The sequence below is a fragment of the Candidatus Thiothrix sulfatifontis genome, assembly GCA_022828425.1.
Lineage (GTDB): Bacteria > Pseudomonadota > Gammaproteobacteria > Thiotrichales > Thiotrichaceae > Thiothrix > Thiothrix sulfatifontis.
Genome location: CP094685.1, coordinates 3160020 through 3217690, shown reverse-complemented (window position 1 = coordinate 3217690; position 57671 = coordinate 3160020). Strand labels below are relative to the sequence as shown.

59 protein-coding genes, 2 tRNA genes and 1 CRISPR repeat array (2 of these 62 cut by a window edge) are annotated in these 57671 nt (G+C 51.5%); of the genes, 48 read left to right on the top strand and 13 right to left on the bottom strand.

What is annotated here, in order from left to right:
• From cas3 to L3K52_16015, 12 genes are all read left to right on the top strand, one after another.
• Positions 1-234: the 3' end of a CRISPR-associated helicase Cas3' gene (gene cas3, locus L3K52_16070; GenBank protein ID UOG91690.1), read on the top strand. The gene continues 2040 nt to the left of window position 1, outside the view; the window shows 234 of its 2274 coding nt (coding positions 2041-2274); its start codon lies beyond the left edge, outside the window; the stop codon is at positions 232-234.
• 12 nt (positions 235-246) lie between these two features.
• Positions 247-909 (top strand): type I-C CRISPR-associated protein Cas5c, encoded by a 663-nt coding sequence (gene cas5c, locus L3K52_16065; protein UOG91689.1) that lies wholly within the window; start codon positions 247-249, stop codon positions 907-909.
• Positions 906-2618 carry a type I-C CRISPR-associated protein Cas8c/Csd1 gene (gene cas8c / locus L3K52_16060; GenBank protein UOG91688.1) on the top strand — a complete coding sequence of 571 codons (1713 nt, stop codon included), beginning with the start codon at positions 906-908 and terminating at the stop codon, positions 2616-2618. The genes cas5c and cas8c overlap by 4 nt, the downstream gene beginning before the upstream one ends.
• 85 nt (positions 2619-2703) lie before the next feature.
• Positions 2704-3591 carry a type I-C CRISPR-associated protein Cas7/Csd2 gene (gene cas7c / locus L3K52_16055; GenBank protein ID UOG91687.1) on the top strand — a complete coding sequence of 296 codons (888 nt, stop codon included), beginning with the start codon at positions 2704-2706 and terminating at the stop codon, positions 3589-3591.
• Between the two features lie 6 nt (positions 3592-3597).
• Entirely contained in the window at positions 3598-4236 is a 639-nt protein-coding gene (gene cas4, locus L3K52_16050; protein UOG91686.1) for a CRISPR-associated protein Cas4, read from the top strand.
• Positions 4233-4847, top strand: coding sequence for a CRISPR-associated endonuclease Cas1 (gene cas1, locus L3K52_16045; GenBank protein ID UOG91685.1), 615 nt, complete (start codon positions 4233-4235; stop codon positions 4845-4847). The genes cas4 and cas1 (L3K52_16045) overlap by 4 nt, the downstream gene beginning before the upstream one ends.
• Positions 4848-4921: 74 nt before the next feature.
• Positions 4922-5185, top strand: a complete 264-nt coding sequence (locus tag L3K52_16040) for a hypothetical protein (protein UOG91684.1) — start codon at positions 4922-4924, stop codon at positions 5183-5185.
• A 35-nt stretch (positions 5186-5220) separates the two neighbouring features.
• Positions 5221-6228, top strand: a complete 1008-nt coding sequence (locus L3K52_16035; GenBank protein ID UOG91683.1) for a transposase — start codon at positions 5221-5223, stop codon at positions 6226-6228.
• A gap of 30 nt (positions 6229-6258) precedes the next feature.
• On the top strand, positions 6259-6717 hold the full coding sequence (cas1, locus tag L3K52_16030) for a CRISPR-associated endonuclease Cas1 (protein UOG94025.1): 459 nt from the start codon (positions 6259-6261) through the stop codon (positions 6715-6717).
• 71 nt (positions 6718-6788) lie between these two features.
• Positions 6789-7079 (top strand): CRISPR-associated endonuclease Cas2, encoded by a 291-nt coding sequence (cas2, locus tag L3K52_16025; protein UOG91682.1) that lies wholly within the window; start codon positions 6789-6791, stop codon positions 7077-7079.
• A 261-nt stretch (positions 7080-7340) separates the two neighbouring features.
• Positions 7341-12560: direct repeats of the CRISPR family, unit length 23 nt; unit sequence CTCCCGGCTTTATTGGTCGGGAG.
• A 111-nt stretch (positions 12561-12671) separates the two neighbouring features.
• Positions 12672-12905 carry a hypothetical protein gene (locus L3K52_16020; protein UOG91681.1) on the top strand — a complete coding sequence of 78 codons (234 nt, stop codon included), beginning with the start codon at positions 12672-12674 and terminating at the stop codon, positions 12903-12905.
• Positions 12890-13171, top strand: a complete 282-nt coding sequence (locus L3K52_16015; protein UOG91680.1) for a hypothetical protein — start codon at positions 12890-12892, stop codon at positions 13169-13171. The genes L3K52_16020 and L3K52_16015 overlap by 16 nt, the downstream gene beginning before the upstream one ends.
• 20 nt (positions 13172-13191) lie before the next feature.
• Here the strand turns inward: L3K52_16015 and nadB are convergent, their stop codons facing one another.
• Positions 13192-14790 (bottom strand): L-aspartate oxidase, encoded by a 1599-nt coding sequence (nadB, locus tag L3K52_16010; GenBank protein UOG91679.1) that lies wholly within the window; start codon positions 14788-14790, stop codon positions 13192-13194.
• Positions 14791-14902: 112 nt separating this feature from the next.
• Between nadB and rpoE the strand changes: the two genes are divergently transcribed.
• The 19 genes from rpoE (at position 14903) to L3K52_15915 (ending at position 30295) form a co-directional block, all read left to right on the top strand.
• Positions 14903-15478, top strand: a complete 576-nt coding sequence (gene rpoE / locus L3K52_16005; protein ID UOG91678.1) for an RNA polymerase sigma factor RpoE — start codon at positions 14903-14905, stop codon at positions 15476-15478.
• Between the two features lie 37 nt (positions 15479-15515).
• Positions 15516-16130: a sigma-E factor negative regulatory protein gene (locus L3K52_16000; GenBank protein UOG91677.1), complete on the top strand. Its 615-nt coding sequence runs from the start codon at positions 15516-15518 to the stop codon at positions 16128-16130.
• Positions 16117-17004: a MucB/RseB C-terminal domain-containing protein gene (locus L3K52_15995; protein ID UOG91676.1), complete on the top strand. Its 888-nt coding sequence runs from the start codon at positions 16117-16119 to the stop codon at positions 17002-17004. Before L3K52_16000 ends, L3K52_15995 begins: the two co-directional genes overlap by 14 nt.
• A gap of 82 nt (positions 17005-17086) precedes the next feature.
• A complete protein-coding gene (locus L3K52_15990; protein UOG91675.1) occupies positions 17087-17569 on the top strand; it encodes a SoxR reducing system RseC family protein in 483 nt (160 codons plus the stop codon).
• 188 nt (positions 17570-17757) lie between these two features.
• A complete protein-coding gene (locus L3K52_15985) occupies positions 17758-18222 on the top strand; it encodes a S1C family serine protease (GenBank protein ID UOG91674.1) in 465 nt (154 codons plus the stop codon).
• Positions 18191-18514 carry a hypothetical protein gene (locus tag L3K52_15980; GenBank protein ID UOG91673.1) on the top strand — a complete coding sequence of 108 codons (324 nt, stop codon included), beginning with the start codon at positions 18191-18193 and terminating at the stop codon, positions 18512-18514. Before L3K52_15985 ends, L3K52_15980 begins: the two co-directional genes overlap by 32 nt.
• Complete coding sequence (locus tag L3K52_15975; GenBank protein ID UOG91672.1) at positions 18508-18729, top strand: S1C family serine protease; 222 nt, start codon at positions 18508-18510, stop codon at positions 18727-18729. Before L3K52_15980 ends, L3K52_15975 begins: the two co-directional genes overlap by 7 nt.
• Entirely contained in the window at positions 18726-19010 is a 285-nt protein-coding gene (locus L3K52_15970) for a PDZ domain-containing protein (protein ID UOG91671.1), read from the top strand. Before L3K52_15975 ends, L3K52_15970 begins: the two co-directional genes overlap by 4 nt.
• A 189-nt stretch (positions 19011-19199) precedes the next feature.
• Positions 19200-21005: a translation elongation factor 4 gene (gene lepA, locus L3K52_15965; GenBank protein UOG91670.1), complete on the top strand. Its 1806-nt coding sequence runs from the start codon at positions 19200-19202 to the stop codon at positions 21003-21005.
• A gap of 19 nt (positions 21006-21024) precedes the next feature.
• Positions 21025-21783, top strand: a complete 759-nt coding sequence (gene lepB / locus L3K52_15960) for a signal peptidase I (protein UOG91669.1) — start codon at positions 21025-21027, stop codon at positions 21781-21783.
• A gap of 86 nt (positions 21784-21869) precedes the next feature.
• Positions 21870-22250: a DUF4845 domain-containing protein gene (locus tag L3K52_15955; protein ID UOG91668.1), complete on the top strand. Its 381-nt coding sequence runs from the start codon at positions 21870-21872 to the stop codon at positions 22248-22250.
• The gene (rnc, locus tag L3K52_15950) at positions 22247-22912 is read left to right on the top strand and encodes a ribonuclease III (protein UOG91667.1); all 666 of its coding nucleotides are present in this window, start codon (positions 22247-22249) and stop codon (positions 22910-22912) included. Before L3K52_15955 ends, rnc begins: the two co-directional genes overlap by 4 nt.
• Complete coding sequence (era, locus tag L3K52_15945) at positions 22909-23814, top strand: GTPase Era (protein ID UOG91666.1); 906 nt, start codon at positions 22909-22911, stop codon at positions 23812-23814. The genes rnc and era overlap by 4 nt, the downstream gene beginning before the upstream one ends.
• Positions 23815-23824: 10 nt before the next feature.
• Positions 23825-25171, top strand: a complete 1347-nt coding sequence (locus L3K52_15940; GenBank protein UOG91665.1) for a hypothetical protein — start codon at positions 23825-23827, stop codon at positions 25169-25171.
• Positions 25149-27779 carry a tetratricopeptide repeat protein gene (locus L3K52_15935; protein ID UOG91664.1) on the top strand — a complete coding sequence of 877 codons (2631 nt, stop codon included), beginning with the start codon at positions 25149-25151 and terminating at the stop codon, positions 27777-27779. The genes L3K52_15940 and L3K52_15935 overlap by 23 nt, the downstream gene beginning before the upstream one ends.
• Positions 27776-28462 carry a DNA repair protein RecO gene (gene recO / locus L3K52_15930; protein UOG91663.1) on the top strand — a complete coding sequence of 229 codons (687 nt, stop codon included), beginning with the start codon at positions 27776-27778 and terminating at the stop codon, positions 28460-28462. Before L3K52_15935 ends, recO begins: the two co-directional genes overlap by 4 nt.
• Complete coding sequence (pdxJ, locus tag L3K52_15925; protein ID UOG91662.1) at positions 28455-29189, top strand: pyridoxine 5'-phosphate synthase; 735 nt, start codon at positions 28455-28457, stop codon at positions 29187-29189. Before recO ends, pdxJ begins: the two co-directional genes overlap by 8 nt.
• Positions 29186-29566 carry a holo-ACP synthase gene (acpS, locus tag L3K52_15920; GenBank protein ID UOG91661.1) on the top strand — a complete coding sequence of 127 codons (381 nt, stop codon included), beginning with the start codon at positions 29186-29188 and terminating at the stop codon, positions 29564-29566. The genes pdxJ and acpS overlap by 4 nt, the downstream gene beginning before the upstream one ends.
• Before the next feature lie 60 nt (positions 29567-29626).
• Entirely contained in the window at positions 29627-30295 is a 669-nt protein-coding gene (locus tag L3K52_15915; GenBank protein UOG91660.1) for a protein N-lysine methyltransferase family protein, read from the top strand.
• Here L3K52_15915 and L3K52_15910 read toward each other — a convergent pair.
• Positions 30258-32102, bottom strand: a complete 1845-nt coding sequence (locus L3K52_15910) for an ATP-binding protein (GenBank protein UOG91659.1) — start codon at positions 32100-32102, stop codon at positions 30258-30260. The two genes, L3K52_15915 and L3K52_15910, sit on opposite strands and share 38 nt — an antisense overlap.
• Before the next feature lie 144 nt (positions 32103-32246).
• Between L3K52_15910 and cysM the strand changes: the two genes are divergently transcribed.
• From cysM to L3K52_15880, 6 genes are all read left to right on the top strand, one after another.
• The gene (gene cysM / locus L3K52_15905) at positions 32247-33140 is read left to right on the top strand and encodes a cysteine synthase CysM (protein ID UOG91658.1); all 894 of its coding nucleotides are present in this window, start codon (positions 32247-32249) and stop codon (positions 33138-33140) included.
• Between the two features lie 14 nt (positions 33141-33154).
• Complete coding sequence (locus L3K52_15900; GenBank protein UOG91657.1) at positions 33155-33934, top strand: 3'-5' exonuclease; 780 nt, start codon at positions 33155-33157, stop codon at positions 33932-33934.
• Positions 33931-35274, top strand: a complete 1344-nt coding sequence (gene rlmD / locus L3K52_15895) for a 23S rRNA (uracil(1939)-C(5))-methyltransferase RlmD (GenBank protein ID UOG91656.1) — start codon at positions 33931-33933, stop codon at positions 35272-35274. Before L3K52_15900 ends, rlmD begins: the two co-directional genes overlap by 4 nt.
• A gap of 22 nt (positions 35275-35296) precedes the next feature.
• Positions 35297-37306, top strand: a complete 2010-nt coding sequence (ligA, locus tag L3K52_15890; GenBank protein ID UOG91655.1) for an NAD-dependent DNA ligase LigA — start codon at positions 35297-35299, stop codon at positions 37304-37306.
• A gap of 72 nt (positions 37307-37378) precedes the next feature.
• Positions 37379-37453 (top strand) — tRNA-Gly (locus L3K52_15885).
• A gap of 34 nt (positions 37454-37487) precedes the next feature.
• Positions 37488-37561, top strand: a tRNA-Cys gene (locus L3K52_15880).
• A 66-nt stretch (positions 37562-37627) separates the two neighbouring features.
• On the opposite strand, the gene L3K52_15875 is transcribed toward L3K52_15880, so the two are convergent.
• Positions 37628-37819, bottom strand: a complete 192-nt coding sequence (locus L3K52_15875; GenBank protein ID UOG91654.1) for a hypothetical protein — start codon at positions 37817-37819, stop codon at positions 37628-37630.
• Positions 37820-37991: 172 nt separating this feature from the next.
• Between L3K52_15875 and L3K52_15870 the strand changes: the two genes are divergently transcribed.
• Positions 37992-38210 carry a hypothetical protein gene (locus L3K52_15870; GenBank protein UOG91653.1) on the top strand — a complete coding sequence of 73 codons (219 nt, stop codon included), beginning with the start codon at positions 37992-37994 and terminating at the stop codon, positions 38208-38210.
• Here the strand turns inward: L3K52_15870 and L3K52_15865 are convergent.
• Genes L3K52_15865 through L3K52_15855 form a run of 3 tightly spaced genes read right to left on the bottom strand, consistent with a single transcriptional unit; the run spans position 38203 to position 39332 of the window.
• A complete protein-coding gene (locus tag L3K52_15865) occupies positions 38203-38607 on the bottom strand; it encodes a transcriptional regulator (protein ID UOG91652.1) in 405 nt (134 codons plus the stop codon). The genes L3K52_15870 and L3K52_15865 overlap by 8 nt on opposite strands.
• A 42-nt stretch (positions 38608-38649) precedes the next feature.
• Positions 38650-38907 carry a BrnA antitoxin family protein gene (locus tag L3K52_15860; protein UOG91651.1) on the bottom strand — a complete coding sequence of 86 codons (258 nt, stop codon included), beginning with the start codon at positions 38905-38907 and terminating at the stop codon, positions 38650-38652.
• Positions 38904-39332, bottom strand: a complete 429-nt coding sequence (locus tag L3K52_15855; GenBank protein UOG91650.1) for a putative toxin-antitoxin system toxin component, PIN family — start codon at positions 39330-39332, stop codon at positions 38904-38906. The genes L3K52_15860 and L3K52_15855 overlap by 4 nt, the downstream gene beginning before the upstream one ends.
• 232 nt (positions 39333-39564) lie before the next feature.
• Between L3K52_15855 and L3K52_15850 the strand changes: the two genes are divergently transcribed.
• A complete protein-coding gene (locus tag L3K52_15850) occupies positions 39565-40059 on the top strand; it encodes an RICIN domain-containing protein (GenBank protein UOG91649.1) in 495 nt (164 codons plus the stop codon).
• 7 nt (positions 40060-40066) lie between these two features.
• A complete protein-coding gene (locus L3K52_15845) occupies positions 40067-41146 on the top strand; it encodes a PD-(D/E)XK nuclease family protein (GenBank protein ID UOG91648.1) in 1080 nt (359 codons plus the stop codon).
• A 173-nt stretch (positions 41147-41319) separates the two neighbouring features.
• Here the strand turns inward: L3K52_15845 and L3K52_15840 are convergent, their stop codons facing one another.
• The 5 genes from L3K52_15840 to L3K52_15820 all read right to left on the bottom strand — a co-directional run bounded on the left by L3K52_15840 (position 41320) and on the right by L3K52_15820 (position 46727).
• A complete protein-coding gene (locus L3K52_15840) occupies positions 41320-43665 on the bottom strand; it encodes a nitric oxide reductase activation protein NorD (GenBank protein UOG91647.1) in 2346 nt (781 codons plus the stop codon).
• A gap of 18 nt (positions 43666-43683) precedes the next feature.
• Positions 43684-44496 (bottom strand): CbbQ/NirQ/NorQ/GpvN family protein, encoded by an 813-nt coding sequence (locus L3K52_15835; protein UOG91646.1) that lies wholly within the window; start codon positions 44494-44496, stop codon positions 43684-43686.
• Positions 44497-44522: 26 nt separating this feature from the next.
• Positions 44523-44834 (bottom strand): hypothetical protein, encoded by a 312-nt coding sequence (locus L3K52_15830; GenBank protein ID UOG91645.1) that lies wholly within the window; start codon positions 44832-44834, stop codon positions 44523-44525.
• Positions 44835-44917: 83 nt separating this feature from the next.
• Entirely contained in the window at positions 44918-45274 is a 357-nt protein-coding gene (locus L3K52_15825; protein UOG91644.1) for a ribulose bisphosphate carboxylase small subunit, read from the bottom strand.
• 34 nt (positions 45275-45308) lie between these two features.
• Positions 45309-46727 carry a form I ribulose bisphosphate carboxylase large subunit gene (locus tag L3K52_15820; protein ID UOG91643.1) on the bottom strand — a complete coding sequence of 473 codons (1419 nt, stop codon included), beginning with the start codon at positions 46725-46727 and terminating at the stop codon, positions 45309-45311.
• 161 nt (positions 46728-46888) lie between these two features.
• On the opposite strand from L3K52_15820, the gene L3K52_15815 reads away from it, so the two are divergent.
• The 5 genes from L3K52_15815 (at position 46889) to pheA (ending at position 53046) form a co-directional block, all read left to right on the top strand.
• Positions 46889-47815: a LysR family transcriptional regulator gene (locus L3K52_15815; protein ID UOG91642.1), complete on the top strand. Its 927-nt coding sequence runs from the start codon at positions 46889-46891 to the stop codon at positions 47813-47815.
• Entirely contained in the window at positions 47812-48219 is a 408-nt protein-coding gene (locus tag L3K52_15810) for a hypothetical protein (protein ID UOG91641.1), read from the top strand. The genes L3K52_15815 and L3K52_15810 overlap by 4 nt, the downstream gene beginning before the upstream one ends.
• Positions 48220-48299: 80 nt before the next feature.
• Positions 48300-50882, top strand: coding sequence for a DNA gyrase subunit A (gene gyrA, locus L3K52_15805; protein UOG91640.1), 2583 nt, complete (start codon positions 48300-48302; stop codon positions 50880-50882).
• A 3-nt stretch (positions 50883-50885) separates the two neighbouring features.
• Positions 50886-51968 carry a 3-phosphoserine/phosphohydroxythreonine transaminase gene (gene serC, locus L3K52_15800; GenBank protein ID UOG91639.1) on the top strand — a complete coding sequence of 361 codons (1083 nt, stop codon included), beginning with the start codon at positions 50886-50888 and terminating at the stop codon, positions 51966-51968.
• Positions 51961-53046: a prephenate dehydratase gene (gene pheA, locus L3K52_15795; protein UOG91638.1), complete on the top strand. Its 1086-nt coding sequence runs from the start codon at positions 51961-51963 to the stop codon at positions 53044-53046. The genes serC and pheA overlap by 8 nt, the downstream gene beginning before the upstream one ends.
• Positions 53047-53185: 139 nt before the next feature.
• On the opposite strand, the gene L3K52_15790 is transcribed toward pheA, so the two are convergent.
• Entirely contained in the window at positions 53186-54256 is a 1071-nt protein-coding gene (locus L3K52_15790; GenBank protein ID UOG91637.1) for a hypothetical protein, read from the bottom strand.
• Positions 54257-54625: 369 nt separating this feature from the next.
• On the bottom strand, positions 54626-55345 hold the full coding sequence (locus L3K52_15785; GenBank protein UOG91636.1) for a gamma-glutamyl-gamma-aminobutyrate hydrolase family protein: 720 nt from the start codon (positions 55343-55345) through the stop codon (positions 54626-54628).
• Positions 55346-55525: 180 nt separating this feature from the next.
• Between L3K52_15785 and L3K52_15780 the strand changes: the two genes are divergently transcribed.
• The 3 genes in view from L3K52_15780 to cmoB are tightly spaced (at most 5 nt apart) and all read left to right on the top strand, a layout consistent with a single transcriptional unit that may run on beyond the window.
• Positions 55526-56326 carry an SDR family NAD(P)-dependent oxidoreductase gene (locus L3K52_15780; protein ID UOG91635.1) on the top strand — a complete coding sequence of 267 codons (801 nt, stop codon included), beginning with the start codon at positions 55526-55528 and terminating at the stop codon, positions 56324-56326.
• Positions 56326-57054, top strand: a complete 729-nt coding sequence (cmoA, locus tag L3K52_15775) for a carboxy-S-adenosyl-L-methionine synthase CmoA (protein ID UOG91634.1) — start codon at positions 56326-56328, stop codon at positions 57052-57054. Before L3K52_15780 ends, cmoA begins: the two co-directional genes overlap by 1 nt.
• Positions 57055-57059: 5 nt before the next feature.
• Positions 57060-57671 carry the 5' portion of a tRNA 5-methoxyuridine(34)/uridine 5-oxyacetic acid(34) synthase CmoB gene (gene cmoB / locus L3K52_15770; GenBank protein ID UOG91633.1) on the top strand. Its footprint extends 357 nt past the window's final position, so only the first 612 of its 969 coding nucleotides appear in the window; the start codon lies at positions 57060-57062; its stop codon lies beyond the right edge, outside the window.

Below are 57671 nucleotides of genomic sequence, written 5' to 3'. Positions count from 1 at the left end.
CTGATTGAACAACTGAAAATCATCGGGCCGAAACGTAACCTGATGCGGAAGCTACAACGCCACACCGTAACCGTGCGTGAGCAGGTGAAAAAGCGCTTGCTACAGGCGGGTAACATTCGCGAGTTTGCCAATCTTCCCGGTATTTACGAGCAAATTACGCCGGGATTATACGATCAAAAACTTGGTTTATTAGTGGATGGTGTGTCACTATCTGCTGAATCCTTATACATTTGAGGCTTTGCGACTATGCAAACTTTTTGTCTGGAAGTAACAGGTGATTTTGCCTGCTTCACTCGACCGGAAATGAAGGTGGAACGTGTATCTTACGATGTCATCACGCCTTCTGCCGCCCGCGCCGTATTCGAGTCGATTTTGTGGAAGCCTGCGATTCGCTGGCATATCCGCAAAATTGAAGTGTTGAAGCCGATTCGCTGGATCAATTTGCGCCGCAATGAGGTATCAGGGGTTGTACCTGCCGGGGCAGTCAAATCCGCGATGAAGCAGGGCAAAGGCAACCTCGGCATGTATGTAGAGGAAGACCGCCAACAACGAGCAGGTTTGTTCTTGCGGGATGTGCGCTACCGACTTCACGCTGATTTTGAAATGCTGAATAACAACCCCGAAAACAGCACGATCAAGTTTGCCGAAATGTTTAAACGCCGTGCCAGCAAAGGGCAATGTTTCAATCAGCCGTACCTTGGCACACGCGAATTTTCCTGTGACTTCCGTTTGGTTGAAGACGAAACAGTTCTCACACAACCATTGGCAGAAACACGGGAGCTGGGCTGGATGCTGTACGACATGGATTTTGCCGATACAGCCAATCCGATGCCGCGCTTCTTTCAGGCAAAAATGCAGGACGGTGTGATTCACATCCCCGCATGGGACAGCGAGGAGATACGCGGATGATTCTGCAAGCACTCTACGATTACTACCAACGCAAATCAGCCAATGCCGATTCTGCTTTAGCACCAGCCGGATTTGAGTACAAAGAAATCCCCTTCATTCTGGAAATTACTGCCGATGGCAAACTGGCGCAGATTGAAGATACCCGCACGGGTGATGGCAAAAAGAAGCGGGCAAAGTCTGAGCGTGTGCCGCAAGGGGTCAAAAAAACCTCCGGTGTTGCTGCCAATCTGCTATGGGATAACGCCGAATACGTGTTGGGTATTGGTACCAAAGGCAAGCCAGAGCGGGTAAAGGAACAGCAAGCCGCTTTTGCCGAACGTATCCGCCAATTGGATATTGCAGAACAGGATGAGGGCATCGCGGCGGTATTGGCTTTTCTGGAAAATCTGGATACCGAAACCTTGCAGCAACAACCGCAATGGGAAGAAATTGCTGCCACCAATCCTAACCTGACGTTTCGTTTGCAAGGGCAACTGCATTTGGTTTGCCAAAGCCGCAAAGTTCAAGCGGCATTGATGAGTGCAGGCGGTGACGATAACGCTAAAGCTACTTGCCTGTTGACGGGCGAACAAGCCGAGATTGAACGCCTGCACCCCTCCATCAAAGGTGTGTGGGGGGCGCAAAGTTCTGGGGCGAACATCATTTCTTTTAACCTTGATGCGTTTACGTCTTACGGCAAGAGTCAGAGTTTCAATGCGCCTGTCAGTAAAGAAGCGGCGTTTGCCTATACCACGGCGTTGAATCACTTGCTGAGTAAAGATTCTACGCAACGGATGCAGGTGGGCGATGCTTCCACCGTTTTCTGGGCTGAGCAAGAACATTCGCTGGTGGATGATTTCACCGCGCTGTGGGGTGCGGCGGATAACAATAAAGATAATCCAGACCGCAATACCAACGCGGTGAAAGCCTTGTACAAAGCTGTCCAAGAATACGGGCGCAATCCTGCGTTGGGCGAAACAACCCGGTTTTTTATTCTGGGGCTTGCACCCAATGCGGCACGTATCAGCATCCGTTTCTGGCATGTGGGAACAGTACGGGAAGTCAGTCAGCGCATCGTCGATCACTTTGACTATTTGCAGATTGACCGTAGCGAACGCGATGTGGAATTTCTGCCGCTGTGGTTGTTGTTACGCTCAACCGCGTTGCTGGGAAAAACAGAGAATGTTCCCCCCAATCTGGCAGGTGATGTAATCCGCTGCATTTTGGAAGGCTTGCCTTACCCACAAACATTATTGGCTTCGGCTGTGCGGCGTATCCGTGCAGAACAGGAAGTCACTTACCCACGGGCGGCTTTGATCAAAGCCTATTTGAACCGACTTAACCCAACGGAGAATCTTGCCGTGTCACTTGATCTTGAAAATTCAAATACGGGCTACCGTTTAGGTCGTCTGTTTGCGGTGCTGGAAAAAATACAGGAAGAAGCCCAACCCGGTATTAATGCCACCATCCGTGACCGTTATTACGGGGCTGCTTCTGCCACACCTGTCACTGTGTTTTCCACGCTGTTGAAATTGAAAAACCATCATTTGAGCAAGCTGGATAACAAGGGGCGAGTCAGTAACTTTGAAAAGCTGTTGGGCGAAATTATGGGCGGCATTGTCGATTTCCCAGCCCATTTACCCTTAGCTGATCAAGGGCGTTTTGCGATTGGTTACTACCACCAGCGTCAAGATTTTTTCAAGAAACGCGAACATACGCCAGATGCTTGAAATCTGGTGCGGATTGAAACAAGAAGCATACTAAAACTGAAACTGCCCAACCTGAATATGAAACTGGGACACAAGGAGAATTGTTATGAGCTTACAAAACCGTTATGACTTCGTACTGCTGTTTGATGTGAAAGATGGCAACCCTAATGGCGACCCGGATGCAGGCAATTTGCCGCGTGTCGATGCAGAAACCGGGCAAGGCTTGGTGACGGATGTTAGCCTGAAACGCAAAGTCCGCAATTTCATTGGGTTGCTGAAAGAAGAACAGCCGCCTTACGAAATCTACGTCAAGGAAAAAGCCATTCTGAACAAGCAGCACGAACGCGCTTACCAAGCCATTCCCGGTGGGGCGGAAATGTTGGCAGGCGATGATAAGAAACGCAAAGGCGGCGACAAGGTGGAAGAAGCGCGGCAGTGGATGTGCCATAACTTCTTTGACGTGCGGACTTTTGGCGCGGTCATGTCTACGGGCGTGAACTGTGGGCAGGTACGTGGGCCGGTACAAATCACCTTCGCCCGTTCGGTTGATCCGGTTATCGCTAGTGAACATTCGATTACTCGGATGGCAGTAGCGACAGAAAAAGAAGCAGAAAAGCAGGATGGTGACAACCGCACGATGGGGCGCAAGTTCACCGTGCCGTATGGTTTGTATGTTGCGCACGGTTTCGTTTCTGCACATTTAGCCGATCAGACAGGTTTTTCTGATACCGACCTAGAACTGTTGTGGCAAGCACTCGGCAATATGTTTGAGCATGACCGTTCCGCTGCCCGTGGCGAAATGGCGACCCGTGGCTTGTATGTGTTCAAGCATGAAAGCAAATTGGGTAATGCGCAGGCGTTCAGTTTGTTTGAGCGCATTAAGGCTGAATTGAAAGACAAAAACAGTGTGCCGCGTAGCTTCAGTGATTATGCCGTTTCGGTGAATGCGGACAATCTGCCCAATGGTGTGGAACTGCTGACGTTGGTTGGGTAACTGTCTATGACCGAACCACTCACTCCCATCATGCTTTCCGCGCTGCAACACTACAGCTATTGCCCGCGCCAGTGTGCGCTGATCCATCAGGAACAGACGTTTGATGACAATGTGCATACGGTGCGCGGCAATTTGGCGCATGAGCGCGTGGATAGCGGCGAAAGTGGCACGGAATACGGAGTGCAGGTGGAGCGTTCGTTGCCGTTGTACAGCGAACGTTATGGGCTGACGGGTAGGGCGGATGCGGTGGAATTTCTCGACGACGGCACGCCTTACCCCATCGAATACAAGCAGGGTTCGCGCCAGAAAAAGATGCACGATGATGTGCAATTGGTGGGGCAGGCTTTGTGTTTGGAGGAAATGACGGGTAGGGCTGTGCCGGAAGGGGCGGTTTTCCACCATAAAAGCCGTCGTCGCCGCGCTGTGCCGATTACGCCGGAGTTGCGTGAATTCACTATTGGTTTGATTGCGAAGGTGCGGGCGTTGCTGGAGTCGGGGCAGATGCCGCCGCCTGTGGAGGAGCGGGCGTTGTGTAAGGAATGTTCGTTGCAGGAGAGTTGCCAGCCGGATTTGGTGGGGAGTCGCAGCCGTATCCGCCGTTTGCAGCAGTCGCTATTTGATGTCGAAGATGAGGGGGATGTGTGAAGTCATTGCTCAATACCTTGTATGTGTCGACTGATGGGGCGTACCTGAAATTGGAGGGCGAAACGTTGGTGCTGTCGGTGGAAAAGGTGAAAAAGCATCAAGTGCCGCTGCATCATTTGGGGGCGATTGTGTGTCTGGGGCGGGTGGCGATTAGCCCGGCGTTGATGGCGCGGTGTATGGAGGATGGGCGTAGCATTGTGTGGTTGAATGAACACGCACGGTTTCAGGCGCGGGTTGAAGGGCCGGTGAATGGCAATATTTTGTTGCGGCAGGCGCAGTTTCGGGCGGCTGATCGGGTGGAAACGGCGTTGGCATTGAGCAAGGCGTTCATTGCGGGGAAGTTGCGCAATAGCCGGAATGTGTTGTTGCGCAGTGCGCGGGATAGCAAGGATGAGGAGGCTAAAGCGCAGTTGGTGCGGGCGGCGAAGTCGCTGGGTATCAATTTGCGCAATCTGGCTCATGCGGAATCGGCGGCGTCGGTGTTGGGGCTGGAAGGCGATGCGGCGCGGGTGTATTTTGAACAGTTCAATACGATGATCAAGCCGCAGATGCGCGAGGAATTTGAGTACAAGGGGCGGAGTCGCCGCATACGCGCCAACTTAAGCCCCTAACCCCTTGTTTCCTCTTGCAAACAAGATGTGGCAACCCCACACAGATGCTTTTACCGACCAAAGTGAAAGTTCCCATGAAGTTGCCACCATTATTAGATACCCGTTTTGCCCAATTCCTGCAAGTGCTGCCAGCCGATTATCACGAACAAGCGTATGCCTTCAAAGCCTTCGCCCGTCCCCGCAAGATCAAAAGCCCGCTGCAATTGCTCCAGTTAGTGCTGGCGTACTGCGGTTTGGACTTGTCGCTACGCAGTTGCGCCGGGGAGGTCGCCCAGAGGCAGGGCTACCTCAGTGACACGGCGGTAAAAAAAGACTGGAAGCCTGTGTTCCGTGGGTAAAATCCCTGCTGGCAGGCGTATTTGGGCTAAGCGAGGTGGTCGATAGCGGCAAACTGCGCTTCATCGTCATTGATGGCTCGACCGTGCAAGAACCGGGAGCTACTGCCACGACCTATCGCCTGCATATCGCGATTGATTTGATCAACCTCAGCCTGCATCAAGTGGAAGTCACCACCGATAAAGAAGGCGAAAACCTCGACCATTACACGTTGGCAGCAGGCGATGTGGTGCTGATTGACCGGGGTTATAACCAACCCAAAACGCTTGTCCCTTTCATCGACCGAGGCGGTGATGTGGTATTACGCTACAACGCCCACAGCATGAACCTGTATGAAGATGGCAAAGGGGATGATACCGGACACCTAGTCAAAATCGACTGGTACACGCGCTTACGTAAGCTGGGTAAACGCCCCAGTTGTGTGCCGGTTTGGTTATGTCATGGCAACAAACGCATTCAGGGCTACCTTCACGCGATCCCCTTACCCGAAGAAAAAGCTGCTGAAGCGCGGCGCAAAGCCAGACAACGCGCCAAAGACAAAGGACGTAACCCCAGCACGGAAGCCCTTTGCCTGAGCGAATGGGTACTGATTTTCACGTCATTACCGCCTGAAGTGCTGTGTACCACCACCGCATCTGCACTCTATCGTGTCCGCTGGCAGGTTGAATTAGTGATCAAACGCCTCAAAAGTTTGCTGAATGTCGATGAACTACGGGCGCACAAAGGCTCAAAACTGGCTGAGCTGTATCTACACGGCAAATTATTGTACGCAGCCGTGCTGGAAAAGATGACGCAAAGTCGCTTTGCCAATGCCAAACGTAAACTCGACAATCCCCGCCAACTCACTGATTGGCGACTGTGGAAAACCGTCGCGGACGACCTCAAAGCAGGCATCAAAGCCTGTTTTCCTGTCGATGCACGCTTTGCGGATGACAATATCAAGAGTTTGAGCGAACGCCCCAGAAAGCGGACGTTGCAATGTTTACCCAGCCCCATTCTTGCTCTGTTGAACCAATGCCGAGAAATGGCGTTGAGCCGTGTTTAATCAAGGGGATAGGGGCTTAAGTTGGCGCGTATGCGGAGTCGCCGTCCGCCGAAGGATACGGTCAATGCGCTGATTTCGTTCCTGTATGCGCTGCTGGGGAATGATTGCCGCAGTGCGTTGGAGACGGTGGGGCTTGATCCGCAGTTGGGGTTTTTCCATGTGGTGCGCCCCGGTCGCCCAGCGTTGGCGTTGGATTTGTTGGAGGAGTTTCGGGCGGTACTGGGGGATCGCTTGGCGTTGACGTTGATCAATCGTGGGCAGTTGCGCCAGAAGGATTTTGATTTTCGCCCCGGTGGGGCGGTGATGTTGAATGATACGGGGCGCAAAACGGTGATTTTGGCGTATCAGGAGCGTAAAAAGGAAACTTTGCAGCATCCGGTGTTGGAGTCGCAGGTGGAGATTGGTTTGTTGCCGTTGCTTCAGGCGCGGATGTTGGCGCGGTATTTGCGCGGGGATGTAGAGGCATATATCCCGTTCCTTAACAAATGAGTGAAGATTAAGAACCCCTCACCCCAACCCCTCTCCCTCAAGGGGCGAGGGGCTATAAGATGGAGTGCAGTATGTTGATTTTGGTGAGTTATGATGTTTCTACGTTGGAGGCGGCGGGGCGGAAGCGGTTGCGGCGGGTGGCGAAGGTTTGCCAGAACTATGGGCAACGGGTGCAGAAGTCGGTGTTTGAGTGCAAGGTGGATGCGATGACGCTGGAAATTTTGCAGGACGCGCTGCTAAAGGAGATCAGTCTGACGGAGGATAATTTGCGGATTTACCGTTTGACTGAGCCGCTGACCAAGAATGTGAAGGAGTTTGGGAAGTTTCGGGCGACTGACTTTGATGCACCATTGATTCTGTGATTATTTTTTGTGGAAATGCGTTATGGATCATAATCCTAGCGCAATTTTGTATGGATTTATGGTATAATTAGCGCTGACGTGTATTGCGCGAACCCGTAGCGATGGCGAATTCGCTGGGGGTTTCGCGGAATCGCAACCCGTTGATTTTACTTGGAACGAAACCATGAATCCTCGCCGCGAACCATCCCTCTCATCCCCGCCTTATCGGTTCGCGCAACCTCGTCAAAAATCTCTTGTATTTTATGCCCTTACATCTGGGCGATTCTCCCGGCTTTATTGGTCGGGAGTGGATTGAAACGTAATAGCTTGCCACACGGTTTGCGGCCTGGCTTAATTCTCCCGGCTTTATTGGTCGGGAGTGGATTGAAACACCTACGGATAAACCGGTTACGTTAGTTTCCGTGAATTCTCCCGGCTTTATTGGTCGGGAGTGGATTGAAACATTTATCTATCGTTTACCTCTGTATTATTTGCTATTCTCCCGGCTTTATTGGTCGGGAGTGGATTGAAACTTTGCCGTTCTCCAACATCTCAGAAACGATAGAAATTCTCCCGGCTTTATTGGTCGGGAGTGGATTGAAACGTCTTGCATCGTCCTTACCCACAAACTGCGGGTTATTCTCCCGGCTTTATTGGTCGGGAGTGGATTGAAACATCTTAATGAGGATGTAAAAACCAAGCTCAATACCATTCTCCCGGCTTTATTGGTCGGGAGTGGATTGAAACTTATAATAAATCACAAGAACGAAAAATCTCTAAATTCTCCCGGCTTTATTGGTCGGGAGTGGATTGAAACATATATCATTACGTTAAGGAGTATAAATATGCAATTCTCCCGGCTTTATTGGTCGGGAGTGGATTGAAACAAATGGCAGTCAGGCGAACCCGACACTACCCCAATTCTCCCGGCTTTATTGGTCGGGAGTGGATTGAAACCATTATCACCAACAATAACACTACTGTTTTTCAAAATTCTCCCGGCTTTATTGGTCGGGAGTGGATTGAAACAAGTCACAGCTAGAAAATTCGATTGTATCCATACAATTCTCCCGGCTTTATTGGTCGGGAGTGGATTGAAACCGAAAACGCACCTAGTCATAATGGCTACCTTGTGGATTCTCCCGGCTTTATTGGTCGGGAGTGGATTGAAACCTTTGGTGTGATGTTTCCATCACCGTGTGGTATTACATTCTCCCGGCTTTATTGGTCGGGAGTGGATTGAAACGTCTGGTGGGAGTTGACCTGATAAAACGTCTAATATTCTCCCGGCTTTATTGGTCGGGAGTGGATTGAAACACTGCCCACCTCCTCCCAAGGCCGAAGAAAAAGATTCTCCCGGCTTTATTGGTCGGGAGTGGATTGAAACCGATTGTTTCGATAACACCACCCATTACATCGGATTCTCCCGGCTTTATTGGTCGGGAGTGGATTGAAACTGTGATTGCGTACACCGTGGAAAGATCAATCAATATTCTCCCGGCTTTATTGGTCGGGAGTGGATTGAAACCCAAAAACGCACAATAGAGGTGCAAAATGAGCGAAATTCTCCCGGCTTTATTGGTCGGGAGTGGATTGAAACGGTGCAATGCGCCGTAGTCTGCCGATTCGCGTGTTATTCTCCCGGCTTTATTGGTCGGGAGTGGATTGAAACTCCCCGATAAAACTTCACTTTTTCGAGGCGACATTATTCTCCCGGCTTTATTGGTCGGGAGTGGATTGAAACGCTTGTGTGATGTTAGCCTAAGAATGAATTAGGATTCTCCCGGCTTTATTGGTCGGGAGTGGATTGAAACCCGTCGTAACCCGGCGAATTGGGGATAAACCCCGGATTCTCCCGGCTTTATTGGTCGGGAGTGGATTGAAACCGTTGCCAGATGCCTATGCGCTGGTGAGCCAGATATTCTCCCGGCTTTATTGGTCGGGAGTGGATTGAAACAGTTGATAATTATAACCCTGAAAAATACTCTCCATTCTCCCGGCTTTATTGGTCGGGAGTGGATTGAAACATGGATACATTGACTAACCTACAACAGCGGTTCGATTCTCCCGGCTTTATTGGTCGGGAGTGGATTGAAACAATGGTGAAATCAGCGTAGGCTTTACCGGCTGGATTCTCCCGGCTTTATTGGTCGGGAGTGGATTGAAACTTGCATATCATCACACCGGCATGAAGGTATCAAAATTCTCCCGGCTTTATTGGTCGGGAGTGGATTGAAACAACAACAAATCAGGAACAAAACAAGAAAGTAGACAAAATTCTCCCGGCTTTATTGGTCGGGAGTGGATTGAAACTTTAATGCTGATGTTTCAAGCGCCAGTTTATGCAGAATTCTCCCGGCTTTATTGGTCGGGAGTGGATTGAAACAAGCCGACTCTGCCACATTACCGTTAGTCGGTGGATTCTCCCGGCTTTATTGGTCGGGAGTGGATTGAAACCCCCTTACCAATCTCTATAGCCAACACCTCACCGCATTCTCCCGGCTTTATTGGTCGGGAGTGGATTGAAACGGGTTAGCTTATAAAACTGGACAATTTGCTGCACATTCTCCCGGCTTTATTGGTCGGGAGTGGATTGAAACCGCCGGAAAAAGGGCTTTAGGCGTTACATACCAAATTCTCCCGGCTTTATTGGTCGGGAGTGGATTGAAACACCTAAATTGGTATCCCCCGTATTACAATGCGGGATTCTCCCGGCTTTATTGGTCGGGAGTGGATTGAAACGGTGCAACAGTAGCACCTGATGACGGTACAGCACCTATTCTCCCGGCTTTATTGGTCGGGAGTGGATTGAAACAAACTAACAGCATCACAAAGGGACTGCTTTGAAAATTCTCCCGGCTTTATTGGTCGGGAGTGGATTGAAACACAGCAATGAACCCTGAAAAACTGATAGCCGCGATTCTCCCGGCTTTATTGGTCGGGAGTGGATTGAAACGGAAACCCTACCAGCATCACGAAGGGACTGCTGTGGGGATTCTCCCGGCTTTATTGGTCGGGAGTGGATTGAAACGCGGCAATGGGTTGACCCTCGCAACACTTCGGTGGCCGCGATTCTCTCCGGCTTTATTGGTCGGGAGTGGATTGAAACGTGCTTTACCCATTACTACATTAGCTAAGCGATTCTCCCGGCTTTATTGGTCGGGAGTGGATTGAAACCTGTGAATAGAGTAACAGCACAGCGAAACCATTCTCCCGGCTTTATTGGTCGGGAGTGGATTGAAACCCCGCGATGGAACCCAAAAAAACCGATAGCCACGATTCTCCCGGCTTTATTGGTCGGGAGTGGATTGAAACGGTAGCAATCATTTATTTGCTTAACCAACAAAAACAGATTCTCCCGGCTTTATTGGTCGGGAGTCAAATTGAAACCTTTGAATGGTGAGAGGTTAAATAGAACGGTCAATTGTTCTCCGGCTTTATTGGTCAGAAATCAATAAACAGGTAGATAATCCTGATTCAACTTCTTAAAATCTTTATTCTCCCGGTTTTATTGGTCGAGAAGTCGATTGAAACTTTTCTGGTCTATTGTTGGACGATACACATGGGTTCGTCCCGGCTTTATTGGTCGGAAATGAATTGAACAAACCAGCTTGGAACGTGACAAGCTAAACGCACAATTCTCCCGGCTTTATTGGTCGGGAGTCGATTGAAACGATACGCACCTCGTGATCAGCGATCAGCATCCTGATTCTCCGGCTTGATTCTGGTCGGGAGTGGATTGAAACAGGCTTACCAGTAAAGGCAACGTCGTTATCATTGGATTCTCTCCGGCTTTATTGGTCGCTGGAGCGGATTGAAACCCGAATACATACCTGATACCGATGCTGGCAGTATATTCTCCCGGCTTTATTGGTCGGGAGTGGATTGAAACCAGCAGCTGGGCAGGCTGGCGACAACGAGCAATGCTAATTCTCCCGGCTTTATTGGTCGGGAGTCAATCGAAACCGCTTTGGCTGGTCGCTTCGCCATCATCATCGCATTCTCCCGGCTTTATTGGTCGGGAGTGGATTGAAACCCGGTTTGCAGACTCTCTGGCCTTGGCATCGTGCGATTCTCCCGGCTTTATTGGTCGGGAGTGGATTGAAACTCCGGCGACGCTGGAAATCGGTTAGCGACTGTATTCTCCGGCTTTATTGGTCGGGAGTGGATTGAAACTCGACTGCGCCATTTACGCCGTAGTTTGCAAGGATATTCTCCCGGCTTTATTGGTCGGGAGTGGATTGAAACCGCACGGTCAAAACGGTCAGCCGCCGTTAACGCCATTCTCCCGGCTTTATTGGTCGGGAGTGGATTGAAACTTCAGGAGCTAACCCATGAAACCCATCCGCACATGATTCTCCCGGCTTTATTGGTCGGGAGTGGATTGAAACAAGTGAACTTGACGATATGTCGCACGTTCCGAATTCATTCTCCCGGCTTTATTGGTCGGGAGTGGATTGAAACTTTTACTTGCCAGTAAAACCTTTATGCCCAGCAGCCATTCTCCCGGCTTTATTGGTCGGGAGTGGATTGAAACTTGACTTGCGCGTTCAGCTGTACCAACGTGTCGCATTTCCCGGCTTTATTGGTCGGGAGTGGATTGAAGACGGTCACGTCACGCAAGCTGTTGACGGTGATGTTGATTCTCCCGGCTTTATTGGTCGGGAGTGGATTGAAACCACCAACATCGTGAGCTCCGCTTGATGTGGCGATTAGGTAGATTCTCCCGGCTTTATTGGTCGGGAGTCGATTGAAACATGCAGTTCGCACGGCATTGCATCGGTCAGGTTTCCAAATTCTCCCGGCTTTATTGGTCGGGAGTGGATTGAAACTGATGCAAGCGATTTCAAATGTATAATCAGCAAACGCTCTATTCTCCCGGCTTTATTGGTCGGGAGTGGATTGAAACAGGTCGAATTACGGAGGTGGTGCATGAGCTATCGGCATTCTCCCGGCTTTATTGGTCGGGAGTGGATTGAAACAGTCGCATGTCTTGTGGCTGGGTGCGTCTATCGCGCATTCTCCCGGCTTTATTGGTCGGGAGTGGATTGAAACATGGCAATACTGGTCAGAGCGCACGTTAACGCATTGGTATTCTCCCGGCTTTATTGGTCGGGAGTCGGATTGAAACGGTTCGATACCAATTCGTTAACCGTTCGCTTTAGCATTATTCTCCGGCTTTATTGGTCGGGAGTGGATTGAAACAGCTCGGGTACCGCCACGCGTGATCAGCGCTTGCAGGATTCTCCCGGCTTTATTGGTCGGGAGTGGATTGAAACCTGATCAATCGCGCAAGTTCCACTTCCATGTGGTTATTCTCCCGGCTTTATTGGTCGGGAGTGGATTGAAACTGGATGTGAGCTAAGTGGATGCGCAAGGCTTACCACGACCATTCTCCCGGCTTTATTGGTCGGGAGTGGATTGAAACGACTTCAGACATGGCAGTTAGCTGAATGAGCATCGCTGATTCTCCCGGCTTTATTGGTCGGGGAGTGGATTGAACCACACCGCATCCATACAGCATAACCCGCACCAAACTTACCCATTCACTTGAACAAATTCTGTCACCGCCCTACACTTTAAAGCACGAGTAAACCATAAGGGGAAACCGCCATGACTGCGATAGCAGACCTACAGCCCGAATACATACTGGGTAGCGACGGCAAAACCAAAGCCGTCATCCTCAGCCTTGAATGCATCACCGCCCTACTTCAGCGCCTCAATCAATACGAACAAGACGACGACTGGGACAAGCAAATTCAAACCGATGCCGAAAGCGGCAGGCTTGACAGGCTATTTGCCGCCGACATCCAAGCGTATGAGGCAGGTCAATGCCAACCGATCTAACCCACTACGCCCCGCCCGGCTTCTGGCGACACTACAACGCACTGCCAGAAGCCATCCAACAACTTGCCAAAAAACAATACCAACTACTCAAAGCCAATCCACACCACCACTCACTCCGCTTCCAACCCAAACACGGCACACCCTACTGGGCGGCGCGAGTCAGCCAAGATTATCGCGCTTTGGCACGCTACCAAGGCAACGGCAACTACCTATGGCTATGGATAGGCACACACAGCGACTACCAAAGACTCCTCTCCGGCAAATAGCCCTCCTCAGTGGATTGAAACTAATGCGCATGGTAAGTCGTGATTGGGTCTAAAATCGTCGGAATTCCCTCTAATTTAACGTTTGTCTTCGGATAATCCAGCGTGTAATGCAAGCCACGGCTCTCAGGGCGATTCATCGCCGAGCGTATAATAAGCCACGCGACCAAGGCCAAGTTGCGCACTTCAATCAAATCGCTGGTTACGCGGAAATTGGCGTAATACTCGTCGATTTCGCGCAGCAACAATTCCATGCGGTTGCGGGCGCGTTGCAGGCGCTTGGTGGTGCGCACAATGCCGACGTAATCCCACATAAAGCGGCGAATTTCATCCCAGTTATGCGTAATCACCACGCGTTCGTCCGAATCGGTGACGCGGCTTTCGTCCCAATGCGGAATTGGCAAATCCAACGGCGGCTCTTGCAAGCGACTGACAATATCTTGCGCGGCTGATTTGCCATAGACTAAACACTCCAATAAGGAATTGCTGGCGAGCCGATTGGCACCGTGCAGCCCGGTGTAGGAGGCTTCGCCGATGCAATAGAGCGCATCCACATCGGTATGCCCGTCGTGATCCACCATCACCCCGCCGCAGGTGTAATGCGCTGCCGGAACCACCGGCACGGGTTGCTTGCTCATGTCATAGCCAAATTTTTCACAGGTGGCGTACACATTGGGGAAATGGCTGAGAATGAACTCACGCGGCTTATGGCTAATGTCGAGGTAAACACAATCCAAGCCCAGCCGTTTCATTTCATGGTCGATTGCCCGTGCCACGATGTCACGCGGGGCAAGTTCTGCACGTGGGTCAAAACGTGGCATAAAGCGGCTGCCATCCGGGAGCAATAAACGCCCGCCTTCGCCACGTACCGCTTCGGTGATCAAGCTGGATTTGGCGTGCGGGTGATACAAGCACGTGGGATGAAATTGCATGAATTCCATGTTCGCGACGCGGCAACCGGCACGCCATGCCATCGCGATGCCGTCACCGCTCGCGCCATCGGGATTACTGGTGTAAAGGTACACTTTGCTGGCGCCGCCAGTTGCCAGCACGGTGAAACGGGCTTGCAGGGTTTGAATGCGCTTGGCTTTGCGGTTGAGTACATACGCACCAATGCAGCGGTTGCTGCGATGACCGAGTTTGCGGGCAGTGATAAGGTCTACCGCAATATGGTGTTCCAGCAGCGTGATATTGGCACATTGGCGCACTTGCCCGACCAGCGTGTGTTCAATCGCTGCACCACTGGCATCGGCAGAATGTGCAATGCGCCGGTGGCTGTGCCCGCCTTCACGGGCCAAGTGCAGGCGGTTGGCATCGTCATCTTCACGGGTGAACGGCACGCCCGCATCCAGCAACCATTTAATGGAGCTTGCGCCATTTTCCACGGTGAAACGCACGGCGGCTTCATCGCATAAGCCTGCGCCCGCATTGAGGGTGTCTTCAATGTGCGAAGCCACGCTATCAGTGGCATCCAAAACCGCTGAAATACCGCCTTGTGCGTAAACCGTGCTGCCTTCAGTGAGCACGTCTTTGCTCAGTACCGCTACCTTGCAATCGCTGGGTAAACTGAGCGCTAGGGTCAAACCCGCTGCGCCGCTGCCAATGATTAATACATCATACATATTTGTCTCGCTTATTCCTGTGCGGAATTGATCAGGTTTACCTATTCTAATCTTGCTGCGTGGCATGTAGCATATAGTCTTAGAGAGATAATAACTAAGGAGTAAAGCCCTGATGGGCATGAGCCTAACCGATCTCGAACTGGTGCAACGTGTCCAGTCCGGGGATAAAAGATCATTTGACGTGTTGGTATTAAAATATCAGCACAAGGTTGTCAGCCTTGTGTTGCGCTATGTCCATGACCACGATACTGCGCAGGATGTCGCGCAAGAAGCTTTCATTAAAGCCTATAAAGGGCTGAAAAACTTTCGCGGTGAAAGTGCTTTTTATACATGGTTGTACCGCATCGCGATTAATAGTGCTAAAAATTATCTGGTTTCTCAGAATCGCCGTTTGCCGGATAACGATATTGATGCACATGAAGCGGAACAATTTGAGGGTGAGTCTGCTCTAAAGGAATATGCCACTCCCGAACGCGAGTTGCTGACCGCAGAGATTCAATCCACCGTGTCGAAAGCCATTGAGGATTTACCCGAAGATTTGCGTACCGCGATCATGCTGCGGGAGCTGGAGGGCATGAGCTACGAAGAAATTGCAGAGACAATGGACTGTCCAATAGGTACTGTACGCTCACGGATTTTCCGAGCGCGTGAGTCGATTGATAAAGTATTGAGACCCTTACTTGGCTAAAACCCCCGAGAGTAGTGTCTCAGGTGCAGGTGAAACTATGAACATAAGCAAAGAAGAATTCTTGTCGGCATTGCTGGACGACGAGAGCGGTGAGTTTGAGCGGCGGCGTTTGCTCGATGAGCTGAAAAAAGACGACGCATTAGGGCAAACCTTGTCACGCTACGCCTTTATCGGCGAAACCATGCGTGCCAGCAAAGGGCAAGCAATGGGGCAGGGCGTTTCCCTGTTGTCCCGCATTCAAGATGAATTGGCGGATGAGCCAGCCTATGCGCCGGAGAATGTGGTCGCCATGCCAGCCCGTGCTAATGCCAGCGCAGCGCCTAGCCGTGTGCAAGCCTACCGTTGGTTTGGCATGGGAATGGCGGCAACCGTGGCGGCTGTGGCAGTGGGTGGTTTGTTGTTTTTCAACCAAACGCCGACCCCAAATGCACAAATGGCAGCCGCATTGCCTGCTACTGCGCCAGTGAATGCGGCAGCTACGGCACCAACCTTGGTCGCGGTGGCAGATGCGGACACGCGCATTCAGCAAGTCGGGCGGGTTGACCCACAAACCCGTGACATTTTGAAACAGTACGTGGCGCAGCATGTGAAATATGCTTCAACCACGGTGATTGCACCATCTATTCGGGCGGCTTCTTATGCTAACGATTAAGTACACGGTTTCCAGCGCAGTGTTGGCGGGGGTATTGGCGTGGTCGACCCCCAGCATGGCGAACGAGGCGGGTGATTTGCTGGCAAAAATGCGCAGTGCGGTGCATACGCTGGATTACACCGGAACACTGGTGTATTCACAGGGCAATGAGCTTTCCAGTTACCAGATTAGCCATAAAGTCGAAAATGGCGCGGAAAAGGAAAGCGTGGTGCGTTTAGCCCAAGGCGCGAATACGGCGGCTGAAAATGTGGAAAGCTTTTCATTGGCAAAATTTCAGCAAGTGCAACCGCAAATGGAAGAGGTTTATGCCTTGGATTTGGGCGGGCAGGAATTTGTCGCCAACCGCAATTGCCAGATTGTGGTGGCGCGTCCGCGTGATAAAATGCGTTACTTGCAGCGTTATTGTGTCGAGCCGGATACCGGCATGTTGTTGAAATATTCTTTGGTGGATCGTTCGCACAACACGGTTGAGCAATTAATGTTTACCACTTTAGACATTGCGGTGCCAGCGCAGGCAGCTACCCAGCCAACCGCGCCAATTGCGAACCCCGCACCGTCCGCCGCGATGCCACCCGCGACGGATTGGGTGTTTGCCTCCTTACCCGCAGGCTTCCAGCAAGTGCAGGATTTGCGGCAAGAAGGTGTGAATGGTCAGCCACCGATCCGCCAACTTATTTTGTCGGATGGCATGACCTCCGTGTCGGTTTTCATCGCGCCACCGGGCGCACCTAGCATGTTGGATAGCATTGGCATCTCCTCCGGTGCGATGAATATCTATGCAACTGAAGTGGCGCAACATCAAGTCACGTTGGTGGGTGAAGTTCCGGCGCTGACCCTGCAACGTATTAGCGAAAACTTGCAATATGCCCGTTAAACCCGACGTTCGCGTGATTAAGTTTGCGTCAAGTTCTAATGCTTATAATGATCAAAAAGCAGTAGAACAGAGGGCGCAGCGTATGATTGAGCAAACAGCAGTAGTGGTCAGTGTGGATTCGGGTTATGCATGGATTCTTCCCCAACAAAAATCCGGCGGGTGCAGTGGTTGTGCGACTAAAACCACGTGTTCGACGTCTTCTCCATTCGAGTTTTTGAATAAAGAACCTCAAAAAATGCGGGTTTTGAATCCTTCGTATGCGCGACCCGGGGATAACGTCGTGGTTGGCGTACAGGGTGAGGCTTTGGTCGCGTATTCTTTGCTAACGTATATGTTGCCGCTGATTGGTTTAATTCTCATGGCAGTGATAGGGCGTGAATTGTTGGCGCTTATTGGGATTACCAGCGAATGGGCGGCGATTTTCAGTGGACTGGCGGGGTTGTTGGGTGGGTTGCGGCTGGCTAATTTGGTGGCAGCGCGTTCGTTTCAGTCCAATCATTTCCAGCCGGTGATTTTGCGTGTTGTTGGGCAACCGATGTTCACGGGTGCGACGCCGCTTGTGTAAGCCTGATTGTTTGGGGAGTGTCATTCCATGCTGATGCCGTGGTTGCGAGTCGTGTTACTCGTTTGTGTTATGTCGTCAGCAGGAATGGCGGTTGCCGGTGAGTTGCCACAATTCACTGAAATGGTGAAGCAAAATAGCCCCGCCGTCGTGAATATCAGTACCAAGCAAAGCATCTCCCGCAGAAAATATTGCCGGATGAATTACGTTCGTCGGAAACGGACGAGTTGTTTGATGAGCTAATGAAGCGCTTTTTTGAGCGTGACGGCAGTGGTGGGCAGCCTTTCGATTTTGACAGTGATTCGCGTGGTTCTGGATTTATTTATTCGCAAGACGGTTACGTTGTCACCAATCATCACGTTGTTAAAGACGCAAATGCTATCACCATCAAGCTCAGTGACGGACGTGAATTAGCTGCGCAATTGGTCGGTAGCGATGAGCGTACTGATATTGCCTTGCTGAAAGTTGCGGCGACGGGTTTGCCGGTATTGCGCATGGGCAAATCCGAAACGCTGGAAGTCGGTGAATGGGTGTTGGCGATTGGCTCGCCGTTTGGTTTCGACCACAGTGCCACGGCGGGGATTGTGAGCGCGAAAGGGCGGAGTTTACCCGACGACGAATTACGTGCCGTTTATTCAAACCGATGTGGCGATTAACCCTGGCAATTCTGGTAGCCAGTTATTCAATCTGGCGGGCGAAGTGGTGGGCATTAACTCGCAGATTTACAGCCGTTCCGGTGGTTTTATGGGAGTCTCTTTCGCGATTCCGATGGATATTGCCCACGGCGTCATTGAGCAGTTGAAGAACAAGGGCGTGGTGTCGCGTGGTTGGATCGGTGTTTACGTGCAAGACATCAGCGCCGATTTAGCAGAATCCTTCAATATGGCGAAACCCGAAGGCGCGTTGGTGGCACAGGTGGTGCTGACCGGCATGCCGCACGGGTGTTGAATCAGGGCGATGTCATCCTCTCCTTTGCGGGCAAACCGATTGCTAATGCCGCCGCCTTGCCACCGGTTGTGGGGAGTATCCCGATTGGCGAAGCCGTTGCAGTGGAGATTTTACGCGAAGGCAAGCGTGAAACGTTAACCCTGACCGTGCGCGAACAAGTGCCACAAACCCGAAATCGGTTGAAACTGCGCTGGAACAACAACCCGCTCCCATGATCGGCACACTGGGAATGCAGGTGGTTGATACCGAAGCGGGCGTTATGGTGGAAGCGGTCATGGGTGAACCCGCCCGCCGCACCGGTATTGCTAAAGGCGATATTATTGCGCAACTCGATGGTAAACCGCTGACTTCCGCTGCTGAATTCAAAACCATTGCCGCTGCGCTGGAAGCTGGTAAAACGGTCGCTGCGCGGTCGTTTCAGTCCAACCATTTCCAGCCGGTGATGTTTGGTGTTGTTGGGCACCCGATGTTCACGGGTGCGACGCCGCTTGTGTAAAGCTGCGCCAAAGAGTGCGGCAATAGCAAGAGAGTGAAGCAAAAATTCATCTGAGCGTGTATTATGATTCAGGCTGTCATCTTTGTGAGGAGATGACAGCCTTTTTGTGTGAGTTTCAGAATGAGTTGACATTCACTTTTTTATTTTGGCATTTCTTCGATGAAGCGATTTTGAGGCAAGCATTACAGCATGGGTGAGGCGAACAAAAATATCCGCAACTTTTCGATCATTGCGCATATTGACCACGGTAAATCGACATTATCTGACCGTTTTATCCAATATTGCGGCGGTTTGGAACAGCGGGAAATGGAAGCACAAGTGCTGGATTCCATGGATCTGGAGCGTGAACGCGGCATTACCATCAAGGCGCAAAGCGTTTCGCTGGATTACAAAGCGCGTAATGGCGAAACCTACCATTTAAATTTCATCGACACACCGGGGCACGTGGATTTCTCCTACGAAGTCTCGCGCTCGTTGGCGGCGTGCGACGGCGCTTTGCTAGTGGTGGATGCGTCGCAAGGCGTGGAAGCGCAAAGCGTTGCGAATTGCTACACCGCGATTGATTTGAATCTGGAAGTTGTTCCCGTCCTCAACAAAATTGACTTACCAGCGGCTGACCCTGACCGTGTGTGTCAGGAAATTGAAGACATTATCGGCATTGATGCTTCGGATGCGATTCGCGTCAGTGCTAAAAGCGGTATCGGCATTGAAGACTTGCTCGAACAGTTGGTGCAACGCATTCCACCGCCAGTGGGCGACCCCGATGCGCCGCTGAAAGCGTTAATCATTGACTCGTGGTTTGACAACTACCTCGGTGTGGTGGTGTTGGTGCGGGTGATTGATGGTGAAATGCGCAAAAAAATGAAAATCCGCTTCATGTCGAGTGGGCGCGATTTCCAAGTCGAACGCGTTGGCGTTTACACGCCGAAAATGAAAGATTTGGACGTCTTGCGTGCGGGTGAAGTGGGTTTTATGATTTCCGGTATTAAGGAAATCGCAGTGGCAAAAGTGGGCGATACGCTGACCGATGCACAACGCCCCGCGACCACGCCATTGCAAGGTTTTAAGGAAATTCAGCCGCGCGTTTTCGCGGGCTTGTTTCCGATTGAATCGGATCAGTATGAAAACCTGCGCGATGCGCTTTCCAAGCTGAAATTGAACGATTCCGCGCTATTTTATGAGCCAGAAACCTCGCAAGCCTTGGGCTTTGGTTTCCGCTGCGGCTTCTTGGGCATGTTGCACATGGAAATTGTGCAAGAGCGTTTGGAGCGTGAATACAACCTCGATTTGATTTCCACTGCGCCCACGGTTATTTACGAGGTGGTGCTGACCAACGGCGAAAAGCATTTCATGCACAGCCCGTCTGAATTGCCGCCGGTGAATAAGTTGGCAGAAATCCGTGAACCCATCATTGTAGGGACGATTCTCGTGCCGCAAGAGTATGTGGGCAACGTGATTACTTTGTGCATGGAAAAGCGCGGGATGCAAAAAAACATGCAATACATGGGGAACCAAGTATCGCTGACGTTTGAATTGCCGTTGGCGGAAGTGGTGATGGACTTTTTTGACCGCCTGAAATCGTGCAGCCGTGGTTACGCCTCCTTCGATTACGCGATGGATCGCTTTGACGCTGCGCCAATGGTGCGCGTCGATGTGTTGGTGAATGGCGAAAGAGTCGATGCGTTAGCGCTGATGATTCACCGCGATTTTGCGCAGTCACGCGGGCGCATGTTGGTGGAAAAGATGAAAGACCTGATTCCGCGCCAAATGTACGAAGTGGCGATTCAGGCAGCGATTGGCAGCAATATTATTGCCCGCAGCACCGTGAAAGCGATGCGCAAAGACGTAACAGCGAAATGCTATGGCGGTGATGTGAGCCGTAAACGCAAATTGCTCGAAAAACAAAAAGAGGGTAAAAAGCGCATGAAACAGGTGGGTAGTGTGGAAATTCCGCAAGAAGCGTTCCTCGCCGTCTTGAGAGTCAGCGATAAATAAACAGTAGTAAGGACAAGACATGGATTTTGATCTGGAGTTTTGGTTAGTCACCGCGACGGCTGTGACTGGTATTATTTGGTTGCTATACGCACTGTTCAGCAAGAAAAAAGCGGCGGAGCATGAGCCGGTATTATTGGAATACGCGCGTTCGTTTTTTCCGGTATTGCTGGCGGTATTATTGCTGCGCTCGTTTGTGGCAGAACCGTTTCGGATTCCTTCGGGGTCGATGTTACCGACCTTGGAAATTGGCGATTTTATTCTGGTAAATAAATTTGCGTATGGTTTGCGCTTGCCGGTATTACACACCAAAATTTTGGAGGTGGGGGAGCCGCAGCGTGGTGATGTGGTGGTGTTCCGTTACCCTGATAACCCGTCGATTGATTACATTAAGCGCTTGGTGGGCGTGCCGGGTGATGTGGTCAGTTGGAACGACAAGACTTTGATTATAAACGGTGTTGAGCTAAACCGTACTTTGCAGGGGGACTATATTCGCCCGGATCAAAGAACCCCGCCGTCAATTCATCTGAAAGAAGATTTGCTGGGTGTGACGCATGATATATTGGTAACGCCCGGTCGCGTCGGTCCCACGGGTTCACAGACTATTCCCGCTGGTCATTATCTGATGATGGGTGACAACCGTGATAACAGCAATGACGGTCGCATGTGGGGTTTAGTGCCTGAGGCTAACGTCGTTGGCAAAGCGACGTTGGTGTGGATGCACATGAACTGGGGCGGTGATGGTTTCAACTTCTCGCGGATCGGTAATAAAATGCAATAGGCTTCGGCTACGCTCAGCCAGCGGATTCGTTCCCTGAGCGTAGTCGAAGGGAACACTTATTAATCATAACAATAAAGGTAAGCAGTATGCGCAAGCAACAAGGTGCAACATTTTTAACATGGGTCGCAGGTGTCGGCTTGGTGATTTTTGCGTTCATTACCGGCGTGAAACTCATACCGTTGTACATGGAGTTTTATACCGTGCGTTCATTGGTGGATCGCGTGGCGCAAGAGTCGTCGAGCAAAAGTTCGCTGCAACAAATTCGCCGCAAGGTCGATGATTATACCAATGTAAATGGCTTGAATTCTTTGTCATCTAAGGATTTTCAAGTGGTGGCGGTAGAGGGCAAGAACAATGTCAAGGCACTTGAAATATATTATGAAATACGTAAGCCTTGGGTGGGTAATATTGATTTCTTGCTGAGCTTTAACTATTCCAAAGAGCTGGGAGCGGCTGACGATACTTGAACAAATTGACCAAGCTACTGGGTAGCGAATTGATGGCGACGGACACGTTTGTCCGCGCCATCACCCACCGCAGTGCGGAAGGGAAGCATAATGAGCGCATGGAGTTCCTTGGTGATAGCGTGCTTGGGCTAATTATCACCACGGAGCTTTATCAGCGAATGCCACGCGCCAGCGAAGGCTATTTGAGCCGCTTGCGTGCGTCATTGGTGAATGAAAATGCTCTTGCGGGGATTGCGGTGGAACTCACCATCGGTGATTTTCTGCGCTTAGGCTCAGGCGAACTGAAAAGTGGCGGTTTTCGGCGCAAATCCATTATTGCGGATGCATTTGAAGCGATTGTCGGCTGCATTTATTTGGAGCAGGGCATGGAGGCCGCCAAAAAGTTTGTGCTGACAGCCTACGGCGACCGACTGGATAATTTGCCTGCGGAAGACACCCTCAAAGACCCCAAAAGCCGCTTGCAAGAATTCCTGCAATCACGCGGGCATGAGTTGCCGGACTACACCCTGATTGATACGCAGGGCGAAGCACACAAACAAACCTTTACGGCAGAATGCGTTATCCCCAAACTTAATATCCGCACCACCGGCACGTCCGGTAGTCGCCGCAAGGCAGAGCAGGAAGCCGCCGGACTCGCATTTCAACAGGTAACAGCCAAATGACAGACACGACCCCTTCTACCCAACGTTGCGGCTATGTCGCCATTGTTGGTCGCCCGAACGTGGGCAAATCCACGCTGATGAACTTGTTGATTGGCTTCAAAGTATCCGCCACGGCTAACAAGCCGCAAACCACGCGCCACAGCATTCGCGGCATTTTGACCGAAGACGATTACCAAATGATTTTCGTGGATACGCCGGGGATTCACCGCACTTCTAAGAGCTTGCTCAACAAAACCATTAACCTCGAAGCGGTTGCCGCGTTGGAAGGTGTGGATGCGGTGGTGATGATTGTGGAAGTGCTCAAATGGCAGGATGAAGACGATTTGGTGTTGCAACGCTTGGGGCATGTGACTTGCCCGGTGTTTCTGGTTGCCAACAAAGTTGACCGCTTAGAGAAAAAAGAACGCATGTTGACCTGGTTGCCGGAGGTGTTGAAGAAATACCCGTTCAAGGAAGTGTTCCCGCTTTCCGCCACCAAAGGCACGAATACCCAACAGCTTAAAGCGACACTGGCGAAAGTCATGCCGCAACAGGATTGGGCATACGCCGAAGACGACGTGACCGATCAATCGACGCGCTTCATTTGCGGCGAGTTGATCCGCGAGCAGTTGATGACGTATTTGTATCAGGAAATGCCGTATTCCACCGCGATTGAAATCGAAACCTTTGAGGAAAAGCCGCACTTGACCGAGATTAATGCAGTGATTTGGGTGAGCCGTGAAAATCAAAAAGGCATTGTGATCGGGCATAGGGGTGAAGCGCTCAAACGCATTGGCAGTTCGGCACGGATTGCGCTGGAAGCGTTTCTGGAGCGTAAGGTGATGCTGAAGTTGTGGGTGCGGGTGGAAGAAAATTGGGAAAATAGTCCTCGGCATCTGCAAAGTTTGGGAATCAGCAGCTAAACTCAAGCACATGGAAAACACAAACATCAAACCCAAACTGAAAGAACTTTACCAAGCCCTGCGCGACAAGCCACTTGACCCGGCAGATGCGCATGATGCGCTGTGGTATGTGCCTTATGTGCAGCAATTGCAATCTGACCCAATCAGCGAAATCTGCAATGAAATCGGTTTCAATGATACAGAAAGCCTGTATTACGTCACCGGGCAGCGCGGCACGGGCAAGAGCACAGAATTATTGCGTCTGCGGCGCTTGCTGAAAGATAGCGGTGTGGTGGTTTTCTACATCGACATGCTCGATTATTTACACATGTCTGAGCCAGTGGAAATCAGCGATTTTCTGATTGCGGTAAGTGCTGGCATGGCGGCACAAGCACGGCATGAACACGGGCTGATTTTTCAGGAAGAATCGTTGTGGAAAAAGCTCAAGGGTTTTCTGGGGCGCTTAGAAGTTGAGGTTAACACCCTGAATGCCGGTATTGAAACCCCGGTTATTAATTTTGGAGCGGATATTACAGCACGGTTACGCGCTGATGATAATTTTAAACGCCGTTTACAAAAAGCCACGCGCGGTTACACCACGGAATTGGTGCAACAGGTGCAAGAGTTTGCGATTGCATTGGTCGCGGAATTGCGCAAAGACCGCCAGAATCCCGGTTTGCAGGTGGCGGTAATTATTGATTCGTTTGAGCAAATCCGTGGTTATTACGGCAATGTGGCAGATGTTTACAAAAGTGTGGTGCGTTTATTTGGTGCGGATGGTAAACACCTGCGCCTGCCGATGATGCACACCATTATTACGATTCCACCTTATTTGAACGGTATCGCGATTGGCGCGGGTGAAATCCCGGTGTCATTACCGAGTGTGCATGTACGGCAACGTTCTTCTTGTGCGCCTGATCCGCAAGGTATCGAGATTTTGTGCAATATGGTGCATCAGCGCTCGTCAGCAGCGGGGGAAATATTCACGCCTGCGATTTTGCAGGAATTAGCCCTTGCCAGTGGTGGCGATATCCGTGATTTCTTCTTTTTGGTGAGCCAGATGTTGATCAAGGCGGGGAGTCAGCAAGTGGTGCGTTTGCCATTAGCGGCGGAATTGGCAACGTTAGCGAAAGAAAAACTCTCACGTAGCCTGCAACCGATTGATGATGCCGCAACCCGTTGGCTGTATCGGGTACATGAAACCCAGCAGGCAGAATTGGATGAGCGTGATAAATTGCCAGAATTGGCGTTGTTGTTTGATCGCAACTTAGTTATCCATTACCAGAACGGTGACAATTGGTATGGCATCCACCCGTTGATTATGGATTATGTGCTAGAACGCATGAAGGTGCTGGATGAACGCGAGGCTGAACAGTAAGGGCGAAGAACTCTGGCAAGAGTTGCGTCAGCATTTGGACTGGAATGACGGTTTTGCGCTGTTTTTCCTGTTTGCGTCTAATACCCAGTTAACCGATATTTTCAAATATCGTCTCGAACGTTTTTTCATCGGCAAAACCACACGCTTGCAAGAAATCACCTATCAACCGGATGATCCCGATTGGCTGGAGCACACCATGCTCAAGTTGTTGAACCGTGATGAACAGTGGCGTGTGTTGCACGCGCCGGTATGGATTGCGTTGCACCATACCCAAGATACCCATGCATTAACGCAATACCAGCAATTGTTATTGCGTCTGAATGAGCGCCGTGATGTGTGGCGCAATGCCTATCCCGCCCCGATGATTTTTGTATTGCCAGACGTGTTGAAGTCGGAAATTGCCAGATTGATTCCCGATTTGTGGTCGGTACGGATTGCGACTGAGTATTGGGATGAGAGTTTGCTGCAAGCCGACACGGTGAAAGACGGTGTGCGGCAATCATCAATACCCACTTATGTATTAACTGATACGGGGCGTTGTGCCATTCCTGAAGTGCAGCAACCTGTTGTTGATGAATGGCAGCGTTTATTAAGTAAAAACGGGAAAATCCAACGTGAGCATTTGATGGTGGCATCCCGTGCGTTAGCGGTGTATCAACGCTATGGCTGGCTTGCTGATGCTCGGCAAGCTGCTGAGTTAATGAGGGAGTGGGCAAGGGAGCTCAACCAAATTGACACGCCGGAGTCGCTGCGTGACCTGTCGGTGTCGTTGAACATGGTGGGTAAGGTCGGGCAACAACAGGGACGCTGGGGCGATGCGCAGTCGGCGTATGAAGAGAGTTTGGGCATAAGCCGCCGTTTGTGCGCGATGCTGGGTGACACGCCGGAGTCGCTGCGTGACCTGTCGGTGTCGTTGAACATGGTGGGTCAGGTCGGGCAACAACAGGGACGCTGGGGCGATGCGCAGTCGGCGTATGAAGAGAGTTTGGGCATTCGCCGCCGTTTGTGCGCGATGCTGGGTGACACGCCGGAGTCGCTGCGTGACCTGTCGGTGTCGTTGAACATGGTGGGTCAGGTCGGGCAACAACAGGGACGCTGGGGCGATGCGCAGTCGGCGTATGAAGAGAGTTTGGGCATAAGCCGCCGTTTGTGCGCGATGCTGGGTGACACGCCGGAGTCGCTGCGTGACCTGTCGGTGTCGCTCGATAATGTGGGTCAGGTCGGGCAACAACAGGGACGCTGGGGCGATGCGCAGTCGGCGTATGAAGAGAGTTTGGGCATAAGCCGCCGTTTGTGCGCGATGCTGGGTGACACGCCGGAGTCGCTGCGTGACCTGTCGGTGTCGTTGAACATGGTGGGTCAGGTCGGGCAACAACAGGGACGCTGGGGCGATGCGCAGTCGGCGTATGAAGAGAGTTTGGGCATTCGCCGCCGTTTGTGCGCGATGCTGGGTGACACGCCGGAGTCGCTGCGTGACCTGTCGGTGTCGTTGAACATGGTGGGTAAGGTCGGGCAACAACAGGGACGCTGGGGCGATGCGCAGTCGGCGTATGAAGAGAGTTTGGGCATTCGCCGCCGTTTGTGCGCGATGCTGGGTGACACGCCGGAGTCGCTGCGTGACCTGTCGGTGTCGCTCGATAATGTGGGTCAGGTCGGGCAACAACAGGGACGCTGGGGCGATGCGCAGTCGGCGTATGAAGAGAGTTTGGGCATAAGCCGCCGTTTGTGCGCGATGCTGGGTGACACGCCGGAGTCGCTGCGTGACCTGTCGGTGTCGCTCGATAATGTGGGTAAGGTCGGGCAACAACAGGGACGCTGGGGCGATGCGCAGTCGGCGTATGAAGAGAGTTTGGGCATAAGCCGCCGTTTGTGCGCGATGCTGGGTGACACGCCGGAGTCGCTGCGTGACCTGTCGGTGTCGTTGAACATGGTGGGTCAGGTCGGGCAACAACAGGGACGCTGGGGCGATGCGCAGTCGGCGTATGAAGAGAGTTTGGGCATAAGCCGCCGTTTGTGCGCGATGCTGGGTGACACGCCGGAGTCGCTGCGTGACCTGTCGGTGTCGTTGAACATGGTGGGTCAGGTCGGGCAACAACAGGGACGCTGGGGCGATGCGCAGTCGGCGTATGAAGAGAGTTTGGGCATTCGCCGCCGTTTGTGCGCGATGCTGGGTGACACGCCGGAGTCGCTGCGTGACCTGTCGGTGTCGCTCGATAATGTGGGTCAGGTCGGGCAACAACAGGGACGCTGGGGCGATGCGCAGTCGGCGTATGAAGAGAGTTTGGGCATTCGCCGCCGTTTGTGCGCGATGCTGGGTGACACGCCGGAGTCGCTGCGTGACGTTGCTGTATCGTTATCGAATCTGGGGGGGGTATATGACCAAGCTTTGCAACGTGATCGAGCCAGCGATTGTTATCACGAGGGGTTACTCATTGGCGAACGTCTAGTCAATATGCTACCTGATTTACCCGCCTACGCCGAAATCAAACCGTTTTTTCAGTCTCGCTTGACCGCTAATCTGAATGCTGATGAAACGTTAAATGCACCATCAGCCTTGACTGCCCGCTTGACACACTACTGGAATAAGTTGAAAAGGTTGTTTCGTTGACTCCGCTTTCGCCAGCCTTCATCCTGCGGCGTAACCCCTACCGCGATACCAGCCTATTGCTGGATATGTTTAGCCGCGATGCTGGCAAAATCACTTGCGTCGCCAAATTCGGGCAAGGTAAAAATTCACGTTCCAAAGGAATGCTCGAACCTTTCCGCCAACTCGAAGCCAGTTGGACGGGCAAGGGCGAAGTCTTCACCCTGTTCAATGCCGAAGAAAAATGCCGTTTCCCGCTCAAAGCGGTCGGATTGATTCGCGCCGTATACGCCAATGAATTGCTGTTGCGTGCCTTGTGGCAATACCAACCGCAGCCGGAATTATTCGCGCAATACCAGCAAACGCTATTCCGCCTTGAAAACCCCGCCGACGTACTCGCACTGCCGTTGTTTGAACTGGACGTGCTGGCAATGGCAGGCTATGTTCTCAACCTATGGCACGATGACGCAGAGGGGCATGACATTGAACCCGCGATGCGTTACCGTTTCCGCCCCGACCACGGATTATCTGTGGATGCGGGGGAGGGCAAAGGTGTTCCCATTAGCGGTAGTTTGCTGATTGCGTTGCGCGAACCCGAAGCGATGCACCCCGAACAGCGGCTGGAATTGCGCCATACCCTTGATTACCTGATCCAGATGTTGCTGAAAGGCAAAACCTTGAATGCGAGAAAATTGTTCCATGAATAAGATCGAACTCGGTGTCAATATTGACCACATCGCCACCTTGCGCCAAGCACGTGGTACGGCTTACCCCGATTTACTGGCAGCGGTGCGGCTGGTGGAAGACGCAGGCGCACATGCGATTACCATCCATTTGCGCGAAGATCGCCGCCATATTCAGGACGCGGATGTGTACGCGATTCGCCAAATGTGTACCCGTCGCTTGAATCTGGAGCTGGCAGCGACGGATGAAATGGTTGGTATTGCCTGCGATGTATTGCCGAATGATGCGTGCGTCGTCCCCGAAAAGCGCGAAGAGCTGACCACCGAAGGCGGTTTGGACATTATCGGGCAATTCGAGCGCGTGCGCAGCGTGACCCAGCGCTTGAATGCGGCGAATATCCGCGTGTCGCTGTTTATCGAGCCGGATATTGAGCAAATTCGCCGCGTGCCGGACATTGGTGCGCCCGTGATCGAATTGCATACTGGCACGTATGCGAATGCCACGGGCGAAGCCAAGCAGCGTGAACTTCAGCGCATTCAAGAGGCTACCGAGTTTGCGCATAGCCTCGGCATTCAGGTCAATGCGGGTCATGGGCTGGATTACCACAATACGCAAGTCATTGCGGCAATTGCTAACATTCGTGAACTCAATATCGGGCATTCGATGGTGGCGCGGGCGGTGTTTGTGGGTATCCGTCAAGCGACCGTGGAAATGTTGGAGTTAATGCAAGCAGCCAGAGCGGGTGCATGACCATTCTCGGCATCGGCACGGACATCGTGGAAATCGCCCGCCTTGCAGCCACCTTGCAACGCCACCCCGTCCGCTTTCCCGAACGCATCCTGCACTCCAACGAACTCGAACGTTTCGCCACCCAAGCCAACCCCGCCGCATGGCTGGCGAAACGCTTCGCCACCAAAGAAGCCCTCGCCAAAGCCATCGGCACGGGCATTGGCAAAGAAGTGCGCTTGCAAGAAATCGAAACCACCCACGACCCACGCGGCAAACCGTTGCTGCAATTGCACGGCGTAACGTTGGCGACCGCCACAGCAATGGGCGTAACGTCATGCCAGCTTTCCGTCGCTGACGAACGCACCCACGCCCTCGCGTTTGTGATCGTGTCGAATTAAACCCAACCCCACACGCCAAATCCCTATACCCTGTTAGCCTTACTTGCTGTTGGTTGATAGATGATGCCATTGCCACTGCCGTTACGTGTGCGCTACCAAACGGTTGAGTTTGGCAAGACCGATATTCACCTCTGTACGCTCCGTGACAAGCAAGAGTTTAGTGACCCCGACCAAGTAGCCCACGATCTGGGTATCTTTTCCGCGCAGTGGTCGCTGTTTGGGGTGGTGTGGCCTTCCAGTTTGGTGCTGGCGCATTACGTGTGCGATTACCAAACTGACGGCAAGCGCATTTTGGAAATTGGTTGTGGTATGGCGTTATCCAGCCTCTTGCTCAATCACCAACATGCCGATATTACCGCCACGGATTACCACCCTGAGGTGGCGTTTTTCCTGCAACGCAATACCCTGCTTAACCACGGCGCGGTTATTCCGTTTGAACGGGCGGATTGGGCGGCGGAAACGAATACGCTGGGGCAATTTGATTTGATCATCGGTAGCGATCTTTTGTACGAAGATCAACACATCAAGCAGTTGGCGGGGTTTATTGAGAAGTGTGCGAAACCGACGTGCGAAGTGATTTTGATCGACCCCGGTCGCGGGCGCAAAAACAAACTGGGTTTGCAAATGGAGGGCTATGGCTTTTCCCATTCGCAGCGTAAGCCGATTCATACCGATTACCTTGAACAGCCGTTCAAAGGGCATATTCTGACGTTTCGGCGGGGTGATTGAAGGGCGTTGCTGTTTGCGCACACCACTTGTGCAATTCCGCCACCAAGGTCGGCGTATCCAATGGCTTACCCAAATGCCCGTTCATTCCCGCTTTCAAGCATTCGGCAATGTCAGCGGACATCGTATTCGCCGTCAATGCAATCACCGGAATGGCTGGGTTGCGTACCGCAGCCATTCCCGCATGAATGCTGCTCCCGCGTATATGGCGGCAGGCTTCCAGACCGTCGCATTCGGGCATTTGCACATCCATCAGCACTAAATCGTAGTTGGCATCAATCAGGTGTTGGATAGCCTGCGTACCGTTTTCGACCAAATCGACCTGCGTTAGACCCAGCGTTTCCAGCATGGCTTGCGCGATGATTTGATTAATCGGGTTGTCTTCCGCCAGCAAAATGCGGCAGTTAATGTTCAGCGGTGCATCTGGCGGTATTGCGGTGGCTGGTATCGTGTCTGGCGTTGGTGTGGCTACCTGATACGGCAGCTCGAACCAGAAACACGAGCCTTGCCCTTCTTCACTGTGCATTCCAATCTCGCCGTGCATTAGGCTGACTAACTGCTTGGAAATCGCCAGCCCTAGCCCCGTGCCGCCGTATTTGCGGGCGGTTGACGATTCCATCTGCTGGAAACTGTGGAACAACAGCCGTTGCTTTTCAGCGGGAATGCCAATGCCAGTATCGGTAATGTCAAAGCGCAGCCGTTCGCCATTCGCTGTCCGTTTGATCGTCAGCGTGATCGCGCCCGTTTCGGTAAACTTAATGGCATTGCCGAGTAAATTGAGCAAGATTTGTTGGGTGCGGATTTCATCGCCAAGCAAATAAGGTGCAATGTCAGCACTGATGTTGATGGTAAACGCCAGCCCCTTTTCCTTGGCGCGGATTTCCAGCAAATGCTGCAAATGCGCCACCATCTCGCGTAGCGGGTAACTGGTTTGTTCCAACGCCATTTTGCCCGCTTCGATCTTGGAAAAATCCAGCAAATCATTCAGCAAGGCCAGCAGCGTTTTGCCGCTGCGGTGGATCAGGGCAACGTATTGCTGCTGCTCAGCCGTTTTCACTAACGGGGTCAGCAATTCGCTTGCGCCCAGAATGCCGTTCATCGGCGTGCGCAATTCATGGCTCATATTCGCCAGAAACTGGCTTTTGGCTTGGTTGGCGACTTCGGCAGTTTCCTTGGCGGTTGCTAAGGTAGCGGCCTGTTGTTCCAGCAAATCATTTTTGTACAGGAGCTGGTAATAGTCACGATGCAGGCTCTTACCAAAAGTTTGCGTGACGATGCTGAACAAGAGTAGCGACAGGGCGATGGTGTACGCGCTGGCAGTACCCATGCTCACTAGCACAATGACTGGCGGCCAAATCATGATATTGACGTAGGCGATAAACAAGGGGTTGTGGGGCGCAAGGCTGGTGGTCGTGCCGACACATAGCATTAATAGCGGCAGCAGCATGATTGTCCCTTGTTCCGCCAGCCCGACATGCACCAGCCCCCACGCGGTGAATAACGCCCAGACACTGGCGGAAACGATCAGATTAATGCCCAGCAGCAGTCGCGCTTTATCGGGTCGAGCTTTGTAGTGAACAGGAAATTGTTTCAATAATACAAAGCGTATGCTGCCTAAAATCAGCATTAACAAACCTATACCGTAAACGAGGGTAGGGTTGTGCTGCACAATATCCGTCCCCAACACCACCACAACCCAACTAATCATGTAGGGGAACACGCCATTGATCGAGCGGCGGCTCAGGTCGTAGTCGCTTTGGATGCGCATGGCGGCTGATACAGGGACGTTTCCTACGGATACAGAATTCACACGATTTCCGATTTGTTTTTATGATGAGTGGTAGTGACGTTACCGCATTGCGGCTTAAGGTCAAGTCAAATCCGCCAGTAGGTAGCGAATCCGGGGGATGGCTGGTAAGCTCTTTACCTTGACACAAAATCAAGAGCGCCGGACATGCATTACCCCACCATTGAAGATTTCATCGGCAACACCCCGCTAGTACGCCTGCAACGTTTGCCGGGGCAAACCACCAACACGATTCTGGTCAAACTGGAAGGCAATAATCCGGCAGGTTCGGTGAAAGACCGCCCTGCGCTGGGCATGATTCAGCGAGCAGAAGAGCGCGGTGACATCAAGCCGGGCGACACCTTGATCGAAGCCACCAGCGGTAATACCGGGATTGCACTGGCAATGGCGGCGGCGATCAAAGGTTATAAAATGATTTTGATCATGCCCGAAACCATGAGTGCTGAACGCCGTGCTTCCATGAAAGCCTACGGCGCGGAACTGATCCTCGTCAGCAAAGAGGCGAGCATGGAGGGGGCGCGTGACCTTGCGCTGCAAATGGATCGTGACGGTAAAGGTAAGTTGTTGAATCAGTTTGCCAATGAAGATAATCCGCTGGCGCACTTCCATTCCACTGGCCCGGAAATCTGGCGCGATACTCATGGGCAGGTGACGCATTTTGTCAGCAGCATGGGCACGACGGGTACGATTATGGGGACAGGGCGTTTCCTTAAGTCCAAGAACCCGGGTGTGCAAATTGTGGGCGTGCAACCGGCGACGCAAACCGATCAGATTCCGGGTATTCGTCGCTGGACACCGGAGTATTTGCCGGAAATTTTCCACCGCGATGAAGTTGACCGCGAAATGGACATGAGTCAGCCGGAGGCGGAAGACACGATGCGTCGTCTTGCGTCTGAGGAAGGGATTTTCTGCGGGGTCTCATCGGGCGGGGCAGTGGCAGCGGCATTGCGCTTATCCAAGGAAGTCGAGAATGCCACCATTGTTGCCATTATTTGTGACCGGGGGGATCGCTATATCTCCACCGGCGTTTTTCCTGCTTAATTAAAAGAATCAATATGAACACTTTAGTCTTCGACATCGAAACCATCCCCGACATTGAAGGTGGGCGCAAACTCTACGACCTTGGCGACCTCGACGCTGACGGCATCGCCAAAGCCATGTACCACCTGCGTTTCCAGAAAACCGGTACGGAATTTCTGGCACATCACCTGCACAAAATCGTCGCGATTTCGGTAACATTTCGTGGCAAAGGCGACGATTTCAAAGTCTGGACGCTAGGCGACGAATCTGCCGACGAAAAAGAAATCCTGCAACGCTTTTTCGACGGCATCGACCGCTACACCCCCACCATCGTCTCGTGGAACGGCAGCGGATTCGACTTGCCCGTCATCCACTACCGCGCCATGAAGCACAAAATCTGCGCTCCGCGTTACTGGGACATGGGCGAAGATGATAGCAGCTTCAAGTGGAACAATTACATCAGTCGCTACCACACCCGCCACACTGACCTGATGGATTTGCTGGCGCTTTACAGCGGACGCGCCAACGCACCATTGGACGAACTTGCCACCCTGTTCGGTTTCCCCGGCAAAATGGGCATGAGCGGCGCAAAAGTCTGGGATGCGTATCAAGAAGGCAAACTCGCCGACATCCGCAACTATTGCGAAACCGATGTGCTGAATACCTGGTTGGTTTACTTGCGCTTTCAGTTGATGCGCGGGCATATCCTCATTGACAAATACCACAGCGAGTGCGAATTAGTGCGCAAACATTTACAACATTCCGGCAAGGAACATTTACTAGCATTTGAAGCCGCATGGGAGGCAGGCGCATGAGCCGACACAGAAAACCTAAAAGCGTACAGAACAGCCCCTTAATCGACACCACCATCGAATCCCTCACCCTCGAAGGGCACGGTGTCACTCACGTTGACGGCAAAGCCGTGTTCATCGACGGCGCCTTGCCGGGCGAAACCGTCACCTTCCGCTACACCTCGCACAAGCAAAAGTACGACATTGGCAAGGTCGAAACCATCCTCACGCCTTCGCCGGATCGCGTCGAACCGCGCTGCGAACACTTCGGCGTATGCGGCGCCTGTAGCTGGCAACACCTGTCGTTGGAGGCGCAAATTAAGCACAAACAACGCGCCATGCTCAACAACCTCAAACACATTGGCAAAGTTGAGCCAGAAACCGTGTTTGCGCCCTTGACGGCTGACGGCTGGGCATACCGCCGCAAAGCGCGTCTCGGCGCGAAATGGGTACGCAAAAAAGACAAAGCCTTGGTGGGTTTTCGCGAAAAAGAAGGCGGTTTCCTCGCCGAACTCAAGCGCTGCGAAATTTTGCACCCCAGCATTGGCGAACACTTACTCGACTTCCAAGCTCTGATTGCCAGTCTGGATGCGCGTGAGTCTGTCCCGCAAATCGAAGTCGCTGTCGGCGATGGCGACAATGCCACCGCGCTAATTTTCCGCCACATGGAAGAGCTTTCCGAAGGCGATACCGATAAGCTGTTAGCGTTTGGCAAGCAATTCAACTACCAGATATATTTGCAGCCGAAAGGCCCCGAAACGGTGCATTGCATTTACCCTGAAAACCCTGAGCTGTACTACGAACACCCGCAATTCAACACGCGGGTTAATTTCATGCCGCTGGACTTCATCCAAGTCAACCAGCCGCTGAACCGTGCAATGGTGGCGCGTGCCTTGGAATTACTTGCGCCCGAACCGACTGATACCGTGCTGGACTTGTTCTGCGGTTTAGGCAATTTCACCCTGCCATTAGCACGGATGGCGGCGCAAGTGATCGGCGTGGAAGGCGAGCAAACGATGGTGGAACGTGCGCGTGCGGCGGCTCATGCCAATGGCATCATGAATACCGATTACCACGTGTGTAACCTGATGGGTGACAACTTGCAGCACGAACCGTGGTTGAAGAAAAACCGTTACGACAAGATTTTGCTCGACCCACCGCGTGCGGGCGCGAAAGAAATCATTGCTTACATGGGCAAGCTCAACGCGGGGCGGATTGTGTACGTGTCGTGTGACCCCGCAACGCTGGCGCGGGATACGTATGAGTTGGTGCATGAACACGGCTACCGTTTGGTTGGGGCGGGCGTGATGGATATGTTCCCGCATACCTCGCACGTCGAATCCATTGCGGTGTTTGAAAAATAAGAGAAATAACAAGGGAAATCCCATGCAAGAATTACAACAACAAATCGAAACCCTGCGTGAACAACTGCGCTATCACAACCACCGTTACTACGTGCTGGACGACCCGCAAATCCCCGATGTGGAATACGACCGCCTGTTCCGCGAGTTACAAAGCCTTGAAGCCGCACACCCAGCACTGATCACCCCCGATTCGCCCACCCAGCGCGTCGGGGCTGCGCCGCTTACCGAATTCGGTGAAATCAAACACGCCATCCCGATGCTGTCATTGGGCAACGTGTTCAGCGATGAAGAATTGCTGGCATTCGACAAACGCATTCACGACCGTCTGAAATCGGATGCCGAAACCGAATTCGTCGCCGAACCCAAGCTTGACGGTCTTGCCATCAGCATCCTCTACGAAAACGGTGTATTCACCCGCGCTGCGACTCGTGGCGATGGCGAAACTGGCGAAGACGTGACCCATAATGTGCGTACTATTGCCTCCGTGCCATTGCGTTTGCTGGGTGAGGGTTATCCGGCGGTGTTGGAAGTGCGTGGCGAAATCTACATGCCCAAAGCGGGATTTGAAGCCTTCAATGCAAAAATGCGGGCGTTGGGTGAAAAAACGTTTGTTAACCCGCGCAATGCGGCGGCGGGCAGCTTGCGCCAGCTCGATCCGCGTCTGACGGCACAACGTCCGCTGGACATCTTTTGCTACGCGGTAGGTTTGGTGGAAGGCGGCGCAGTGCCGGATACGCATTACGCCATCCTGCAACAATTCCGCGCATGGGGTTTGCGGGTGTGCCCTGATATTCGCATTGTGCAGGGTGCGCAAGGCTGTCTGGACTATTTCCGCGAGATTGGCGCACGGCGTAACAGCTTGCCCTACGACATTGACGGCGTAGTCTACAAAGTCAATAGTATCGCCACTCAGCAGGAACTCGGTTTTATCAGCCGTGCGCCGCGTTGGGCAATCGCGCATAAATTTCCCGCGCAAGAAGAAATCACCGAACTCGAAGGCGTTGATTTCCAAGTCGGGCGCACCGGCGCACTCACACCCGTGGCACGGCTCAAACCCGTATTCGTCGGTGGCGTGACCGTCAGCAATGCCACGCTGCACAATATGGATGAAATCGAGCGCAAAGACGTGCGTATCGGCGATTTCGTGATCGTGCGCAGGGCAGGGGACGTGATTCCCGAAGTCGCCAGCGTGATTCTCGAACGCCGCCCCGCTGGTGCGGCACCGATTGTCATGCCCACCCATTGCCCTGTGTGCGGCTCAGACGTGCAACGCCCCGAAGGTGAAGCCGTCGCCCGCTGTACTGGCGGTTTGTATTGCCCCGCGCAAGTCAAAGAAGCCATCAAGCATTTCGCCTCGCGCAAAGCCCTGAACATCGACGGTTTAGGCGACAAAATGGTGGAACAATTGTTTGATGCGGGTTTGATCCGCCACGTTGACGACCTCTACAGTCTGGATGTTGAAGCCGTCGCCGCGTTGGAACGCATGGGCAAGAAATCTGCCGAGAACCTCATCGCCGCACTGGAAAGCAGCAAAGCCACCACGCTAGAACGCTTTATTTACGCGCTAGGCATCCGCAATGCGGGCGAAGGCACTGCCAAAGGCTTGGCTCGCTATTTCGGTTCACTGGAGGCGATTCAAGCTGCCAACGAAGAAACCTTGAAGCTCGTGCCTGACATTGGCGTGATCGTCGCGGCAAACGTTGCCCAGTTTTTCGCAGAAGCGCACAACCGCGATACCATCCAACATTTACGTGATTTGGGCGTGCATTGGGCGAACTACGAAGCCAAACCTGCCGAAGCCTTGCCATTAGCGGGCAAGACTTACGTGATTACGGGAACGCTCAGTCGGGCGCGTGAGGACATTAAAGCCGATCTGGAAGCCTTGGGTGCAAAGGTATCTGGCAGCGTTTCCAAGAAAACCACGGCGCTGATTGCGGGTGAAAGTGCAGGTTCTAAATTGGATAAAGCGCAGAGCCTTGGGGTAGAAGTGCTGGATGAGGCCGCTTTATCGGCCTTATTGAACCACTCATAACGTCATTGTAAAAAAAATCGCTGAACAGGTTGACAGAATAAGCGCTGATCTTTATTATTCGCAACCTGTTCAGCGGGAATAGCTCAGTGGTAGAGCACGACCTTGCCAAGGTCGGGGTCGCGAGTTCGAGCCTCGTTTCCCGCTCCAATTTCTATCTGCACCGTGGTTCATCCACAACTCAGGCTGAATAGCATAGTGGTAATGCACCGGATTGCAAATCCGAGTACCTCAGTTCGATTCTGAGTTCAGCCTCCATCATCCTGCTAAAATTCACCATTTTAGATCAAAAATAACTCGATATGATCTTTTGTTACTGAACAGTCAACCAACCACCAACTCATCTCCCTCACACGACTCTTGCCCACCTTGGCGCGTCAGAATGCGCTTGAACGCATCCGTATCTGCTCTTTGTTGACGTTCAGTGAAAAAACGGGCGGTTTTCATTGCAGCCAGTTTTCCATTGGTGGTATCCAAGGCTTCAACCCGTGCATTGTAATGATCATCCACAGTCATGAGCTTACCCTCTCTGCCATTTTGTCGTATTTACCATATTCTAAGGAAAGCATAGCAGTTCAAGCTGCTTGTTCAACTACGACAACCCTGATGCACGAAGTTTGTATCCATGTTAGGCTTTCAATATGAAAATTTACCTTGATGATCAATCTTAAGACCGTAGAACTAAAGCATGAACGCACACGTAATGACTCCGGGCATCCAAGTTCTCATTCAGGGCTTGGGTGCGGTCGGCATGGTGCGCTTTCTTCAGCAAAGCGAAACGGGTTGGGGTAACTACACTAAAGAACGCGGTCAATGGTTGGGCAATCCGACACTGGCAGAAGTCAGGGCGGATATTCTCCGCTTGAAGCAAGACCCAAGCAACCCGTTGCGGCAGCGAGTTAAATAAACACTTGCACGGGGACGCTGAAACGTTCGCTCAACGCTCGAACTTGCCGTACATTCAAATCGCGTTTGCCACTGAGTAATTCGGAAATAACGCCTTGGCTGGCAACTTCGCTTAAATCGGCTTGCCCGACATCATGGCTTTCCATTAGGAAGCGCAGTGCATCAATACCCGTTGCAGGGATTGGCGGCAGATGAGCCTCTTCGTATTGGGAAACCAATTCACCCATGCGATCCGCGAGTGCAGCGAGGGGGTGAGTTTCATCCGCCCCGCCTGCATCCAGCACGGTATCGAGGGCTTCAACCAGTGCGTTGTAGTCGTCTTCGGTTTGGGGCAACAGCAACAGCGGCGCAACATAGCACCAGTGTTCCATTGCAGTTTTAACGGCGATTGCACCCATGAGATTAGTCCTTCCAGTTGTCTTGATCGTATTCATTGATGATCAACTAGCTACCAACTCATCACCCTCACACGGCTCTTGCCCACCTTGGCGAGTCAGAATGCGCTTGAACGCATCCGTATCTGCTCTTTGTTGACGTTCAGTGAAAAAACGGGCGGTTTTCATTGCAGCCAATTTTTCTGCTACGGCGATAGCGATAAATTGATTGATGCTCACCCCGTCATTGGTTGCCGCTTCATTGACTGCTTCTTTGAGAGATCGGGGCAGGCGCAGAGGGTAAGTTGCCGTTTGTTGTTTCATATGCGAATTCTCCTAATGGCATCAGCGGGACGCATGGCTTGGATACCGAAACGGGCTGGGGCATCGCCATAATCGCGCAGATTGAAGGTAACAAGTATGTCTGCCCTGCCATTGATAGCGGTTTCTAGCACCATTTCATCGGCTGGGTCATGCAATTGTGGTCGCCACAAAAAGTCCATGTGGACGGGTTCGACCAATGCGATCACACCATCGACAAAAATGCTGGCTTCTTCCTTGCTCAACTGAGCTTCTGTCCAATGGCGCGTTTCCAGACATTTAGCTTCATATTCCAGTGCTAACGGAACGCTTGCCAGCAAACAGACTTGTGAGGTATCCGCTGCAATTTGCAAAATAGCCGCAGAAGCCCCCGTTGGGCTACGCATGGCAGCGATGATCACATCTGTATCCAAAACACAGCGAAGCATAACATTCCTTGTTGTTGGCATCTGATATGACATCTTATATAATATCTAAAGTGATGGCAAAGAGAGTTTTTGAGCATCCAAAGAGGTAGGGGAAAGACATCGTGCTGGCGTATCGGAAGAGCCGGAGGTTGTCTCTGCCTAATTGATGTTCCAGATGAATTTAATATTGCTGATCAAATAATTATCACTATATACTACTCCCGTCTGATTGGTTGTATTTATGGGGAAAGCAATGGCAAAGCTAAAAGTTAATCATGGCAAGCAATATTACCTTGCTGTAGACAACGATATGGTCATCCAGAGTAAAAGCGTCGAGTGGGAATTCAAGGATATTTCAGGGGGTAATGTTGACAACCCTGCATTAGTCGGTGGCTTTGTACGAATTATTCATAAAAATACTGGGAAATGTTTGCAACCCGAAAATCTTCCGCCTTTGGAAGCAGGCAAGAGGCGCACTTTATTAGCGCCTACTCAAACGGGAAATCAGAGTCAACTCTGGTGTTTTACTCCTGTAGCTAATCGTCAGGGTTGGTATTTTATCGAAAATCACATGAAAGAAAATGATGATGAAGAAAGGTGTTTGGATGTTTGCTGTAGAAGTGAAGAGAGTGGCACATCAGTCATCACATATCACAAAAAACAAGTTCGATCACAAACGATAGGCAACCAATGGTGGATGATTGAATATACACCAATAGGGTCTGCCCTCATTAATGCTACAAAATAGGTTTTTAATGAACAACTTTCACCAACTCGAACAAATTCTTCGTGAGTCTAGAAAACATATCATTTCTCCACAAGAAAAAACAATTTTTTCCATCGGAGGGAAAGGGCATTATGAAAATCCAATTAGTGATATATTGGCGTTTTTCCTAAATCCTTACGAAGAACATGGATTGAAAGATTTAGTTCTTTCATCTTTGAATGATTCTGCTAATTTAAAATTGGAAAGCCTTAAGCTATTGAGCCAGCCTTTGCGAGAAAATGCGACTCAGAATAATAAAAGAATAGATATAGTATTAGAGTTTGACAAGCAGGTTATTTTGATTGAAAATAAAGTTAGGCATGTGGCTAATAATCCTTTTGATTTATATGAAAATCACTTTAAAGAAAAGTTTGAGGATAAGCAGCACGTTTTTATTTTGCTTTCACCAAAAAAAGAAAAATCACCAAATGATAAATGGATCGTTTTATCCTATGAGAATCTTATTGATAAGATAGAATCAAAACTCGGTACTTATATACTAAAAAATTCATATAACAAATGGATTGTTTTTTTGAGGGAATTTTTATTGAATTTGAAACAAGAGTATGAGGCTGCAAAAATGGAAGATGATTCATTCAGATTTATTGAAAAATATTATCAAGATATTTGTAATCTAATGCCGATGAAAGATGTCTATCTTTTTGAAATTCAAACTTATGCAAAACATCGCATCGCATTGGGAGCTAATATTGAAATAGATAACGTGGTTTGCAAGTTAGCAGGATGGCAAGGAAAAGAAAAAGCTAAACAGACAGTTTATGACATATACCCCACAAGCTGGGAGAAAATTCTCAACATCTCTTTCTCTGTAAAAATTAACGGTTTTTTTGAAATTTACGTATATTTCTATGGAGAAGAAGATCCTTTGGCTGTCAATGAATTGTTGGGGTTATTAGATTGCGGACAATACCTACCATCCTATTCAAAATCTGAATGCTTACAATATTTTAATACTTATGAATGCTACAGCTCAAAAGATCTCATGGATGAATTAGAACGTTTAGCCAGTTCTTTAAATAGATTTTCTAAACTCACAGTGTCAACGTAACAAGCACCTGCATTATCTTTTTCGGCAACCGCTGCGCGTTATCCACTACGATAACGCGCTTGCCGAAAATACCACACACATATTCGTCCGCTCGCTGATCAAGACTAATACAATAACTGTAAATGCCTCTCTAATCCAATTCCTTGCAGAACTCCATCAACAGCATCACCGTGTTACTTCGTCAAACTCGCAAACAACACCGGCAACTGCTCCGGCAACCGATCCACATGGTCAATCACCGTGTAATTATTCTGCCCAAAAATCCGTTTCACATAATCATCGGCGTGCGGGTCAAGCGTCAAACAATACGTCTGCACCCCTTGGCTATACAGCTCCTCCACCGCCTTTTTCGCATCAAAGCGCAAATGCTGCGGGTCGCGCTCGTCAATATCCGCCGGTTCACCATCCGTCACCAACAAAATCAGCTTGCGGCGTTCCGGTTGCTTGTGCAAATGGTGCGCGGAATGGCGCAACGCTGCCCCCATGCGCGTGGAAAGCCCCCCTTTCATCCCAGCCAAGCGCGATTTTGCTTCATCATCAAAATGCTGATTAAAATCCTTCAAGCGGAAATACTGCACATCATGCCGCCCATCCGACGCAAAGCCGTGAATCGCATACGGGTCGCCAATCCCCTCAATCGCCGTCGCCACCAACGTAGAAGCTTCACGGGTCAATTGCAGCACGGTTTTGTCTGAACCCTTCATCGCCTCATTGGTGGATTGCGACAAATCCAGCAACACCACCACCGCCAAGTCACGGTTTTTAATGACATTACGCATGGTAATACGCGGGTTCGGCTGTTCACCCATGCGGATCGAAATCATCGCATCCACCGCCGCATTAATGTCGATTTCGTCGCCATCTTCCAAGCCGCGTTGGCGTTGCACTCCATCGGGAGTCAGCAAGTCGATAATCTGCTTGATGCGGTGCGCCACCGGACGGTAAGCGTCAATAATCGCCCGAATATCATCAGGATCACCGCGCTGCTGGCGACGTTCGTACACCGTCACCCAATCGGAGCGGTGCAACTGAATGTGGTAATCCCATTCGTGATAATGAAACGGCTCAGAAACCGGCTCTTTGCCCCACATTTCATTGAAAGTTTTGGTGTTATCGGTCAAATCGTCTTCATACGGGCGCATTTCGGTGGAACACGTCCAGATTTCCTGCGCGTCATCGCCCGCGAGTTCGCAATCGACTTCGTTCGCCATCATCATCACATTGACCTGACGGCGCACTTGCCGCTGGCTGGCGGGGACGTATTCAAACCCAACATCCCACGTCATTTCTTCCATCGTCCAGACATAACGGTTGTCATCGCGGTAAGGAATGCGAATGCGCTCCAGAATCCGCAAACTCGGCACTTCACGCCGCCCCGCAAACAGGTTGTACAGCTCCACACCCATCAACCATGAGAACTGCCCGTCATCCTGCTTGTCGGCAATATTGGCATGGAATTTCGCCACGAATGCACTAATCGCCTCATCACCCTTACCCGTCACCTGCTCATCCAGCAACATCAGCGCAATATTTTCCAGCAAACGCATGGTCGGGTGTTCCACCGCGCCGTCATAATTCGCGGTCAGCAGCCGACTCCACAAGGTTTTCAGCCCCGGAAACGCTTGCGTAGCTTTGTATTCGACCCGCGCATCTTCCATAAAGCCGATGAAAAACAATTGCGCAGGGCTAAGTTGTTCCGCCGACAACGCCTTGCGGGTATACATCAAATGCGCTGCCATGTGCGCGGCAGTAGCGCGGTACAATTCCAACCCCGGAATATCGCCAATATCATCCACCGCATCCGGCATGTGAAAAATACGGTGTTCGATATAAGGGCGAAAATCGGTGTAATCCGCACCCGTCGGACGCAGGAAAAAGTCACGCGCCCACAACGCCCGCAAGTAAAAATTCAGTTTGCGCTGGGTTTTAACGAACAACACCCCGCGCCGTTCTTTCTGCAAAGTAGCGCGGCTATCCGCCGATTCCAGATCAAAATATTTGGTTAAATTATTGAAATCACGCCGATAGGCTTGCGCCCCAAAATTCGCCCAGCGACGCAAGCCGCTCAAGGTGAGTTTGGAAAGCAATTCATCCATATGATTCAGCATCGGGCGTAAGCCACGTGCCGCTGTCGAAGAAAACTGGTGAATAAACGTCAGGTAGCCGCGCACCAATTCCGCATCGCCCAAATGCCGTGAGGCAGTAGGCAGGCTGGAAATCATCAGCGTAATCACTTCGCCCGACACCATCGACGACAGTTTCATGGCGGATGTGACCACATCGGGGATAATGTCTTCGCCGCATTCTTTGGCAACCAGCGGCATTTCCTGCAAATAGGTAATGAGCAGGTCTTCGCCACGACCGAGTTTCTGAATGGCTTTGGCACCGTCCAGATAATCCAGCAATCCGGCGGGTGACATCACTCGCGTGGCTTCTTGGTACGAACCATCGAGGACATCACGCACCCGTGGCGTTATTTTTTCGAGGAATTCCCGATACTCTTCAAGATGGATTGCCATAGCTGCCTACCGTTGGGTTTACCCAAAAAACGTCTGCACCGCCGCATTCAGCGTATCCCGCATATCCGGGTCGTCGGTCAACGGTGTCACCATCGTCATGGTGCAAGCGGCGTGTGGCGCAATGCCCTTGCCGATCAATTGCCCTGCATACACCAGCAAACGGGTGGAAATGCCTTCATCCAGCCCATGACCTTTGAGGTTACGCGCCCGATGCGCAATCTGTACCAGCTTCGCCGCCGTCTTTTCATCCACGCCCGATTCTTTGGCAACAATCGCCACTTCAATCGCTTCACGCGGGTAATCAAAATCCAGCGCACCAAACCGCTGCTTGGTGGATTGTTTCAAATCTTTCATCAGGCTCTGGTAGCCGGGGTTGTAAGAAATCACCAACTGGAAATCAGGGTGCGCTTCAATCAGTTCACCTTTTTTGTCCAGCGGTAAACTACGGCGGTGGTCGGTCAGCGGGTGAATTACGACCGTGGTATCTTGCCGCGCTTCCACTACCTCATCCAGATAGCAAATCGCGCCAATGCGGGCAGCGGTTGCCAAGGGGCCGTCTTGCCATTTCGTGCCGTCTTTGTCGAGCAAGAAACGCCCTACCAAGTCGGAGGCAGTCATGTCTTCGTTACACGCCACGGTGATCAGTGGGCGTTTCAGCCGCCATGCCATGTGTTCGACGAAACGCGATTTGCCGCAACCCGTCGGGCCTTTGAGCATCATCGGCATCCGTGCGCTGTACGCGGCTTCGTAAAGCGCGATTTCATCGCCGACGGCTTCGTAGTATGGCTCGTGTTTTACGATGTACTGGGTTGGGTCAACGGATGCAGACATGGCTAATCCTCTTACAAATTATACGATTACTTGTCGTCTTCGAGTTCGTGTTCGCCGCACCAGCCTTCCGCACGGGCTTGGTCGATAGCAGCACCGTGAATGCGTTGATGGCGTTCGGCTAAATCGGGCGGTAAGTGGCTGACTAAACAGCCGTATTTATCCCACTCGGCATTGACCTTCTGTAACACGGAGTCAATCCCGGCTAGGTTCCAGCCTTCACAGGTTTGCGTTTCTGGCAAAATGTCAAATACCCAAGCGTCGCGGATAATCTTGCCGATGGTGGTCATGCCGCCTTGCAGATCTTTGTCGATACCGATGTAAGTGTTGGGTTTGTTCATGGTGCGTTTCCTGAAAAGGTGTGGAGAACACGGTGCCAGCCAAGCCAGCACCGTGTTCCGAATATAGGGTTTAACGCCCTATATTAAACGGTTTTACCACGGTAGATAACCATAGATGCACCGGCGCATTGCGCGTAGTTGTCCAAGCCGAGCAAACGAACGTGGTTGTTCGGGTGCGCAGCGTGGCAGTTGTCCAGTTCCGCCAGAATCGCGTCAACATTGGTTTCACCAAACATTGGCAATTTCCACATGTACCAGTAGTTGGCAAACGCATTCTGTGGTTCAGTGTGTTCGATGGAGGGATTCCAGCCTTTGTTGATGATGTACTGGATTTGCTTGCGCGTTTGATCCGCATCCATCGCAGGCAGGTAAGAGAAAGTTTCAAACTTGCGGCTGCCAGCATCGCTTAAGCTTGATTTGTAATCTTGCATATCACTCATGTGATGTACTCCAAAATAAGGTTTAACGAATCAATTACTTGTGAGCAACGTCAAGTTTGTCAACGGTGTCGAACTCGAACTTGATTTCTTTCCATGTTTCCATAGCGATCTTCAGTTCAGGGCTAGACTTCGCCGCGTTGGTGAGGATGTCCTTACCTTCTTTTTCCAGTTCACGTCCGCAGTTACGCGCTTCGACGCACGCTTCAACCGCGACGCGGTTAGCGGCTGCACCAGCAGCGTTGCCCCACGGGTGACCCAATGTGCCGCCGCCGAATTGCAATACGGAGTCATCGCCGAAGATATTAACCAGCGCAGGCATGTGCCAAACGTGGATACCACCGGATGCAACAGGGATAACGCCCGGCATTGAACCCCAATCTTGGTCGAAGAAAATACCGCGTGAACGGTCTTCTTTGATGAAGGAATCGCGCATGATGTCGATCCAGCCCAAGGTGGCTTCGCGGTCGCCTTCCAACTTGCCTACAACTGTACCGGAGTGCAGGTGGTCGCCGCCGGACAGACGCAAGATTTTGGTCAGTACGCGGAAGTGGATACCGTGGTGCGGGTTGCGGTCGAGTACCGCGTGCATTGCACGGTGGATGTGCAACAACATGCCGTTGTTTTGGCACCATTGCGCCAATTGGGTGTTCGCTGACAGACCGCCGGTCAGGTAGTCGTGCATGATGATCGGCGCACCGATTTCTTTGGCGTATTCTGCACGGCGCATCATTTCATCAGAGGTAGGCGCGGTAACGTTCAGGTAGTGACCTTTGCGCTCGCCAGTTTCGGCTTCCGCTTTGTGGATCGCTTCCATTACGAAGTCAAAACGGTGTCTCCAACGCATGAACGGCTGTGAGTTGACGTTTTCGTCGTCTTTGGTGAAGTCCAAACCGCCGCGCAGACCTTCGTAGCACGCACGACCGTAGTTCTTAGCCGACAAACCCAGCTTCGGCTTGATGGTGCAACCCAACAGCGGACGGCCGTATTTGTTCATGATGTCGCGTTCGACTTGGATACCTTGCGGTGGGCCGTTGCACGTCATGACGTAAGCGATAGGGAAGCGGATGTCTTCCAAACGCAGCGCACGCAACGCTTTGAAACCAAACACGTTACCGACCAAGGAAGTCAGTACGTTGACCACTGAACCTTCTTCAAACAGGTCGATTGGGTATGCCACGAATGCGTAGAAGCAGGTGTCATCGCCGGGTACGTCTTCAATCGCGTAAGCACGCCCTTTGTAGTAGTCCAGATCGGTCAACAGGTCAGTCCAAACCGTTGTCCAAGTACCTGTGGAAGATTCTGCCGCAACCGCTGCTGCCACTTCTTCACGCGGTACGCCCGCCTGAGGAGTGATTTTGAAGCAAGCGAGGATGTCGGTGTCTTTCGGGGTGTAGTCCGGCATCCAGTAAGTTTCGCGGTATTCTTTAACACCTGCGCTGTAATTCTTTGCCATGAAGTGAGTTCCTCCAACGAGGTTATAAGAAAAAAGTGTTTTTGCCTAAACAACAAGCACTGCCTGCTGATGGGGAGAAGTATGCCAAACAGTAGGTATAATTGAAACTCAATAATGAAACGTGTAAATATAAGCAACGCTGATGTTTTTAGGAGGGACAGATGCCGTACTCATTAAGCCAAATCCGCATTTTTGAAGCGGTGGCACAATACGAAAGTTACACCCGTGCGGCGGAAAAGCTGTTCATGACGCAACCGGCTGTTTCCATGCAAATCAAGCAGTTGGAGGAGGATAGCGGGCTGGCATTGTTTGAGCGCCAAGGCAAAAAAATGTGCTTAACCCCGATTGGCAGGGAAGTGCAGCATTACGCCAGCCGCGTCTTACAAGCCCACAACGACATGCTGGGAGTGATGAAAGAGCTCAAAGGCACGAAGGGTGGGCATTTGGTTGTCTCGGTGGCGACCACGGCTAATTATTTCGTCACGCAATTGCTGGCAGAATTTTCACAACAGCACGAAGGCATCAATATCACGCTGGATGTGACCAACCGCCACACCTTGCTGGATCAGTTGGAAAACCACGAGCCGGACATGGTGATTATGGGCGAACCGCCGAAAGGTCATGGTTTGCAGTCGGAGCGTTTGATGGAAAATCCGCTGGTGGTAATTGCCGCGCCGACGCATCCGCTGGTAGAGATTGGTCGCCCGTTATTGCTGAGTGATGTGTTGGCGGAACGCTTTATCGTGCGCGAGAAAGGGTCGGGGACGCGCAGCGCGATTGAGCGGCATCTGCATAAACACAATGCCAGTTGCAAAAATTCGCTGGAAATGCGCAGCAATGAAACCATCAAACACGCGGTGGAGGCGGGTTTGGGGCTGGGAATTGTGTCGATGCACACGATTCAGCCGGAACTGGATAGCGGGCGGTTGGTGATTTTGCCGGTGGAAAATTTCCCGATTCATCGTCATTGGCATGTGGTGATGCGCAAAGGCAAACGGCTGTCGCCGATTGCACGCGAGTTTAAGCAGTTTGTGATGGCGGAAGCGCCGCGTTTTGTACGGAATGCATCTCCACGGATTGTGGCATGATGGCGTTCTTTCACGCAGGAGCGCCCGGTGTGCCAGAATCCCAAAAATTGCTGTTGAGTATTGTCGAATTGGGCGGTTATCCCGATTTTACCGCCTTGTACGAGCGCCTCGGTTTTTGTGTCGAAAAGCAAACCAGTATGCGCAAGGTGTTACAGTTTCTGAAGAAAAACACGCCTGCGGTGATTGTCGCGGAGTTTAACTTTCAGTCGGATTTTCGGGATCGCACCAGCAGTCTGGAGTCGATGATGGCAGTGGTGCAGCGCACGCCGGATACGCGGGTAGTGGTGTTTTACGATCGCGAATACCTTCATCAGTTGGTACGGTTGACGGAACGATTTCCATCGCTGATTACATTGGCTTTTCCTGTTGTCGAGGTTGATGTGCTGCACGCATTAAGCCAGTAAAGCCGGTCACGCAAACGCACACTTCCACACTTTTTCTGGTATAATCCCGCTCTTCATGATTTAGGTGATCGAACAAGAATATGGCCACATTTGCCAAGGAAATTATCCCGGTTAATCTCGAAGATGAAATGCGTCAGTCCTATTTGGACTACGCAATGAGTGTCATTGTTGGGCGTGCGTTACCGGATGTGCGCGATGGGTTGAAGCCTGTCCACCGTCGTGTGTTGTTTGCGATGAGCGAACTTGGCAACGAGTGGAACAAGCCCTATAAAAAATCTGCACGTATCGTCGGTGACGTGATCGGTAAATACCACCCGCACGGTGACACGGCAGTGTACGACACCATGGTGCGCATGGCGCAACCGTTCTCGCTGCGTTACATGCTGGTGGATGGGCAGGGTAACTTTGGCTCAGTCGATGGCGATTCACCGGCGGCAATGCGTTACACCGAAGTGCGCATGTCCAAAATTGCCCACGAATTGCAAATGGACATCGACAAAGAAACCGTCGATTTTGTCCCCAATTACGATGGCAACGAGAAAGAACCCAGCGTTTTCCCCACGCGCCTGCCCAACCTGCTGATCAACGGTTCATCCGGTATCGCGGTCGGGATGGCGACGAATATTCCCCCGCATAATCTGACCGAAACGGTTAATGCCTGCCTCGCATTATTGAGCAATCCAGAATTAAGCATCAGTGATTTGATGGAATACTTGCCGGGGCCGGATTTCCCCACGGCGGGTATTATCAACGGCGCACGTGGGATTCGGGATGCGTATCACACCGGCAAAGGGCGCATTTACGTGCGGGCGCGGGCGACGGTGGAAGTGGATGAGCGCACCAGTCGCGAAACCATTATTGTCCATGAATTGCCGTATCAGGTGAATAAAGCCCGGTTGCTGGAAAAAATCGCCGAACTGGTCAAAGAGAAAAAGCTCGAAGGCATCTCCGAATTGCGCGACGAATCCGACAAAGACGGGATGCGCATGGTGATCGAACTCAAGCGCGGCGAATCCGGCGATGTCATCCTGAACAACCTCTACAAGCAAACCCAGATGCAGAGCGTGTTCGGCATCAATATGGTGGCGTTGATCGACGGTCAACCGCGCTTGCTGAACTTGAAAGACATACTGGCAGCTTTCCTGCGTCACCGCCGTGAAATCGTCACGCGCCGCACCATTTTTGAAGTGCGCAAAGCGCGTGAACGTGCGCACATTTTGGAAGGCTTGGCGATTGCGTTGTCCAACATCGACGAAATCATTACGCTGATTAAATCCGCGCCTAGCCCTGCCGATGCGAAACTGGGTTTGATTGCGCGTGCTTGGAACGCGGGCATTGTCAGTGACATGCTCAGCCGTGCCGGAGCGGACACCTGTCGCCCGGACGATTTGCCGGAACAATACGGGTTGCGCCCTGACGGTTACTGGCTGTCCGAAGTACAAGCCCAAGCGATTTTGGATTTGCGCTTGCACCGTTTGACGGGGTTGGAAAAAGACAAAATCATTGCCGAATACCGCGAATTGCTGGAAAAGATTGCCGATTTGCTGGAAATCCTCGGTAATCCTGACCGTTTACTGCAAGTGATTCGCGATGAATTGCTGTTGGTGCGTGATACCTACGGCGATGCACGCCGCACTGAAATTAACGTGGTCGGTGAAGACTTGTGCATGGAGGACTTGATTGCTGACGAAGAAGTCATGGTCACGTTCTCGCACGCCGGTTACGCCAAAGCGCAAACGCTCGACACTTACCGTGCGCAAAAACGCGGCGGACGTGGCAAAGCGGCGACCGCGATGAAGGACGAAGATTTCATCGAAAAGCTGTTTGTCGCCAGTATGCACGACACTTTGCTGTGCTTTTCCAGCCGTGGGCGCATGTATTGGCTGAAAGTTTACCAATTGCCGATGGGCGGGCGCGGTGCTCGTGGCAAGCCAATGGTTAATTTGCTGCCACTGGAAGAGGGTGAACGCATCAATGCAGTACTGCCGATTCGCGAATACGCCGAAGATAAATACATCTTCATGGCAACCTCGGAAGGCACCGTTAAGAAAACCCCGCTGACCGAATTCTCACGTCCGCGCACGGCGGGCATTATTGCGGTTGATTTGCGTGACGGCGACCAATTGGTAGACGTTGCCGTGACCAATGGCGACAACGAAGTGATGCTGTTTAGCACCTCCGGCAAGGCGATCCGCTTCCACGAATCTGACGTGCGAGCCATGGGACGGACGGCAGCAGGTGTGCGCGGTATCCGCATGGACGAGGGGCAGGAAGTCAACGCGCTGATCATTTTGGGCGAAGGCGAATTGTTGATTGCCACCGAAAACGGTTACGGCAAGCGCACCCGTGCGGAAGAATTCTCGCAGCAAGGGCGTGGCGGGCAAGGCGTGATTGCGATCCAAACCTCTGACCGCAACGGTAACGCGGTGGGTGCGGTGCAAGTACACGAAGAAGCACAAATCATGCTCATCACCGATGGCGGCACGTTGGTGCGTACCCCTGTCGCTGACGTTTCCATCGTCGGGCGCAATACGCAGGGCGTGACCTTGATCCGCCTCAATGATGGGGAAAAACTGGTGCAAATTGCGCCGATTTTGACCGATACTAGTGATATAGCCGACGAAGACGACACGGCGACCGATGTAAGCGACGATCAGGAATAAGCCATGAGTAGAGTATTCAATTTCAGCGCAGGCCCTGCGGTATTGCCCGAAGCGGTCTTAGCACAAGCGCAAGCAGAGATGTTGGATTGGAACGGCTGCGGCATGTCGGTGCTGGAAATGAGCCACCGTGAACAGCATTTTGCGTCGATTGCCGCGCAAGCCGAGGCGGATTTACGCGAATTGCTGGGCATTCCGAGCAATTACAAGGTGTTGTTTTTGCAAGGTGGGGCGTACAGCCAGTTTTCGATGATTCCGATGAATTTATTGCGTGGCAAAACGCGCATGGATTACGTCGACACGGGTGACTGGTCGTCGAAGGCGATTGATGAAGCGCGGCGTTACGGCGACGTGAATGTGGTGGCATCGAGTAGTGCGGGCAATTACACCAGCATTTCCGATCCGGCAAGCTGGCAATGTGATCCGAATGCGGCGTATTTGCACTACACGCCGAACGAAACCATTCGTGGTGTGGAATTTGGTTTTGTGCCGGATGCGGGCGATGTGCCGTTAGTAGCAGATTTCTCGTCCACGATTTTGTCGCGTCCGATTGATGTGAGTCGGTTTGGCTTGATCTACGGGGGGGCGCAAAAGAACATCGGGCCTGCGGGTTTGACCATCGTGATTGTGCGTGAGGATTTGCTGGGGCAAGCCGTGCCGTGTACGCCGATCATGTTTGATTACAAAGTGCAGGCGGATAACGGTTCGATGTATAACACGCCGCCCACTTACGCATGGTATTTGGCAGGTTTGGTGTTTAAGTGGTTGAAAGCGCAAGGTGGCTTGTCAGCAATGGCAGCGATTAACGAGCGCAAAGCCAGCAAGTTATACGCGGCTATCGACGCTTCAGATTTTTATCACTGCCCTGTTGACCTGACGTGCCGTTCATGGATGAATGTACCGTTTACGCTGGCAAAACCCGAATTGGATAAGGCATTTGCTGCCGAAGCCGCACAAGTCGGATTGGTTTCCTTGAAAGGACACCGTTCGGTGGGTGGGATGCGTGCCAGCCTCTATAACGCCATGCCGGAAGCCGGTGTGGATGCTTTGATTCACTTCATGCAGGACTTCGCGCAACGCAATGGCTGATACCTTCAATTTGCAAGCAATCCGTGAGCGCATTGACGCGCTGGATACCCAAATTTTAGCCTTGCTCAACGAACGCGCACAATGTGCCGAGCAAGTGGTACACGCGAAGTTGGCGGAAGACCCGAACGCGAAATTCTACCGCCCGGAACGTGAGGCGCAAATCCTCACGCGGATGCAGTCGTTAAATGCAGGCCCGTTGCGTGATGAGCAAATTACGCACTTGTTCCGCGAAGTCATTGCGTCGTGTTTGGCGTTGGAAGAATCGATGCGCATTGCGTATCTGGGGCCAGCGGGCACGTTTACCCAAGAGGCAACGTTTAAGCATTTTGGGATGAATGTTGGCACCTTGCCGGTGGATTCGATTGCGCAGGTGTTTCGCGAAGTCGAAGCGGGTAGGGTACGCTACGGGGTGGTGCCGATTGAAAATTCGACTGAAGGCGTGATTACGCACACGCTGGATATGTTTACGCAGTCGGATTTGCGGATTTGCGGCGAAATATCGTTGCGGATTCATCAGAATTTGATGTGTCGGCATGAAAACTGGCAGGGTGTGCAAAAAGTGTATGCACACGCGCAATCGTTAGCGCAATGCCGCTATTGGCTGGATAAGCATTTGCCTCATGCCGAACGCATTCCGGTGAGTAGCAATGCGGAAGCGGCACGGTTGGTGTCTCATGATGATACGGCGGCAGCGCTGGGGAGTCGGCAAGCAGCACCAATTTACGGTTTACACATTGTGCAAGACAGCATCGAAGACAATCCCAATAACACCACGCGCTTTTTGGTGATTGGGGATCAAGTCGTCACACCGAGTGGCAATGACCGCACGTCATTGCTGGTGTCGGCACGGAATCGCCCCGGTTCGCTTTACCATTTGCTGCAACCGTTGGCAGACAATGGCGTGGATATGACGCGGATTGAATCACGCCCGTCACGCACGACCAATTGGGAATATTTGTTCTTTTTGGATGTGCTGGGGCATGAACAGGATGCGGCAGTGAGTCAGGCGCTCAGTGTCTTGCGCAATGAAGTAGAAGTGGTGCGAGTGTTGGGGTCTTATCCGGTTGCGATTATCTGAAGGTCGGTATGAATGCACCTGCTAAGTGCTATGCATCGGCACAATCTATTCTCTGCGGGAATCAATTCAGTGCTTATTTGAAATAGCCATGTCGGAAATAACATGGCTATTATTTTAGGACGCTGATGTTAATAGAGAACTATTGATCCCAGCAGTTTTGATAACCAGGTACATTGATCCAAAAGCGTGGTGGAGTGCCGGTATTGCCATAAGAGTGGAAGTTCCATCCCGCATTACCCGTACCATCAAAGAAGTCAGCGACAATCCAACGTTCACCAAATTCCTTTGCACAGAATGCATTAGCGTCTGCTAAGGTAGTAATACCATTATCAGTGGTAGGTGCTATTGATTTGGTTGTACCGACTACTTGTGGAGCCCACTCATTTTGTGGATTAACAATGTTTAATGAATTAGGTTTTGGTTGGTAAATTTCGTGTTTGCATAAAATAGGCAAGGCTGTAGTACAAAGTTGATCGCCTATTTTAGGGTTACAGGCATAATCATATGGGTCTTTTGGCGGCTTGATTTTGTCTTTTGGTGAGTTGACTCTCGGCCCACAACCCACATGAACAGTACCCGTAATCGAATCGGATCCATGCTTCAACCACGTCGTACCTTTTTTAGGTGGATTTTCGCAAGTATATGTTAACTCTGCATGATGTACACTGGTATCATCTGAAATCTGAAAGCTTACACGACGTTTATTATTAATCTCTGCTAAATAATTGACTGGATTATTTGATGATTGGTTTGGACTTGCTGAATTAAATGCATAGGTGGGGGAAAAAGTAGAGTTTAATAGACTTCCATTTATTAATGGATAGTAGAAGAAGCTGTCAAAATAGTTATTTGGTTGACTTTCACTTAAAAAGTTTATTCCTTCGCCAGAAGGTTTGGCTGAACAATCATTACCCCCGCGATCACATTTTAATTTAAAAGATAGCTTTACTGAGGTTATGGTATGACAATCTTTAGGAGATCTGAGTGTAAAAGTGTCTTTAAATACATAACCACCCCATGGTCCTGGAGTTATATCTCCATATTTAGAAGGAACGGATGGAGCTGAACTACCAAAATCATTAGAATAAGGCGTGACTAATTCACCAGTATTCTTTGTTATGGTATATGTTGTGGTATTGGCAATGGCATTTGTTGCGGCGGTGACACTTATCAATAAAGTTAGCCAATTGAGTGCAGTTTTTATCTTCATGTTACGTCCTTCATGTTTGTGTGTTGAAATTGGTGATGTCAGTGAATTTACGGAATGGGTGTTTGATGGCAGTTTTTGGAAAACTTGTATCGGGGGATTGAATAGAGGCTCAACAGATTGCGTCGTTGATGCATATCTAAATACGGGAATTCCTCTGGTTTGACGTGTTGGCCTCACAGATACCACCTTTGAAGATTAAATTTTATACAACATTCTAATAAATTTCGTTTGTTGTTGTAAAGTAAAATATTTATTAAGAAAGAGAAAATACGAGCCAGATTCTGTAACGGATGATCAACCGCAGCCTCCAAGGTTGTTCCATCCGTTTGGCTAGTGATATGCAGGCATTGTTGACTGATTTTTAAGAAATCAACCACGTTTTCCGTAAAAGTTGCTCATCCAGTAGGCAACCGCAGCACTGTCCGTAACCGCATTGGCTTGATTCAAGTCCGCCAATGCGGGTTCAGCAATTTCACAGGGCAATGGTTCATCATCCCGTAGCTCAATCAAAGCACGTTCAAACGCCAGCGTAAATTCCGGGTGAGCTTGCACGCTGAAGGCTGATGTTCCATAAATCAATCCGGCATACGGGCAAAACGCTGATTGCAGGAATACCTCAGCTTGCGGTGGGCATTCCATCACCTGATCCTGATGCATAGCATTGAGGGTGATGCTGGCGGGTGCTGCATCCATCCACGGCAAAGATTGCTCTACCTGATAGTGATGCCGCCCGACCCCCCAGCCTTGCGGTGCTTTGGCTACTTTGCCACCCAAGGCTTCCGCCATGATTTGATGCCCGAAACAAACGCCAATTAACGGCACTTGCGCCTGCTGAATCCGGCGGATTAATACCTTTAACGGTTCTAGCCAGGGCAAATCATCGTACACGCCATGCCGCGAGCCGGTGATTAGCCAGCCATCACACACTTGTGGCGAATCCGGGAATTCGCCATCCATCACCGCAAATACCTGAAAGCGTAAATCAGCGCCGGTTTGCCCTAACAAGGCGGCAAACATGGTGGTATACGTCCCGTGTTCGGGGATTAATTCATCCGGCGCACGTCCGGTTTCTAAAATACCGATTAACATGGGTAATCACTTATTGGCTGGTTTGTGTTGCAATGCTTGTGGATATGATGCCCTAATTTGCTTAACGGTTACAGATTCTGTCGTGCGTATTACCGATAACCTTGACCTGCGCCCTACACCCTTCCGTCGATAAGCGCTAAACTCTGTTTCTTTTCAAGCTGACCCCAAGCGGAGACAGAAATGCAGCAAGATGTGCAAGATTTATTGGCGTATGTACCCTCTGAGAGTGCCTTGCAAGGGCGGGTGATTTTGGTCACGGGTGCTGCGGCAGGCATGGGCAAAGCGATTGCGAGCGCGTGTGCGCAATACGGCGCAACCGTGGTGTTGCTCGACAAAGAAATGCGGCGCACCGAAGACACTTACGACGCCATTGTCAACGCTGGCTATCCCGAACCCGCGATTTACCCGCTGGATATGCAGGGCGCAACCGCTAAGGATTACTTCGATCTCACCGAAAATATCCGCGCACAATTAGGGCGCTTGGACGGTTTGATGTTGAATGCGGCATGGTTAGGTTCATTCACCCCAATTTCGCATTACGACACCGAATTGTGGTCGAAAATGATTATGGTGAATTTGCACGCCAATTTCTTGCTGACACATGCGTGTTTGCCATTATTGCAGGAGGCTGCTGACCCCGCGATTGTGTTTGCCAGCCATGCGTCAAATAAGGCGTTTTACGGCGCATTCGGGGTGGCAAAAGCGGGGATGGCAGCATTTTGCGATATTCTGGCGGCTGAACACGACGATGCGACACATTTCATTCGTGTCAATACCGTGGATACTGGCGCGGCACGTACCAGTATGCGCACCTTGAATTTTCCCGGTGAAAACCCGAATAGCGTGGCTCGCCCTGAAGCCTTGGTTGCGCCCTATTTGTACTTTTTGGGTGCAGATGCGGGCAGGCGCACGGGCGAACACCTTGTTTTCCCACGTCAGCCGGGCGATGCTCAATGGGTCGGCGAGGCGAGTGCTGCGTAATGCAACGTGATTCCATTTACGCGCTTCCCCAAAGACAGGTCGTCGATTTCGCTTTTAATGAGGCGGTGGCGGATGTCTTTCCTGACATGATTCGCCGTTCGGTGCCGGGCTATGAAAGCATTATTGCGCTGTTGGGTGTGATTGCACGGCGTTACGCGCAGCCGCACAGCCGTATTTATGATCTGGGGTGTTCTTTGGGCGCTGCAACCTTGTCGATGGCTTCGCAAGTGCGGGTGGAGGATCTTAGCTTTGTGTGCGTGGATAATTCTGCCGCGATGACGCGCCGTTGTGAGCAAATTCTGCAACGTCATCTACTTAACGGGCGGTTTCAAGTGGAGTGCGCGGATATTCAAGCCATCCCTTTGAACAATGCGTCGGTAGTGGTGTTGAATTTCACGCTGCAATTTCTTAAGCCGGATGAACGCTTGGCGATGTTGCGTCATATTTACGAGGGTTTATTGCCGGGCGGGGTGCTGATTTTGTCGGAAAAGCTCCAGTTTGCGGCTGCGACGGAACAAGCACTGCTGACCGATATACATTTGGAATTTAAGCGGGCGAATGGTTACAGCGAACTTGAAATCAGCCAGAAACGTTCCGCGCTGGATCATGTGCTGATTCCTGACACGTTTGCGCAACACGTCGAGCGGCTGGAGGCGGCGGGTTTTACCCAAGTGGTGAACTGGTTTCAGGGCTTGAATTTTGCGTCATTGTTGGCGGTGAAGGTGTGAGCGCAATGCAGTCACTGTACCGTTTTTTGCAAGATTCGCGTCTCGCACCTTGGTTGGATAGCTTGCCCGCGCAACTTGAAACCGCGTTGCAAGGTTCGCACGGCAAGTGGGAAGAATGGCAAGCTGCTTTGGCTGCTGCACCCGATTTGCACCCGCAACAGCTTGATTTTACTAGCAGTGCGGTAACGCTTGGCACGGCTGCTGACGTTGACGCAGATTCCCGTGCGCAATTACTGGCGTGTTTGCAAGCCCTGATTCCCTGGCGCAAAGGCCCCTATCACTTGTTTGGAATTGAGGTCGATACCGAATGGCGTTCCGATTGGAAGTGGGAGCGGGTGTTGCCGCATCTGAGTCCGTTGAGCGGGCGCTTGGTGTTGGATGTGGGTTGCGGGAGTGGCTATCACCTGTGGCGGATGCGCGGGGCGGGAGCGGAGGCGGTGATTGGGATTGACCCGACGTTGCTGTTTTTGACGCAGTTTCAATTGATTAAGCGTTATGCAGGGGAACAGCCGGTCTGGATGTTGCCGCTGAAAAGCGAAGATTTGCCTGATTTGCGTCAAAAAGGCTTTGATACGGTATTTTCGATGGGCGTGTTGTATCACCGCCGCGATCCGCTG

Bases quoted from the DNA above. Each gene is read 5' to 3' on its own strand.
- cas5c (UOG91689.1), top strand. From the start codon at position 247: ATGCAAACTTTTTGTCTGGAAGTAACAGGTGATTTTGCCTGCTTCACT.
- cas8c (UOG91688.1), top strand. From the start codon at position 906: ATGATTCTGCAAGCACTCTACGATTACTACCAACGCAAATCAGCCAAT.
- cas7c (UOG91687.1), top strand. From the start codon at position 2,704: ATGAGCTTACAAAACCGTTATGACTTCGTACTGCTGTTTGATGTGAAA.
- cas4 (UOG91686.1), top strand. From the start codon at position 3,598: ATGACCGAACCACTCACTCCCATCATGCTTTCCGCGCTGCAACACTAC.
- L3K52_16040 (UOG91684.1), top strand. From the start codon at position 4,922: ATGAAGTTGCCACCATTATTAGATACCCGTTTTGCCCAATTCCTGCAA.
- cas1 (UOG94025.1), top strand. From the start codon at position 6,259: ATGCGGAGTCGCCGTCCGCCGAAGGATACGGTCAATGCGCTGATTTCG.
- cas2 (UOG91682.1), top strand. From the start codon at position 6,789: ATGTTGATTTTGGTGAGTTATGATGTTTCTACGTTGGAGGCGGCGGGG.
- L3K52_16020 (UOG91681.1), top strand. From the start codon at position 12,672: ATGACTGCGATAGCAGACCTACAGCCCGAATACATACTGGGTAGCGAC.
- L3K52_16015 (UOG91680.1), top strand. From the start codon at position 12,890: ATGCCAACCGATCTAACCCACTACGCCCCGCCCGGCTTCTGGCGACAC.
- nadB (UOG91679.1), bottom strand. From the start codon at position 14,790: ATGTATGATGTATTAATCATTGGCAGCGGCGCAGCGGGTTTGACCCTA.
- rpoE (UOG91678.1), top strand. From the start codon at position 14,903: ATGGGCATGAGCCTAACCGATCTCGAACTGGTGCAACGTGTCCAGTCC.
- L3K52_16000 (UOG91677.1), top strand. From the start codon at position 15,516: ATGAACATAAGCAAAGAAGAATTCTTGTCGGCATTGCTGGACGACGAG.
- L3K52_15995 (UOG91676.1), top strand. From the start codon at position 16,117: ATGCTAACGATTAAGTACACGGTTTCCAGCGCAGTGTTGGCGGGGGTA.
- L3K52_15990 (UOG91675.1), top strand. From the start codon at position 17,087: ATGATTGAGCAAACAGCAGTAGTGGTCAGTGTGGATTCGGGTTATGCA.
- L3K52_15970 (UOG91671.1), top strand. From the start codon at position 18,726: ATGATCGGCACACTGGGAATGCAGGTGGTTGATACCGAAGCGGGCGTT.
- lepA (UOG91670.1), top strand. From the start codon at position 19,200: ATGGGTGAGGCGAACAAAAATATCCGCAACTTTTCGATCATTGCGCAT.
- lepB (UOG91669.1), top strand. From the start codon at position 21,025: ATGGATTTTGATCTGGAGTTTTGGTTAGTCACCGCGACGGCTGTGACT.
- L3K52_15955 (UOG91668.1), top strand. From the start codon at position 21,870: ATGCGCAAGCAACAAGGTGCAACATTTTTAACATGGGTCGCAGGTGTC.
- era (UOG91666.1), top strand. From the start codon at position 22,909: ATGACAGACACGACCCCTTCTACCCAACGTTGCGGCTATGTCGCCATT.
- L3K52_15940 (UOG91665.1), top strand. From the start codon at position 23,825: ATGGAAAACACAAACATCAAACCCAAACTGAAAGAACTTTACCAAGCC.
- L3K52_15935 (UOG91664.1), top strand. From the start codon at position 25,149: ATGAACGCGAGGCTGAACAGTAAGGGCGAAGAACTCTGGCAAGAGTTG.
- pdxJ (UOG91662.1), top strand. From the start codon at position 28,455: ATGAATAAGATCGAACTCGGTGTCAATATTGACCACATCGCCACCTTG.
- acpS (UOG91661.1), top strand. From the start codon at position 29,186: ATGACCATTCTCGGCATCGGCACGGACATCGTGGAAATCGCCCGCCTT.
- L3K52_15915 (UOG91660.1), top strand. From the start codon at position 29,627: ATGATGCCATTGCCACTGCCGTTACGTGTGCGCTACCAAACGGTTGAG.
- cysM (UOG91658.1), top strand. From the start codon at position 32,247: ATGCATTACCCCACCATTGAAGATTTCATCGGCAACACCCCGCTAGTA.
- L3K52_15900 (UOG91657.1), top strand. From the start codon at position 33,155: ATGAACACTTTAGTCTTCGACATCGAAACCATCCCCGACATTGAAGGT.
- rlmD (UOG91656.1), top strand. From the start codon at position 33,931: ATGAGCCGACACAGAAAACCTAAAAGCGTACAGAACAGCCCCTTAATC.
- ligA (UOG91655.1), top strand. From the start codon at position 35,297: ATGCAAGAATTACAACAACAAATCGAAACCCTGCGTGAACAACTGCGC.
- L3K52_15875 (UOG91654.1), bottom strand. From the start codon at position 37,819: ATGACTGTGGATGATCATTACAATGCACGGGTTGAAGCCTTGGATACC.
- L3K52_15870 (UOG91653.1), top strand. From the start codon at position 37,992: ATGAACGCACACGTAATGACTCCGGGCATCCAAGTTCTCATTCAGGGC.
- L3K52_15865 (UOG91652.1), bottom strand. From the start codon at position 38,607: ATGGGTGCAATCGCCGTTAAAACTGCAATGGAACACTGGTGCTATGTT.
- L3K52_15860 (UOG91651.1), bottom strand. From the start codon at position 38,907: ATGAAACAACAAACGGCAACTTACCCTCTGCGCCTGCCCCGATCTCTC.
- L3K52_15855 (UOG91650.1), bottom strand. From the start codon at position 39,332: ATGCTTCGCTGTGTTTTGGATACAGATGTGATCATCGCTGCCATGCGT.
- L3K52_15850 (UOG91649.1), top strand. From the start codon at position 39,565: ATGGCAAAGCTAAAAGTTAATCATGGCAAGCAATATTACCTTGCTGTA.
- L3K52_15845 (UOG91648.1), top strand. From the start codon at position 40,067: ATGAACAACTTTCACCAACTCGAACAAATTCTTCGTGAGTCTAGAAAA.
- L3K52_15840 (UOG91647.1), bottom strand. From the start codon at position 43,665: ATGGCAATCCATCTTGAAGAGTATCGGGAATTCCTCGAAAAAATAACG.
- L3K52_15835 (UOG91646.1), bottom strand. From the start codon at position 44,496: ATGTCTGCATCCGTTGACCCAACCCAGTACATCGTAAAACACGAGCCA.
- L3K52_15830 (UOG91645.1), bottom strand. From the start codon at position 44,834: ATGAACAAACCCAACACTTACATCGGTATCGACAAAGATCTGCAAGGC.
- L3K52_15825 (UOG91644.1), bottom strand. From the start codon at position 45,274: ATGAGTGATATGCAAGATTACAAATCAAGCTTAAGCGATGCTGGCAGC.
- L3K52_15820 (UOG91643.1), bottom strand. From the start codon at position 46,727: ATGGCAAAGAATTACAGCGCAGGTGTTAAAGAATACCGCGAAACTTAC.
- L3K52_15815 (UOG91642.1), top strand. From the start codon at position 46,889: ATGCCGTACTCATTAAGCCAAATCCGCATTTTTGAAGCGGTGGCACAA.
- L3K52_15810 (UOG91641.1), top strand. From the start codon at position 47,812: ATGATGGCGTTCTTTCACGCAGGAGCGCCCGGTGTGCCAGAATCCCAA.
- gyrA (UOG91640.1), top strand. From the start codon at position 48,300: ATGGCCACATTTGCCAAGGAAATTATCCCGGTTAATCTCGAAGATGAA.
- serC (UOG91639.1), top strand. From the start codon at position 50,886: ATGAGTAGAGTATTCAATTTCAGCGCAGGCCCTGCGGTATTGCCCGAA.
- pheA (UOG91638.1), top strand. From the start codon at position 51,961: ATGGCTGATACCTTCAATTTGCAAGCAATCCGTGAGCGCATTGACGCG.
- L3K52_15790 (UOG91637.1), bottom strand. From the start codon at position 54,256: ATGAAGATAAAAACTGCACTCAATTGGCTAACTTTATTGATAAGTGTC.
- L3K52_15785 (UOG91636.1), bottom strand. From the start codon at position 55,345: ATGTTAATCGGTATTTTAGAAACCGGACGTGCGCCGGATGAATTAATC.
- L3K52_15780 (UOG91635.1), top strand. From the start codon at position 55,526: ATGCAGCAAGATGTGCAAGATTTATTGGCGTATGTACCCTCTGAGAGT.
- cmoA (UOG91634.1), top strand. From the start codon at position 56,326: ATGCAACGTGATTCCATTTACGCGCTTCCCCAAAGACAGGTCGTCGAT.